This window comes from Thioclava sp. L04-15 (assembly GCF_002020275.1).
GTDB classification, from domain to species: Bacteria; Pseudomonadota; Alphaproteobacteria; order Rhodobacterales; family Rhodobacteraceae; genus Thioclava; species Thioclava marina.
The window spans coordinates 1-56,929 of sequence record NZ_MPZW01000004.1 but is presented as its reverse complement, the minus strand read 5'-3'; the positions used below and the strand labels follow the sequence as shown (position 1 = coordinate 56,929).

General features: G+C 64.8%; 52 protein-coding genes (1 of these 52 cut by a window edge). 20 read left to right on the top strand and 32 right to left on the bottom strand.

Annotated elements, in window-relative coordinates:
- The 6 genes from tolB to BMI90_RS10400 all read right to left on the bottom strand — a co-directional run.
- Window positions 1-515: the beginning of a Tol-Pal system beta propeller repeat protein TolB gene (gene tolB / locus BMI90_RS10425; RefSeq protein WP_245795049.1), read on the bottom strand. Its footprint begins 787 nt before the window's first position; only the first 515 of its 1,302 coding nucleotides appear in the window; its start codon is at window positions 513-515; its stop codon lies off the left edge, out of view.
- Window positions 516-636: 121 nt separating this feature from the next.
- Entirely contained in the window at window positions 637-1,851 is a 1,215-nt protein-coding gene (locus BMI90_RS10420) for a hypothetical protein (RefSeq protein WP_078529135.1), read from the bottom strand.
- A gap of 20 nt (window positions 1,852-1,871) precedes the next feature.
- Window positions 1,872-2,351: a protein TolR gene (tolR, locus tag BMI90_RS10415; protein ID WP_078529133.1), complete on the bottom strand. Its 480-nt coding sequence runs from the start codon at window positions 2,349-2,351 to the stop codon at window positions 1,872-1,874.
- 1 nt (window position 2,352) lies between these two features.
- The gene (gene tolQ / locus BMI90_RS10410; RefSeq protein WP_078529131.1) at window positions 2,353-3,048 is read right to left on the bottom strand and encodes a protein TolQ; all 696 of its coding nucleotides are present in this window, start codon (window positions 3,046-3,048) and stop codon (window positions 2,353-2,355) included.
- Between the two features lie 117 nt (window positions 3,049-3,165).
- Entirely contained in the window at window positions 3,166-3,567 is a 402-nt protein-coding gene (ybgC, locus tag BMI90_RS10405; RefSeq protein WP_078529129.1) for a tol-pal system-associated acyl-CoA thioesterase, read from the bottom strand.
- Window positions 3,557-4,273 (bottom strand): hypothetical protein, encoded by a 717-nt coding sequence (locus BMI90_RS10400; RefSeq protein ID WP_245795040.1) that lies wholly within the window; start codon window positions 4,271-4,273, stop codon window positions 3,557-3,559. Before BMI90_RS10400 ends, ybgC begins: the two co-directional genes overlap by 11 nt.
- 358 nt (window positions 4,274-4,631) lie before the next feature.
- Between BMI90_RS10400 and ileS the strand changes: the two genes are divergently transcribed.
- Window positions 4,632-7,544: an isoleucine--tRNA ligase gene (gene ileS / locus BMI90_RS10395; RefSeq protein ID WP_078529127.1), complete on the top strand. Its 2,913-nt coding sequence runs from the start codon at window positions 4,632-4,634 to the stop codon at window positions 7,542-7,544.
- Between the two features lie 73 nt (window positions 7,545-7,617).
- Here the strand turns inward: ileS and BMI90_RS10390 are convergent, their stop codons facing one another.
- Both BMI90_RS10390 and dapA read right to left on the bottom strand, forming a co-directional pair.
- On the bottom strand, window positions 7,618-7,998 hold the full coding sequence (locus BMI90_RS10390; RefSeq protein ID WP_078529125.1) for a DUF805 domain-containing protein: 381 nt from the start codon (window positions 7,996-7,998) through the stop codon (window positions 7,618-7,620).
- 172 nt (window positions 7,999-8,170) lie between these two features.
- Entirely contained in the window at window positions 8,171-9,043 is an 873-nt protein-coding gene (gene dapA / locus BMI90_RS10385; RefSeq protein WP_078529123.1) for a 4-hydroxy-tetrahydrodipicolinate synthase, read from the bottom strand.
- Window positions 9,044-9,201: 158 nt separating this feature from the next.
- Here dapA and BMI90_RS10380 point away from each other — a divergent pair, with 158 nt between their 5' ends.
- Window positions 9,202-11,142, top strand: coding sequence for a lytic transglycosylase domain-containing protein (locus BMI90_RS10380; protein ID WP_168172755.1), 1,941 nt, complete (start codon window positions 9,202-9,204; stop codon window positions 11,140-11,142).
- 1 nt (window position 11,143) lies between these two features.
- Here the strand turns inward: BMI90_RS10380 and BMI90_RS10375 are convergent, their stop codons facing one another.
- Window positions 11,144-12,262 (bottom strand): CaiB/BaiF CoA-transferase family protein, encoded by a 1,119-nt coding sequence (locus BMI90_RS10375; RefSeq protein ID WP_078529119.1) that lies wholly within the window; start codon window positions 12,260-12,262, stop codon window positions 11,144-11,146.
- Window positions 12,262-13,482, bottom strand: coding sequence for an acyl-CoA dehydrogenase (locus tag BMI90_RS10370; protein WP_078529118.1), 1,221 nt, complete (start codon window positions 13,480-13,482; stop codon window positions 12,262-12,264). The genes BMI90_RS10375 and BMI90_RS10370 overlap by 1 nt, the downstream gene beginning before the upstream one ends.
- 132 nt (window positions 13,483-13,614) lie before the next feature.
- Here BMI90_RS10370 and BMI90_RS10365 point away from each other — a divergent pair, with 132 nt between their 5' ends.
- A complete protein-coding gene (locus BMI90_RS10365; protein ID WP_078529116.1) occupies window positions 13,615-14,505 on the top strand; it encodes a LysR substrate-binding domain-containing protein in 891 nt (296 codons plus the stop codon).
- Here BMI90_RS10365 and BMI90_RS10360 read toward each other — a convergent pair.
- The 8 genes from BMI90_RS10360 to BMI90_RS10325 form a co-directional block, all read right to left on the bottom strand.
- Entirely contained in the window at window positions 14,502-15,629 is a 1,128-nt protein-coding gene (locus tag BMI90_RS10360; protein ID WP_078529114.1) for a zinc-dependent alcohol dehydrogenase family protein, read from the bottom strand. The genes BMI90_RS10365 and BMI90_RS10360 overlap by 4 nt on opposite strands.
- A 77-nt stretch (window positions 15,630-15,706) precedes the next feature.
- Window positions 15,707-16,195, bottom strand: a complete 489-nt coding sequence (locus BMI90_RS10355) for an ureidoglycolate lyase (protein ID WP_078529112.1) — start codon at window positions 16,193-16,195, stop codon at window positions 15,707-15,709.
- A 96-nt stretch (window positions 16,196-16,291) separates the two neighbouring features.
- The gene (locus BMI90_RS10350; protein ID WP_245795050.1) at window positions 16,292-17,128 is read right to left on the bottom strand and encodes a bifunctional allantoicase/(S)-ureidoglycine aminohydrolase; all 837 of its coding nucleotides are present in this window, start codon (window positions 17,126-17,128) and stop codon (window positions 16,292-16,294) included.
- Window positions 17,125-18,540 carry an allantoinase PuuE gene (puuE, locus tag BMI90_RS10345; protein ID WP_078529108.1) on the bottom strand — a complete coding sequence of 472 codons (1,416 nt, stop codon included), beginning with the start codon at window positions 18,538-18,540 and terminating at the stop codon, window positions 17,125-17,127. Before puuE ends, BMI90_RS10350 begins: the two co-directional genes overlap by 4 nt.
- Before the next feature lie 84 nt (window positions 18,541-18,624).
- A complete protein-coding gene (glpK, locus tag BMI90_RS10340; protein ID WP_078529106.1) occupies window positions 18,625-20,112 on the bottom strand; it encodes a glycerol kinase GlpK in 1,488 nt (495 codons plus the stop codon).
- A gap of 21 nt (window positions 20,113-20,133) precedes the next feature.
- Window positions 20,134-21,702, bottom strand: coding sequence for a glycerol-3-phosphate dehydrogenase (gene glpD / locus BMI90_RS10335; protein WP_078529104.1), 1,569 nt, complete (start codon window positions 21,700-21,702; stop codon window positions 20,134-20,136).
- A 192-nt stretch (window positions 21,703-21,894) separates the two neighbouring features.
- Complete coding sequence (locus BMI90_RS10330) at window positions 21,895-22,332, bottom strand: DNA starvation/stationary phase protection protein (protein ID WP_078529102.1); 438 nt, start codon at window positions 22,330-22,332, stop codon at window positions 21,895-21,897.
- Between the two features lie 57 nt (window positions 22,333-22,389).
- The gene (locus BMI90_RS10325) at window positions 22,390-23,034 is read right to left on the bottom strand and encodes a peroxiredoxin (protein WP_078529100.1); all 645 of its coding nucleotides are present in this window, start codon (window positions 23,032-23,034) and stop codon (window positions 22,390-22,392) included.
- 118 nt (window positions 23,035-23,152) lie between these two features.
- Between BMI90_RS10325 and BMI90_RS10320 the strand changes: the two genes are divergently transcribed.
- From BMI90_RS10320 to BMI90_RS10310, 3 genes are all read left to right on the top strand, one after another.
- Window positions 23,153-24,049: a hydrogen peroxide-inducible genes activator gene (locus BMI90_RS10320; protein WP_078529098.1), complete on the top strand. Its 897-nt coding sequence runs from the start codon at window positions 23,153-23,155 to the stop codon at window positions 24,047-24,049.
- Between the two features lie 434 nt (window positions 24,050-24,483).
- Window positions 24,484-25,434 (top strand): aldose epimerase family protein, encoded by a 951-nt coding sequence (locus BMI90_RS10315; protein WP_168172754.1) that lies wholly within the window; start codon window positions 24,484-24,486, stop codon window positions 25,432-25,434.
- Between the two features lie 133 nt (window positions 25,435-25,567).
- Window positions 25,568-26,674 (top strand): aldo/keto reductase, encoded by a 1,107-nt coding sequence (locus tag BMI90_RS10310; protein WP_210401939.1) that lies wholly within the window; start codon window positions 25,568-25,570, stop codon window positions 26,672-26,674.
- A 6-nt stretch (window positions 26,675-26,680) separates the two neighbouring features.
- Here the strand turns inward: BMI90_RS10310 and BMI90_RS10305 are convergent, their stop codons facing one another.
- Window positions 26,681-27,643, bottom strand: a complete 963-nt coding sequence (locus BMI90_RS10305) for an L-threonylcarbamoyladenylate synthase (RefSeq protein WP_078529094.1) — start codon at window positions 27,641-27,643, stop codon at window positions 26,681-26,683.
- Window positions 27,644-27,757: 114 nt separating this feature from the next.
- On the opposite strand from BMI90_RS10305, the gene BMI90_RS10300 reads away from it, so the two are divergent.
- From BMI90_RS10300 to BMI90_RS10280, 5 genes are all read left to right on the top strand, one after another.
- Window positions 27,758-29,449 carry an acyl-CoA dehydrogenase gene (locus BMI90_RS10300; RefSeq protein WP_078529092.1) on the top strand — a complete coding sequence of 564 codons (1,692 nt, stop codon included), beginning with the start codon at window positions 27,758-27,760 and terminating at the stop codon, window positions 29,447-29,449.
- Window positions 29,446-30,483 (top strand): MBL fold metallo-hydrolase, encoded by a 1,038-nt coding sequence (locus tag BMI90_RS10295; protein ID WP_078529090.1) that lies wholly within the window; start codon window positions 29,446-29,448, stop codon window positions 30,481-30,483. The genes BMI90_RS10300 and BMI90_RS10295 overlap by 4 nt, the downstream gene beginning before the upstream one ends.
- Window positions 30,480-30,962: a DUF6173 family protein gene (locus BMI90_RS10290; protein WP_078529088.1), complete on the top strand. Its 483-nt coding sequence runs from the start codon at window positions 30,480-30,482 to the stop codon at window positions 30,960-30,962. The genes BMI90_RS10295 and BMI90_RS10290 overlap by 4 nt, the downstream gene beginning before the upstream one ends.
- Window positions 30,963-31,024: 62 nt before the next feature.
- Window positions 31,025-31,159: an aa3-type cytochrome c oxidase subunit IV gene (locus BMI90_RS10285; RefSeq protein ID WP_078529086.1), complete on the top strand. Its 135-nt coding sequence runs from the start codon at window positions 31,025-31,027 to the stop codon at window positions 31,157-31,159.
- 51 nt (window positions 31,160-31,210) lie between these two features.
- Window positions 31,211-31,846, top strand: coding sequence for a hypothetical protein (locus tag BMI90_RS10280; protein ID WP_245795041.1), 636 nt, complete (start codon window positions 31,211-31,213; stop codon window positions 31,844-31,846).
- A gap of 8 nt (window positions 31,847-31,854) precedes the next feature.
- Here BMI90_RS10280 and BMI90_RS10275 read toward each other — a convergent pair whose 3' ends face one another.
- The gene (locus BMI90_RS10275; protein ID WP_078529084.1) at window positions 31,855-32,943 is read right to left on the bottom strand and encodes an AbrB family transcriptional regulator; all 1,089 of its coding nucleotides are present in this window, start codon (window positions 32,941-32,943) and stop codon (window positions 31,855-31,857) included.
- 298 nt (window positions 32,944-33,241) lie between these two features.
- Between BMI90_RS10275 and BMI90_RS10270 the strand changes: the two genes are divergently transcribed.
- The 3 genes from BMI90_RS10270 to BMI90_RS10260 all read left to right on the top strand — a co-directional run bounded on the left by BMI90_RS10270 (window position 33,242) and on the right by BMI90_RS10260 (window position 36,721).
- Complete coding sequence (locus BMI90_RS10270; RefSeq protein ID WP_078529082.1) at window positions 33,242-34,192, top strand: TAXI family TRAP transporter solute-binding subunit; 951 nt, start codon at window positions 33,242-33,244, stop codon at window positions 34,190-34,192.
- A gap of 109 nt (window positions 34,193-34,301) precedes the next feature.
- Window positions 34,302-36,347: a TRAP transporter permease gene (locus tag BMI90_RS10265; RefSeq protein WP_246831543.1), complete on the top strand. Its 2,046-nt coding sequence runs from the start codon at window positions 34,302-34,304 to the stop codon at window positions 36,345-36,347.
- Entirely contained in the window at window positions 36,344-36,721 is a 378-nt protein-coding gene (locus BMI90_RS10260) for a DUF1850 domain-containing protein (RefSeq protein ID WP_246831532.1), read from the top strand. Before BMI90_RS10265 ends, BMI90_RS10260 begins: the two co-directional genes overlap by 4 nt.
- Window positions 36,722-36,727: 6 nt before the next feature.
- Here BMI90_RS10260 and BMI90_RS10255 read toward each other — a convergent pair whose 3' ends face one another.
- Entirely contained in the window at window positions 36,728-37,315 is a 588-nt protein-coding gene (locus BMI90_RS10255) for a cupin domain-containing protein (protein ID WP_078529076.1), read from the bottom strand.
- A gap of 161 nt (window positions 37,316-37,476) precedes the next feature.
- Between BMI90_RS10255 and BMI90_RS10250 the strand changes: the two genes are divergently transcribed.
- Window positions 37,477-38,751: a 4-aminobutyrate--2-oxoglutarate transaminase gene (locus BMI90_RS10250; protein ID WP_078529074.1), complete on the top strand. Its 1,275-nt coding sequence runs from the start codon at window positions 37,477-37,479 to the stop codon at window positions 38,749-38,751.
- Between the two features lie 2 nt (window positions 38,752-38,753).
- Window positions 38,754-40,208 carry an NAD-dependent succinate-semialdehyde dehydrogenase gene (locus BMI90_RS10245; protein ID WP_078529072.1) on the top strand — a complete coding sequence of 485 codons (1,455 nt, stop codon included), beginning with the start codon at window positions 38,754-38,756 and terminating at the stop codon, window positions 40,206-40,208.
- A gap of 83 nt (window positions 40,209-40,291) precedes the next feature.
- Here the strand turns inward: BMI90_RS10245 and BMI90_RS10240 are convergent, their stop codons facing one another.
- Complete coding sequence (locus tag BMI90_RS10240) at window positions 40,292-41,743, bottom strand: HAMP domain-containing sensor histidine kinase (RefSeq protein WP_078529070.1); 1,452 nt, start codon at window positions 41,741-41,743, stop codon at window positions 40,292-40,294.
- Window positions 41,740-42,465 (bottom strand): response regulator transcription factor, encoded by a 726-nt coding sequence (locus BMI90_RS10235; protein ID WP_078529068.1) that lies wholly within the window; start codon window positions 42,463-42,465, stop codon window positions 41,740-41,742. The genes BMI90_RS10240 and BMI90_RS10235 overlap by 4 nt, the downstream gene beginning before the upstream one ends.
- Before the next feature lie 211 nt (window positions 42,466-42,676).
- Between BMI90_RS10235 and BMI90_RS10230 the strand changes: the two genes are divergently transcribed.
- From BMI90_RS10230 to ugpC, 4 genes are all read left to right on the top strand, one after another.
- Window positions 42,677-43,915, top strand: coding sequence for an ABC transporter substrate-binding protein (locus tag BMI90_RS10230; RefSeq protein ID WP_093470144.1), 1,239 nt, complete (start codon window positions 42,677-42,679; stop codon window positions 43,913-43,915).
- A 72-nt stretch (window positions 43,916-43,987) separates the two neighbouring features.
- The gene (locus tag BMI90_RS10225; protein WP_078529064.1) at window positions 43,988-44,860 is read left to right on the top strand and encodes a sugar ABC transporter permease; all 873 of its coding nucleotides are present in this window, start codon (window positions 43,988-43,990) and stop codon (window positions 44,858-44,860) included.
- A complete protein-coding gene (locus BMI90_RS10220) occupies window positions 44,853-45,761 on the top strand; it encodes a carbohydrate ABC transporter permease (RefSeq protein WP_038076548.1) in 909 nt (302 codons plus the stop codon). The genes BMI90_RS10225 and BMI90_RS10220 overlap by 8 nt, the downstream gene beginning before the upstream one ends.
- A 4-nt stretch (window positions 45,762-45,765) precedes the next feature.
- On the top strand, window positions 45,766-46,857 hold the full coding sequence (ugpC, locus tag BMI90_RS10215) for a sn-glycerol-3-phosphate ABC transporter ATP-binding protein UgpC (protein WP_078529062.1): 1,092 nt from the start codon (window positions 45,766-45,768) through the stop codon (window positions 46,855-46,857).
- 82 nt (window positions 46,858-46,939) lie between these two features.
- On the opposite strand, the gene BMI90_RS10210 is transcribed toward ugpC, so the two are convergent.
- The 9 genes from BMI90_RS10210 to BMI90_RS10170 all read right to left on the bottom strand — a co-directional run bounded on the left by BMI90_RS10210 (window position 46,940) and on the right by BMI90_RS10170 (window position 56,566).
- Window positions 46,940-47,383 (bottom strand): YtoQ family protein, encoded by a 444-nt coding sequence (locus tag BMI90_RS10210; RefSeq protein WP_078529060.1) that lies wholly within the window; start codon window positions 47,381-47,383, stop codon window positions 46,940-46,942.
- A gap of 132 nt (window positions 47,384-47,515) precedes the next feature.
- Window positions 47,516-50,593, bottom strand: a complete 3,078-nt coding sequence (locus BMI90_RS10205; protein WP_078529058.1) for a molybdopterin dinucleotide binding domain-containing protein — start codon at window positions 50,591-50,593, stop codon at window positions 47,516-47,518.
- Window positions 50,594-50,605: 12 nt separating this feature from the next.
- Window positions 50,606-51,721 (bottom strand): NrfD/PsrC family molybdoenzyme membrane anchor subunit, encoded by a 1,116-nt coding sequence (gene nrfD, locus BMI90_RS10200; protein WP_078529056.1) that lies wholly within the window; start codon window positions 51,719-51,721, stop codon window positions 50,606-50,608.
- Window position 51,722: 1 nt separating this feature from the next.
- A complete protein-coding gene (dsrO, locus tag BMI90_RS10195; protein WP_078529054.1) occupies window positions 51,723-52,457 on the bottom strand; it encodes a sulfate reduction electron transfer complex DsrMKJOP subunit DsrO in 735 nt (244 codons plus the stop codon).
- A 96-nt stretch (window positions 52,458-52,553) separates the two neighbouring features.
- Entirely contained in the window at window positions 52,554-53,171 is a 618-nt protein-coding gene (locus BMI90_RS10190) for a response regulator (RefSeq protein WP_078529052.1), read from the bottom strand.
- On the bottom strand, window positions 53,168-54,973 hold the full coding sequence (locus tag BMI90_RS10185) for a PhnD/SsuA/transferrin family substrate-binding protein (RefSeq protein ID WP_078529050.1): 1,806 nt from the start codon (window positions 54,971-54,973) through the stop codon (window positions 53,168-53,170). Before BMI90_RS10185 ends, BMI90_RS10190 begins: the two co-directional genes overlap by 4 nt.
- Complete coding sequence (locus tag BMI90_RS10180; protein WP_078529048.1) at window positions 54,966-55,202, bottom strand: thioredoxin family protein; 237 nt, start codon at window positions 55,200-55,202, stop codon at window positions 54,966-54,968. Before BMI90_RS10180 ends, BMI90_RS10185 begins: the two co-directional genes overlap by 8 nt.
- A 12-nt stretch (window positions 55,203-55,214) precedes the next feature.
- A complete protein-coding gene (locus BMI90_RS10175) occupies window positions 55,215-56,279 on the bottom strand; it encodes a permease (protein ID WP_078529046.1) in 1,065 nt (354 codons plus the stop codon).
- Window positions 56,276-56,566 (bottom strand): metalloregulator ArsR/SmtB family transcription factor, encoded by a 291-nt coding sequence (locus tag BMI90_RS10170; protein WP_078529044.1) that lies wholly within the window; start codon window positions 56,564-56,566, stop codon window positions 56,276-56,278. The genes BMI90_RS10175 and BMI90_RS10170 overlap by 4 nt, the downstream gene beginning before the upstream one ends.
- Window positions 56,567-56,929 lie beyond the last annotated feature (363 nt).

Here is a 56,929-nt window from a genome sequence, read left to right as displayed (position 1 = left end):
CCGCTCTCCGAGACGAACACGACGCGGCTGTCGAAATAGGGGCCCTCACCGGTGATGCGCGAATAGATCACGTCAGCGACCTTGTGCGCCAGACGCCGCCAGCTGGCGGGAGACGCAGCAAGCTGCTGCCCGTCGCCCATCTGCTGGCCGGAGAAGACGTCGAAGAGGCGGAACTTCACCACCACTTTGCCGCCCTGCATCGCGACCGAGCCCACGACCAGCGCCTGCGCATTGATCGCCTGCCAGTCGGAGTATTTCACCGGAGTCTCGAAACTGGTGATGTTCTGGATATAGGCCGAGCTCGGGATTTCGCGGAACAGGCCCGTGCCCGTCAGATCTCCCGAGATCACCTGGCTGATCTGCGTCGCCAGCTCACCGGCGTCACCCGTTTCGGGGATGAAACCCGCGATCGCGAAGGGCAGCGGCTCGATCACCCCGTCGGTGATCGTGATATGCAGCGGCTCCTGATCCTGCGCGAGTGCCGCGACCGGCCCCAGCAAGAGCGCCACAAGCATGCTCAGAACGAAACGCATCATTTCAAACTCCCTTTCCGGGCCTTGCCCGGTTTGTAACGCGTAAAGGCCCGATCGCACATAACAACCCCATGACAGCGCGCGGAATTTTGCCGATGAGTGATCATTTCATCCTCATCTTCTCGGGGTTGAAATCGATTTCGATCGTCTTCCAGCGGCCGTATTTCTCGGGCGGCAGCGGGAAGCCATCCGAGCCGCAACGCACGATCGCGCGCTTGCCGGCCTCGAAGGCCTGATCCACCGCAGCGCCCGATCCGCCCGACGAGCCCACGAGCCTGATCGAGGAAATGATCGGGTGGCCATCGGGCTGCATATCGACCGAGAGCGTCACCGTCGTGCGCAGCGCATCCGAACTCAGCGCGCCCACGTTCCAGCAGCGCTTAACGTCGACGATGAGCGCGTCCTTCTCACCCGCGGTGATCGGCGGACCGACCGGCGCGTCGCCCGTGCCGCCGGTCCCGGCCCCACCGAGCGCTGCGGCCAAGGCGTCGTTCACCGAAGCGGTATCGACCGGCTTCGCGGGCGTGTCGGGTTTGGGCGCCGCAGGCTTGGAAGCTTCGGGCTTGGAGGCTGCGGCCGTCTCGGTGGGTTTGGGCGCAGGCGGCTTGGGCTTGCCGGAGGGGCGCGGCGAACTCATCGGGGCCGAACTCTCCTGCTTGTCCACGGTCTCGGTCGCCTCGGTCACGATCTCGGTCGTGGCTTCGGGCGGCGCGGCCGCATCCTTGGGCTGCTCCACGACCTTGTCGGCAGGCGCGGTCTCGTCAGGCGTCTCCTGCGGCTGCGCCTGATCGGAGATCTTCGCTTCCGGCGGCGGCTCGGGCGCAGGCGTCGGCGCCACGCGCGGCGCGGGTTTCGGTTTGGGCTTGGCCGAGATCTCGGGCGTCACCGTCTCGGAAGGTTGCTCGACCGGCGGCAGCATTTCGGGCGGCACTTCGGTCACCTCGGTCGGCGCGGGCGGCGCCTGAAGCGCCGCGACATCGGGCTGCGCATCGGGCTCGGGCGCAGGATCGGGCAGCTCCTGGGGCTTCGGCTCGGGCGTCGCTTGTGTCTCGGGCGCGGGCGCTTCCGGCGCAGGCGTCTCGGGCGGCGTTGCCGGGGCCGTGGGCGCGACAGGCTCGGGCGACGGTTGCGGGGCATCCTTAGGCGCCGAGGCCATCAGCGCATTGAAATCCTGCTCCGACATCACCGCGACCTGGCTGATCACCACAGGCTCGCTTTTCTTGGGAAAGAACCATTGACCGCCCGTGACGATCCAGAGGATCGCCCCCACGTGGAGCGCCCCCGATACGCCGTAACCGATCTTGTCCGCGCGGTTCATGCGAGTGTCGCCCCCTGGGCTCAGTTCCCCGCCGGAGCCGTCAGCTGCGGCCCCCCGGTATCGGTGACCAGCGTGATGTTTGCAAAGCCCGCCCCGTTGAGCGCGCCCATCACCTGCACCACCTGCGCATAGGAAATCTTGCCGTCAGCGCGCAGGAAGACCTTGTCGCTTTCCCGCTCTGACGCGATCGCCTTGAGGCGCGCGACCAGCTCGCCTTCGGGCACTTCCGAATTCATCAGCGAGATCTTCCCGTCCGCCTGGATCGAGATCGTGAGCGGCACTTCCTGCTCGGCCGGCACGGCCTTGGCGGCGGTCTTGGGCAGCTCGAGCGGCACACCCACCGTCATCATCGGCGCAGCCACCATGAAGATCACCAGCAGAACCAGCATCACATCGACCATCGGCGTGACGTTGATCTCGGCCATCGCGGCATGGCCGCCGCGCCCGCCGCGACGCCGCCGCGTCCCGCCCGAAGTGCGTTTAACCACCCCCGCGCCCATGTCAGCCGTCCAACTGGCGCGAGAGAATGGTCGAGAACTCGTCGGCAAAGGCCTCGTAATTGCCCGCGATGCGATCGGCATCCGACGAGAGCTTGTTGTAGAAGATCACCGCAGGGATCGCCGCGAGCAGGCCAAGCGCAGTCGCGACCAGCGCCTCGGAGATGCCCGGCGCCACGACCGCGAGCGAGGTGTTTTGCGAAATCGCGATCTCCTCGAAGGCCACCTTGATCCCCCAGACCGTGCCGAACAGGCCCACGAAGGGCGAGATCGAGCCCACGGTCGCGAGGAAGGTCAGCCCGTAATTGAGGTTTTCGGTGACTTTCTGGATCGCGACATCCATCGATCGCTCGATGCGCGCCTGCGCCCCCGCGATCAGCTCCCCATCCTGGCGGTGCGAGCGTCGCCACTCCAACATCCCGGCCGCGAAGATCTGCTGGCTGGCGCCCTCCGGCGTCGGCCCGATCTGGTCGAACAACTCGTCGAGCGGCTCACCCGACCAGAAGGCGCGGTCGAACTGCTCGGCCTCGGCACGCGCGGCACGATAAGCGATGAACTTGCGGATGATGATCGCCCAAGACCAGAAGCTGGCCACGACGAGAATGATCATCACGAGTTTGACGGTGAGCGAGGCGCGCAGAAAGAGCGCAAGCAGGGAGAAGTCGATCTCCTGCGCCATCGCAAGCGAAGTTTGGTCCATGAATACTGCTCGCCGGTTGAGGCCACGTTATCGAGGCTCTGATTGGCAGCGATTCTACCTCAGCGGCAAGAGGAACGCCATAACAACAATGTCACCGCCAGCCGCAAAACCGGCGATTCAATGCAGTTTTCGCGCGAGTTTGCGACGAATATCGGCAGGAAGCCGCTGAGGCGCACCCGCCTCGTTCATGCAGACGATCACGACATTGGCGGAAAAGAGCACCTCTCCGTCACGCTCGACCGTCTGATCCATCATGATCCGCGCCCCGGTCTCGGCGGTGATCTCGGTCGTCACGATCAGTTCGTCATCGTATTTGGCCGAGCGCAGATAGTCCGCCTCGACCCGGCGCACCGCGAAGACAAGCCCGTGATCGGCCTTCAGCGCGGCCTGATCGATGCCGAGCGCGCGGATCAGCTCCGACCGCCCGCGCTCGATGAATTTCAGATAATTGGCGTAAAAGACGATACCCGCGAGATCGGTGTCCTCGTAATAGACCCGGATCGGGAATTCATGCGCCATCCTTGTCCTCCAGATCGGCCTCGCCGACTTCGCGGCTCAGATCGCGCACCACCTGCGCGGCCTCTTCGTGCCGCAGACCGGCCCGCGCGGCAAGGCGCAGAGCATGCGACGGATCGTCCGCGACCGCGGGCATGACCGGATCATAGGCCGCAGCGATCACCGCGGCGATCTCGGGCCGCAGCACCGTGACCCCGCGCGCGACCGCAAGCGGCGAATGCTCGTTAAAGGCGGTGTCCGACCACAGAAGGATCATCTGTACCGCCTGGCTGAGCGCGATCACCTCGGCGGGCACCTCATCCAGCGCCGCATCCATCCGTACGAAGGCGAAACAAGCGCGGATCGCGCCGTCCTTGTCGAAGCGGAAGACCCGGTACTGGTTCGCGCCCTGATCGTCGAGCCGCGCCACGAGGTCCTGCAGCCCGTCGATCAGGTGATCGAGATTGGGTACCTCCAGCAGCTCCTGCCAGTCGCGGAAGAAAAAGATCATCAGGTTGGCGCCCAGCTCGGGATCGGTCTCGGCCATCTTGTGACCGGCCAGCGCCACCACCGCCTCGACGGCCCCCTTCACCGTCGCCAGCGTCTGCGCCTCGACCCCGAAGACGACCGGCACCACGGGCCGCCCCCAGCGCGCGAAAAGATACTCGCCCGAGGCGCGGCGGAAGAGCCCCTCCACCATCTCGCCCGTGATCTGTGCCTGTTCCGACATGTCGCCTCCTCGCTTGCCTGCCCAACCTAGGAGATCGCGGCAAGAGGCGAAAGGGGTCAGCCCCTCGACGCTCACGCACCTCACCTGCGGGATATTTCGATCGAGAAGAAGGAATGATTGCTCTTCCTCTTGGCGAAAACATCCCGGGGGTGAGCCCGCCAGGGCGAGGGGGCGGCGCCCCCTGATCTGCGCTTGCCGCGCTTGCACCTCGCGCCTATAAGGGCGGCATGTTCTTGCTGGCTGCATATCCGCGAATTACTTGCCCGGCGCTCTGACGCGTCAGGGTAGCCGGGATATTGCGCCAAGCCCCGAGGCGTGCCGCGCGCACGCCCTTTCCCTTCCCAAGGACGACTTATCCATGAGTTCCGACCAGACCACCGAGACGACCGCCCCCGATTACCGCGGCACCGTCTTCCTGCCGAAAACCGATTTCCCGATGCGCGCGGGCCTGCCCATGCGCGAGCCCGACTGGCTGGCGCGCTGGGAGAAGATCGGCGTCTATGATCGCCTGCGCGAGAAGGCCGCGAAGGAGAACCGCCCGAGCTTCGTGCTCCATGACGGCCCTCCCTACGCCAACGGCCACCTGCATATCGGCCACGCGCTCAACAAGATCCTGAAGGATTTCATCACGCGCTCGCAGCAGATGATGGGCCGCGATGCGCGCTATGTGCCGGGCTGGGACTGTCACGGGCTGCCGATCGAGTGGAAGATCGAGGAACAGTATCGCGCCAAGGGTCTCGACAAGGACGACGTGGACGTGGTGGCCTTCCGCCGCGAATGCCGCGCCTTTGCCGAAAGCTGGGTCGATATCCAGCGCGAGGAGTTCAAGCGCCTGGGCGTCTATGGCAACTGGGCCGATCCGTACCTCACGATGAACTACCATGCCGAGGCGGTGATCGCCGACGAGTTCATGAAGTTCCTTATGAACGGCACGCTCTATCAGGGTTCCAAGCCCGTGATGTGGTCGCCGGTCGAGAAGACCGCGCTGGCCGAGGCCGAGGTCGAATATCACGACCACACCAGCCACACGATCTGGGTGCGGTTCAAGCCGAAATCGGGCCTTGAGGGCGCCTCGGTCGTGATCTGGACCACGACCCCCTGGACGATCCCGCAGAACCGCGCGGTGGCGTTCAATCCGGGCATCGCTTACGGGCTCTATCGCGTCGATACGCTGGGCGAGAAATCGACCGCCGAGGAAGGCGAACTTCTCGTGTTGGCCGATGCGCTGGCACAATCGGTGATGGATCAGGCGAAGGTCGAGAGCTTCACGCGCGTTCGCGATGTAGAGGCCTCCGAGTTCGAGGGCGTGATCCTGTCGCACCCCTATGCCGGGGTCGAGGGTGCCAATGGCGAGTGGGATTTCGACGTGCCGCTCCTGCCGGGCGATCACGTCACCGACGAGGCGGGGACGGGCTTTGTGCATACCGCGCCCTCGCACGGGGATGACGACTATCAGCTTGGCCTGAAATTCGGCCTGCCGATGACCTATAATGTCGAGCCCGATGGCAGTTACCGCAAGGATCTGCCGCTGTTCGGCGGCGAGGCGATCATCGAGGCCGACGGCAAGGACGGCCCGGCCAATGTCTCCAACATCAAGCAACTGGCCTGGGCCGGAGCGCTTCTGGCCAAGGGCAAGATCAAGCACTCCTACCCGCATAGCTGGCGCTCGAAAGCACCGCTGATCTATCGCAACACGCCGCAATGGTTCGCCGCGATCGACCATACGCTCGACGATGGCATGGGCACCTATGGCGACACGATCCGCAAACGCGCGCTGACCTCGATCGAGGAACTGGTGACCTTTACCCCCGAGAAGGGCAAGAACCGGCTGCACTCGATGATCGAGAACCGCCCGGACTGGGTGCTCAGCCGCCAGCGCGCCTGGGGCGTGCCGCTGACCTGCTTCGTCAAGAAAGGCGCCAAGCCGACCGACGAAGACTTTCTGCTGCGCAATGCCGAGGCGAATGCCCGCATCAAGGCCGCCTTCGAGACCGAGGGCGCGGATGCCTGGTACGAGGACGGGTTCAAGGCGAAGGTTCTCGGCAACCTCGTGAATCCCGACGATTACGAGCAAGTCTTCGACGTGCTCGACGTGTGGTTCGATAGTGGCTCGACCCATGCTTTCGTGCTGCGTGACCGCGCGGACGGGACCGAGGACGGCATCGCCGATGTCTACCTCGAGGGCACCGACCAGCACCGCGGCTGGTTCCATTCCTCGCTGCTGCAGGCCTGCGCCACCAAAGGCCGCGCGCCCTATCGCAACGTGGTGACGCACGGGTTCACGCTCGACGAGAAGGGCATGAAGATGTCCAAGTCGCTCGGCAACACGATCGTGCCCGAGGAAGTCATCAAGCAATACGGCGCGGATATCCTACGCCTCTGGGTGGCGCAGACCGACTTCACCGAGGATCAGCGCATCGGCCCCGAGATCCTGAAAGGGGTCGCGGACAGCTACCGCCGTCTGCGCAACACGCTGCGCTTCATGCTGGGCAACCTTGATGGTTTCACCGAAGCCGAGCGCGTCGATCCGGCGGAGATGCCGGAGCTGGAGCGTTGGGTGCTGCATCGTCTCGCGCAACTCGATGTGGAGGTTCGCAAGGGCTATGACGCGTTCGACTTCCAGGGCGTGTTCCAGCAGCTCTTCAACTTCTGCACGGTGGACCTGTCGGCCTTCTATTTCGACATCCGCAAGGACGCGCTCTATTGCGATGCCGAGGATAGCGACCGCCGCCGCGCGGCCCGTACCGTGCTCGACCTGCTGTTCCACCGCCTGACGACCTGGCTTGCGCCGATCCTCGTCTTCACGATGGAAGACGTGTGGCTGTCGCGCTTCCCCGGTGACGACGTGTCGGTGCACCTGCAGGATATCCCCGAGACGCCCGCCACTTGGGCCGACGAGAGCCTCGCCGCGAAATGGGATGGCATCCGCCGGGCCCGCCGTGTGGTGACGGCGGCGCTGGAAGTGCAGCGCACGGCGAAGGTGATCGGCGCTTCGCTCGAGGCCGCACCGGTGGTGCATGTCGAGGAAGCGGACGTTCTGGGCGCGCTGAAATCGGTGCCCTTCGAGGATCTCTGCATCACCTCGGATATCGCGCTGACCGCCGATCCGGCCCCGCAAGAGGCCTTCCGCCTGCCGGAAGTCGCGGGCATCGCGGTCGTCTTCGAGAAAGCCGAGGGCGAGAAATGCGAGCGCTGCTGGAAGATCCTGCCCGATGTCGGCAGCCACGCCCATCCGGGCACCTGCAAGCGCTGCGACGCCGCGCTGGACTGACGCCAGAGGCCGTTCGAGACCAGAAGGAGGGCATCCCCAAGCGGGATGCCCTTTTCATGTCAGCCAAGGGCGATCAGGACGCGGGCGGCGGCGGCGGGCCAAAGCGGTTCGCGCCCTCGGAACCACGCTGCACCGCGAAATAGATCAGCACCAGCGTACCGATCAGCGGGATCAGCCCGATCAGCACCCACCAGCCCGATTTGTCGTAATCGTGCAGCCTCCGCACCATGACGGCCAGCGAGGGCAGGAAGACCGCCAGCGAGAACAGTGCGCCAAGAAAGGAAATCTCCCGCCCATTCGCGATCGGCGCGAAGAAGATCCGATCGAGCACGCCGAAAGCGAAATTCCCGAGGAAAGTGAAGAGAACGAACCACCAGAATTCCGGGCGCGCCGCGCGGCCCGAGAAGGTGACGTAATTCGAGAAACATTTGCGGATCGCGTCCGTGAAGCTCATCGGGTTGCCTCGTTTGTCAGATCTGCGGTGCGACCAGTCTAAGCCGGGAGAGGCAATCACGTCACTGCGAATATCCGCATGGCCGCATGGCGCGAAATGAGAAAGGGCGCGTATCGCCTGTCGCGACACGCGCCCCGGATCGGTTGGTCTCGGACCGTCTGGCCCGGCTGGCTCAGATCAGACCGGCATGCGCCATCGCGGCGTCGATCGCGGCCTTCGTTTCGGGCAGCAGTTCGGTCAGCGGCAGGCGCACCTCGGCCGAGCAAAGGCCCAGCTTCGACATTGCGTATTTCGCCCCGGCCACGCCCGGTTCGAGGAAGATCGCCATATGCAGCGGCATCAGCTTGTCCTGATAGGTGAGCGCCTTGGCGTAATCGCCCGCCAGCGTCGCCTCCTGGAACTCGGCGCAGAGCTTCGGCGCCACGTTCGCGGTGACCGAGATGCAGCCCACGCCGCCATGCGCGTTGAAACCGAGCGCGGTCGCGTCCTCGCCCGAGAGCTGGATGAAATCGGCACCGCAGGTCATGCGCTGCATCGAAACGCGCTCGAGCTTTCCGGTCGCGTCCTTCACACCGATGATGCGCGGCAGTTTCGCCAGCTCGCCCATCGTCTCGGGGATCATGTCGATCACCGAACGGCCCGGAATGTTGTAGATCACGATCGGCAGTTCGCAGGCATCGTGCAGCGCGGTGTAATGCGCGATCATGCCGCGTTGGGTCGGCTTGTTGTAATAAGGCGTGACCACGAGCGCGGCATCGGCGCCGGTCTTGGCCGCGTGCTGGATCAGCTCCACACCCTCGGCGGTCGAATTCGACCCCGCACCGGCGATGACCGGGATACGGCCCTTCGCGGCCTTCACGACCTCGGTGATCACGGTCATGTGTTCGTCATGGCTGACCGTCGGGCTCTCGCCCGTGGTGCCGACCGGCACGAGGCCGTGGCTGCCCTGATCGATATGCCACTCGACGAGTTTCTTGAGCGTGTCCAGATCCAGCGCGCCGTCCTTGAACGGCGTGATGAGTGCGGGAAGAGACCCTTTGAACATGACACGCTCCTTGGTTTGTTGGGGCCGGGCATTGAGTCGTCCCGGCGGAAATCGGCCGGGTTATAGGCGGTTGCGCGACGCTTGCCAACTTGTGAATCATCCCCATCTGTGAGAGGCCGGTCGCAAAGGGGAAAACCCCGCAAAGACGAGCAGAGATGATGAAACGACGCCACTTCCTCACGGCGCTCGCCGCCACCGGGTTCGCCCTCACGCCCGCCGCCCTGCGCGCGGCCACCGGCGCGCTGGCCGAGGCGCTCGCGGCGGCGAAATCGGGCAACTGGGATACGGCGGAAAATCTTGCACGCCGCGCGGGGCCGCTCGGCTTCGATGTCCTCGAATGGCAGCGTCTCCGGGCGGGCGAAGGCAGCTTCACCGATTACCGCGATTTCGCGACGCGGCGCAGCGATTGGCCCGGCATGCCCTACCTGCGCGAGAAGGGAGAAGCGACGCTCGCCGGCATCCCACCCGAACAGGTGATCACCTATTTCAAGCTCGGCCCACCGCAAACCGGCACCGGCGCGCTGGCCCTGATCGCGGCGCATCTAGCGCTTGGTCAGAAAACGGAGGCCGCAAAGACCGCCGGGCAGGTCTGGCGCGAGTTGCCTCTGAGCGCGGATGAGCAGGCACAGTTCCTCGCCGATTACCCGGAACTGGTCGCCCCCCATCACGGCGGTCGGATGCAAGTGATGCTCGATCGCGGCCGTCTGGCCGATGCGCGCCGCATGCTGTCTCTGGTCACGCCCGGCACCGAGTCCGTCGCGCGCGCCCGGATCGCCCTGCAGGCCCGCCAAGGCGGGGTCGACGACCTTATCGCGAAAGTGCCCGAATACATGGTCGCGCGCTCGGCGGGGCTTGCCCGCGATCGCGCGTGGTGGCGCTGGCGCGAGGGGCTGGAAGATGGCGCGGCCGAGCTGATCCTGGAGCGTTCCGCGAGCGCAGCCGATCTCGAGGATCCCGCGCTCTGGGCCGATCTGCGTGCGGCCCAGGCGCGCTGGGATCTGCGCAACGGCAATGTCGAACGCGCCTACAAGCTCGCGGTCGCGCACCATCTCGAGCCCGGCGGCGCGGATTATGCCGATCTCGAATGGGTGGCGGGGTTCGCGGCTCTCAAGCTTGGTGATGCAGCGACCGCGCAGACCCACTTCCACAATCTCGAAAAGGCGGTGGATGGACCGATCTCCTCGGCCCGCGCCTATTATTGGCAGGGTCGTGCGCTCGAGCGGATGGGCAAGACCGATGAAGCTAAGGCCGCATGGGCAAACGGGGCGATCCTGCAAGATGCCTATTACGGGCTGCTCTCGGCCGAACGTCTCGGCAAACCCCTGCCCCCAGATTTCGCGAAAGGGCCAGAGCTGCCCGACTGGAACGAATACAAGTTCCGGCATAGTTCGGTCTTTCAGGCCGCCCAGCTGCTCTACGATGCCGACGAAAAGGATCTCGCCGCGCGGTTCGTATTGCATCTCGAGGAAAGCCTCGGCCCGGGTAATTTCGGGGCGCTCGCGAAATATGCGCTCGAACAGAATGACGACTATCTCGCCCTGATCATCGGCAAGCGCGCGGCGCTGAAAGGTGAGATCATCGCTGAGGCGCTGTGGCCCATTCCGGGGCTGACGAGCCATGAACTGGGCGTTCCCGAGGAGTTGGTTCTGGCCGTGGCCCGGCGCGAAAGCCAGTTCGCGATCGGGGTCGGCAGCCATGTCGGCGCGCAAGGCCTGATGCAGCTGATGCCCGGCACGGCAAAGATGATGGCGACGAAGACCGGCCTGCCCTACAACTATGCTCGGCTGACGACGGACGCGACCTATAACCTCAGGCTCGGCGGGGCCTATCTGGCCCAACTGCGCGACGAGTTCGGTCCCTCGGCGGTGCTGGTCGCGACGGGCTACAATGCCGGACCGGGCCGCCCGCGCCGCTGGATCGAGGAGTTGGGCGATCCGCGCATCGGTACTGTCGACGTGGTCGACTGGGTCGAGATGATCCCCTTCACCGAGACCCGCAATTACGCAATGCGGGTGGCCGAGGCGATCCCGCCCTACCGCGCACGACTGGGCAAACCGGAGGTGAAATTCACCGATATCCTGCGCGGGTTGGCGGGCTGAGCTAGCCCGCCTCTCCCAGTTTCGGCGCGGGTCTCGGATCGGCAAGCGGCGTCTCCGAAAAGCGGATCGGCGTGCGGATGCCGGGGATGCCCTCGGCCTCGATCCGCATCCCGCGCGCCTGAACCTGCGGATCGGCGAAGACCTGATCGACGGAGTTGATCGGGCCAGCGGGGACGGTCGCTTGCTCCAGCGCGGCGAGCAGATCGGCACGCGGCCATTGCGCGAGCGCGGGCAGGAGGTCGGCGCGCAGGGCCTCGCGATTGGCCACGCGAGCTTCATTCGTCGCGAAATCGGGGTTGGTGGCAAGGTCGAGGCCCAGCACCTCGCAAAGCCGCTGGAACTGACCGTCATTGCCGACCGCAAGGATCAGATCGCCATCCTTGGCGCTGACCACCTCGTAGGGCGCGATATTGGGATGGGCATTGCCGAGGCGTCGCGGCGCGTTCCCGGTTGCAAGGAAGTTCATCCCCTGATTGGCGAGCACGCCCACCGCACAGTCGAGCAGCGCCATATCGACGAGCTGGCCGCGCTCGGTGCGCGCCCGCGCCGCCAGCGCCGCCTGAATCCCGATCACCGCATAGAGGCCGGTGAAGAGATCGGCGAAGGCCACGCCCACCTTCTGCGGCTGGCCGTCGGGATCGCCGGTCAGGTCCATCCAGCCCGCCATCCCCTGGATCAGGAAGTCATAGCCCGCGCGGGGCGCATAGGGCCCGTCCTGACCGAAGCCGGTGATCGAGCAATAGACGAGGCGGGGATTGATCGCAGAGAGGCTCTCGTAATCGAGGCCGTATTTCTTGAGCCCTCCGAGCTTGAAATTCTCGATCACCACATCGGCGTCTTTCACCAGATCACGCACGATCTGCTGGCCTTCCTCGGTGCGAAAGTCGGCAATGACCGAGCGCTTGCCGCGATTGGTGGCGTGGAAATAGGCGGCCGACCGGCCCTCCGGCCCGTCGCCCTCGCGGGCGATGAAGGGTGGGCCCCAGCGGCGGGTATCGTCGCCTTCGGGGGCCTCGACCTTGATCACCTCTGCGCCGAGATCGGCGAGCACCTGACCGGCCCAGGGACCAGCCAGAATCCGCGCCAGCTCGACGACCTTCACACCTTCGAGCGGGGCCATCAGAAGAAGGCCTGCAGGCCCGTTTGCGCGCGGCCCAGGATCAGCGCGTGGACGTCATGGGTACCCTCGTAGGTGTTGACCGTCTCGAGGTTGACCATGTGGCGGATCACCTGAAACTCGCCCGAGATGCCGTTGCCGCCATGCATGTCGCGGGACATCCGCGCGATATCCAGCGCCTTGCCACAATTGTTGCGCTTGATGAGCGAGATCATCTCGGGGGCGGCATCGGCTGCGTCCATCAGGCGGCCGACTTGCAGTGCCGCCTGCAGGCCCAGCGTGATCTCGGTCTGCATATCGGCGAGCTTCTTCTGGAACAGCTGCGTCTGCGCGAGCGGCTTGTCGAACTGCTTGCGGTCGAGCCCGTATTGGCGCGCTGCGTGCCAGCAGAACTCGGCCGAACCCAGCACTCCCCAGGCGATGCCGTAGCGGGCGCGGTTGAGGCAGCCGAACGGGCCCTTGAGCCCTTCGACATGCGGAAGCAGCGCGTCTTCCCCGACCTCAACGCCCTCCATCACGATCTCGCCGGTGATCGAGGCGCGCAAGGACAGCTTGTTGCCGATCTTCGGCGCGCTCAGCCCCTTCATGCCCTTCTCCAGCACGAAGCCACGGATCTTGCCGCCATGGGCTTCGGATTTCGCCCAGACCACGAAGACATCCGCGATCGGCGAGTTGGTGATCCACATCTTCGAGCCGATGAGGCGATAGCCGGTCGCGGTCTTCTCGGCGCGGGTCTTCATGCCCGCCGGGTCCGAGCCCGCATCGGGTTCGGTCAGGCCGAAACAGCCGATCCATTCACCGGTCGACAGCTTGGGCAGGTATTTCCGGCGCTGCTCTTTCGAGCCATAGGCGTAGATCGGATACATCACGAGGCTGGATTGCACCGACATCATCGAGCGGTAGCCGCTATCGACCCGCTCGATCTCGCGCGCGATCAGGCCGTAGGAGACATAGCCCGCGCCGAGCCCGCCATATTCCTCGGGGATCGTCGCGCCCAAGAGGCCCATCTCGCCCATCTCGCGGAAGATCGCGGGGTCGGTGCTTTCCTCGGCATAGGCGTCGATCACGCGCGGCTGGAGCTTGTCCTGCGCATAGGCGCGGGCCGCATCGCGCAGCATCCGCTCGTCTTCGGTGAGCTGGCTTTCCAGACGCAGCGCGTCATCCCAGGTGAATTTGCCCAGATCGGGGGCGTCCTTGGCTTTGATGGTCGGGCGGTCAGTCATGGCGATCCTCGGGCGTTGAAACTCTTTGGCGGGACTTTAGGGATCGGGGCGCACCGCGCAAACGATTAAATTTGCGATATTGATGAGTTTTGCGCATGTTATTGACTGAGACCAGACGGATAATCCCAGACCATGCGCAAGAACTACACCCCCACGATCAACGAGTTGCAGGCCTTCGCCGCCTGCGCGCGGCTCGGCACGACGACACGGGCTGCGGCAGAGCTGAACCTGACGCAATCGGCGGTGTCGCGCTCGCTCGGGACGCTCGAGGAACGGCTGGGCGTGGCGCTGTTCGACCGGGTCCGCAAGCGACTGGTGCTTTCGCCTGCGGGTCAGGTTTTCCTGGCGCAAGCCGAGGATATTCTGGGCCGGATCGACACGGCGGCGATGGGGGCGATGGCCTTCGGTGGCGCGCAGGCGGTGCTGCGGATGGCGGTGCTGCCGAGCTTTGCGCGCAGCTGGCTGATCCCGCGGCTCGCGGGCTTCGAGGCGGCGCAGCCGCAGGTAAGCCTCGATCTGAGCGCGCGCCTGCTGCCCGTCGATTTCGAGCGTGACCCGTTCGACCTCGCGATCATGCGTTCAAAGCATGAACAGGTTGGCGCGGAGATCGAAAGTCTCGTCGCCGAGGAACTGATCGTGGTGGCCGCGCCGCAGTTGATGGCGGGGCGCGCGGCGCTGGATGACGACGCCGTTCTGGACCTACCGCTGTTGCAGCAATCGACGCGGCCGACGCTCTGGCTCGACTGGTTTCGTGAAAGCGGCCGGGACGCGCGGCGCATCCTGCGCGGGGCGCGCTTCGATCATTTCGACATGATCCTCGATGCGGCGAGCGCGGGGATGGGGCTCGGGCTGGTGCCCGCGATTATCGCGCAAGGGGCGCTGGCCTCGGGGCGGCTGGTGCAGGCCACGCCACGCCGGTTCGCGACCGGCGAAAGCTACGCGCTGATCCTGCCCGAGCGCGCGCGGGAGGCGCCGCATGTGAGCGCCTTCCGCGATTGGCTGCGCGCCGAGATCGGCGCCTAGTCGAAGATGACGACCTGCCGGATCGCCTCGCCCGCTGCGAGCCGCTCGAAGCCCTCGTTGATTTCTTCGAGCTTCAGACGATGGGTCATCAGTTCCGGGATCGGAAGCTGCCCCTGCACCATCATCTGCGCGAAACGCGGAATGTCGCGGACCGGCACACAAGACCCCATGTAAGAGCCCTTCAGCGCGTGCTCGTTCGCAGTGAGCGACACGGCCGGGATCTTGAATTCGGCCTGCGGGTTCGGCAGGCCCGCCGTGACGGTCGTGCCGCCCCGCCGTGTGATCGCATAGGCGAATTGCAGCGCCGGGACCGCACCAGCCAGTTCCACCGCAAGATCGACGCCACCGCCGGTGAGGTCGCGCAGTTTTTGCACCGCACCCTCTTCGGTCGGGTTGATGGCATGGGTCGCGCCAAGTTTCAGAGCGAGGTCGCGCTTGTCCTTGGCCAGATCGACGGCAACCACCGTGCGCGCTCCCGCTGCGATCGCGCCCAAGAGCCCCGCCAGGCCCACACCGCCCAGCCCCACGACCGCGCAGCTTTGCCCGGTCTTGAGCCCACCCGAGTTCAGCACAGCACCAACCCCCGTCAGCACCGCGCAACCCAGAAGGGCGGCCTGATCAAGCGGGATGGATTTGTCGATCTTCACGCAGGAGGCCTCGGACACCACGGCGTAATCGGAAAAGGCCGAGACGCCGATATGGTGGTTCACAGGATTGCCCCCGACCGAGATGCGTTTCGATCCTGTGATGAGCGCGCCTTTACCGGCGGCGACGGCGGCAGGCTCGCACAGCGCGGGGCGGCCTTCAGCGCAGGGTACGCAATGGCCGCAGGAGGGTGCGAAAACCAGAACGACGTGATCGCCGGGCGCGAAACGGGTGACATAGGGGCCGACCGCCTCGACCACGCCTGCCGCCTCATGGCCCAACGCCACGGGCATGTCGCGCGGGCGATCACCGTTGATCACCGAGAGGTCGGAATGGCACAGGCCCGCCGCGGCCATCTTGATCAGCAGCTCGCCCGGACCGGGATCGTCCAATTCGGCCTCCACGATTTCCAGCGGCTTGCTGTCGGTATAGGGGCGCGCCTTGCCCATCTCGCGCAAGAGTGCGATCCGCGTCTTCATCTCCGGCTCCTCCCAAAGCGGTTTCGCGCAGCTTGGGAAAGTTCGCCGGAAGTGTCCATGCCTCCTGTCGGAGAGAGTCAGCCGATCACGGTAAAGGGATCGGTGAGCGGGTATTCCTCGAGGTTCGCGGTGTCCCCGATCCGGTCGATGACGGCGAAGAGGCCGGGTGCGACCAGCGGGGTCAGTACACCGTGCCATGTGCCGCGATGCAGGTTGATCGCCTGCGCTCCATTGGTGAGAAAGGCCCGAGGCTGCCCCGGTTTGCCGTCCTCATCGGGGGCGACAATGACGAGAAACGGATCGGCGCTCATCGGGATGAAGGCCTGAGAGCCCTCGGGATGGCGCTCGAGCAGATCGCAGAGATAGGGCAGCGCGCGAGGCTCGGCCTTGAAGATCGAGATCCCGGCGCGGCCCCCGGTCTCAGGGCCGAAATCGAGGCACGCCCGGTCGTGGTAACGCCCACAGAGCCCGGCATTGATGATCTTGTCGGGCGCACCGGTTGCGTCGAGCACATCGCCGAAGGGGGCGAAGGCCTGAGGCGTGAGGGGGTCTACTTTGATCTGCATCGCGTGCCTTCGGTTTCGGGCGGGGCAAGGGGGGCGCTGCCCCCTCGGGCTTGCGCCCTCACCCCCGGGATATTTGGGCCAACTCGAAGGGGAGGCTCAGCCCGGGAAGGGCGAGCCGAGCTTCGGATGGCGGTTCACATCCTTGTAAAGCAGGTAGCGGAACGGCCGGCGGCCTGCGGCGTAGCAGGCTTGCGGGCAAAACGCGCGCAGCCACATGAAATCGCCCTCTTCGACCTCGATCCAGTCCTGGTTGAGCAGGTAGACGCCGCGGCCTTGCAGCACGTAGATGCCGTGTTCCATCACGTGGGTTTCCGCGAAGGGGATCGTGCCGCCCGGCATGAAGGTGACGATATTCACATGCATGTCGTGGCGCAGATCATCGGGATCGACGAAGCGCGAGGTCGACCAGTAGCCCGAGGTATTGGGCATTTCCTGCGGCGGCTTCTCATGATCGGCGGTGACGAAGCTGTCGGGCGCGTCGATACCCGCCACGCGCTCGTAGCGCTTGCGGACCCAGATGAAGGTCGCGGGGGTGTCATGGTCATTTGCGACCGACCATTTCGCACCGGGCGCGAGATAGGCGTATCCGCCCGGCTCCAACTCGTTGCCGATGCCATTGATCACGAGGCGCATGTGGCCTGCAAGCAGCAAGATCACGCCCTCGCCGTCCGGATCGGGTTCGGGATCCTCCGAACCGCCGCCCGGAGCGACCTCAACGATCAGCTCGGCGAAGGTCTCGGCAAATCCCGACAGCGGGCGGGCAAGCACCCAGGCGCGGGTCTTCTCCCAGCCGGGCAACAGCGAGATGGTGATATCGGAGAGAACCCCGCGCGGAATCACCGCATAGGAGGTGTTGAACTGGGCGCGCTCACGGGCACGCTGGTTCTGGTCGGGCAGGCCTCCGGTGGGAGCGTAATATGTGTATTCCATCAAAGATCCATGGCGTTCAGGCGATGCCACGCGATCCGCTCGACCTGGCGACAGGCCTCGGCGAATTCCGTGTCGCGGTCCTGATCCAGACGGCGGCGGAAGGCGTGGAGGATTGATGCCTTCGTATTGTCTTTTACCGCGATGATGAAGGGGAAACCGAATTTTTCGGTGTAGGCCGTGTTGAGACCCTCGAAGGTGGCCCGTTCTTCATCGGTCAGCGCATCGAGCCCCGCGCTCGCCTGCTCGGCGGTGCTCTCGGCGGTGAGGCGTTTTGCCTGCGCGAGCTTGCCCGCGAGATCAGGGTGGGCGGAAAGCACGCCGAGGCGTTCGGCCTCGCTGGCCGAGCGGAAGACGCGCGCGAGCGCGGAGGCCATGCCCTCGACCGCGTCATGGGCCAGGCCGAGCTCGAGATCGAAGGCGCGCTGAGCGATCCACGGAGAGTGCTCGTAGATTGACCCGAAGACCTCGACGAAACGGTCGCGGCTCATCTGGCTCGGACGTTCGCGCCGCCTGTGGGGATGGGTCGCGGCCCAATGCGCGGCGATCTCGCCACGGGTCGCGAACCAGACGCCTTCATGCGAAAGAGCGTAATCGAGGAAGCGTTTCAGTCCTGCAACCTTGCCGGGCCGTCCGATCAGGCGATTATGCAGGCCGACCGAGAACATCTTCGGCGCGCCTTCCAACCCCTCGGCATAGAGTGTGTCGAAGCTGTCCTTGAGATAAGTGAAGAACTGCTCGCCCTCGATATAGCCCGGTGCCGTGGCGAAACGCATGTCGTTGGCTTCGAGCGTGTAGGGGATCACCAGCTGGTCGCGATCGCCGACTTCGAGCCAGTAGGGAAGATCGTCATCATAGGTGTCCGAGATCCAGTCGAACCCGCCCTCTTCGGCGGTCAGGCGCACGGTGTTGGCAGAACAACGACCGGTGTACCAGCCGCGTGGTCGCTCACCGACGACCTCGGTGTGCAGGCGGATCGCCTCGACGATCTGGCGGCGCTCGTCCTCTTCGGCCATGTCCTTATGCTCGACCCATTTGAGGCCGTGAGACGCGATCTCCCAGCCCGCCTCCTTCATGGCCGCGACCTGTTCGGGGGCGCGGGCGAGCGCGGTGGCGACGCCATAGATGGTCAGCGGTACGTTCAGCCCGGTGAAGAGCCGGTGCAGCCGCCAGAACCCGGCGCGCGCGCCGTATTCGTAAATCGATTCCATGTTCCAGTGGCGCTGGCCGGGCCATTGCGCCGCGCCCGCAATATCCGACAGGAACGCCTCCGAGGCGGCATCCCCGTGCAGGACGCAATTCTCGCCGCCCTCTTCGAAATTGAGCACCATCGAGATCGCGACACGTGCACCGCCGGGCCATCGCGGATCGGGAGTGGTGCGGCCATAGCCGCGCAGATCGCGGGGGTAGCGGGTCATCGGGAGGCTCCAATTCTGTCGAACATCGACAGGAAAGAGCAAAATTCAGGAAAGGGAAAGGGGGACTGACCTATCCGGCCTCTCTCAAACCGCGGCAATAGTCGCCTGTACCGCCTTCTGCCACGCACCGTAACGCGCTTCACGCGCGGCCTCCTCCATCTGCGGGGTGAAGTTACGGTCGAGCGCCCAGGAGGTCGCGAACTCGTCGGGTTCGGGGCAGAGACCCGCCTTGTAGCCCGCGAGCCAGGCCGCGCCGAGCGCCGTTGTCTCGAGAACCTTCGGGCGATCCACGGGCGCACCGAGAATATCCGACAGGAACTGCATCGCCCAGTCCGACGCCGTCATGCCGCCATCGACACGCAAGGTTGGCCGCGCATCGTCGGACCAGTCGGCCTGCATCGCCTCCAGCAAATCGCGGGTCTGGAAACCGACCGATTCAAGCGCTGCACGGGCAAACTCGGCGGGGCCGGAATTGCGGGTCAGGCCGAAGACCGCTCCACGGCAATCGGGGTTCCAATAAGGCGCGCCGAGGCCGGTAAAGGCGGGCACGATGATCACCTCCTGCTCGGGGTCGGCGGCTTCCGCGAGGCTTTGCGTGTCGCCCGCCGACTCGATGATCTTCAGCCCGTCGCGCAACCATTGCACCACCGCGCCCGCAATGAAGATCGAGCCTTCGAGCGCGTAGGTGACCTTGCCGTCGAGCTGATAGGCGATGGTCGTCAGAAGCCGGTTTTCCGAGCGCACCATCTGATCGCCCGTGTTGAGCAGTGCGAAACAGCCCGTGCCATAGGTCGATTTCAGCATCCCCGGCTTGAAACAGGCCTGCCCCACGGTCGCGGCCTGCTGATCGCCCGCGACGCCGAGGATCGGGATTTCGACGCCGAAGTGGCCGGGGTCGGTCACACCGAACTCGGCGGCGCAGTCCTTGACCTCGGGCAGCATCCCAATCGGCACGCCGAGCTTTTCCGCGATGGTCGTCGACCAGCGCCCCTTGGCGATGTCGTAAAGCATCGTGCGTGCGGCGTTGGTGGCGTCGGTCGCATGTGCCTTGCCGCCGGTTAGCTTCCAGATCAGCCAGCTGTCGATCGTGCCGAAGGCGAGCTTGCCCGCCTCGGCGGCCTCACGCGCGCCCTCGACGTTTTCCAGAAGCCAGCGCAGCTTGGTGGCCGAGAAATAGGGATCGACCAGAAGGCCGGTGCGAGATGTGACCACCTCTTCGAATCCGTCTTCGCGCAGGTCGCGACAATAGTTGGCGGTGCGTCGATCCTGCCAGACGATGGCGTTATGGATCGGCTGGCCCGTCTCGCGGTCCCAGACGACGGTCGTCTCGCGCTGATTGGTGATGCCGATCCCGGCGATATCGGACGCCGCGATCCCGGCCGTCTCGATTGCCTCGCGCGAGGTCGCCAGCACGCTCTCCCAGATCTCGGTCGCGTCGTGTTCGACCCAACCGGAATGCGGGAAATGCTGTGTGAATTCCTGTTGCGCGGAGGCGAGAGGCGTCAGAGCGGCATCAAACACGATCGCGCGCGAGGACGTGGTGCCCTGATCGATTGCCAGAATATACCCCATGCGCTCCTCCCCCTTGCCGTGTCAGCCCGCGTGCTCCTCCAGCCACGCGGAGACAGAGTTGACCTGATCGGCGTCAAGCCGCAAGCCCAGCTTCGTGCGCCGCCAGATCACGTCCTCGACCTTACGCGCCCATTCCTCGTCCACCAGCCAGCGCAGCTCGGTCTCGGTCAGCGTCGCGCCGAAATCTCGGCCCAGATCGTCACGGGTCTTGGCCGCACCAAGGATAGCCCAAGCATCGGTGCCGTAATGGCGGATCATTCGCTCCGCCCATTTGCGATCCACGAAGGGGTAGTCCTGCGAAAGCTTGGCGATCTTCGCGCCGACCTCCTCGGGCGCGAAATCGCCGCCCGGCAGATGCGCGTCTTTCGTCCACGGTCCGCCCATTCCCGGCAGGTGCGGACGGAGCTTGGCCAGCGCATCCTCGGCCAGACGCCGATAGGTCGTGATCTTGCCGCCGAAGACATGCAGCGCCGCGGGCTGACCTGCGGGCGCGTCGAGCGAAAGCACATATTCGCGCGTCGCCGCCGTGGCCGAACTCGCCCCGTCTTCATAGAGCGGGCGCACGCCGGAATAGGTCCAGACGACATCGTCGGCCGTGACCTCTTCCTTGAAATATTGCGAGGCGAAATCGCACAGGTAATCGCGTTCTTCTTCGGTGCATTCGGCAGTCAGCGGCGAGCCCTCATGCGCGGCCTCGGTCGTGCCGATCAGGGTGAAGTCCTGCTCGTAGGGAATGGCAAAGATGATCCGCCCGTCCGAGCCCTGGAAGAAATAGCATTTGTCGTGATCGTAGAGCTTGCGGGTCACGATGTGGCTGCCGCGCACGAGGCGGACATGCTCACGGCTGGCGCTGCCCATCGTACCTTTCAAAATCTGCTCGACCCAGGGGCCGCCCGCATTGACCACCGCGCGGGCGAGATGCTCCTCGCGCCCGTTCGGGCCTTCGGTTGTGACGATCCAGTGGCCGCCGTCGCGGCGAGCCTCGATCACCTTGGTGCGCACCCGAATATCGGCACCGCGCGCCTCGGCATCGCGCGCGTTTAGCACCACAAGCCGCGCATCCTGCACCCAGCCATCCGAATATTCGAACGCATGCACGAACTCGTCCTTGAGCGGCGCGCCCTCGGGGCTGCCCCGCAGATCAAGCCGTTTCGTTCCCGGCAGCAGGTGCTGCCCGCCCAAGTGATCGTAGAGAAACAGGCCCGAGCGGATCATCCAGGACGGGCGCTTGCCCTTCATCCAGGGCATCACGGTCGAAAGCATCTTGGATACGGGTGTATCGCTCTCGAAGCGCATATTGGCGCTGTAGGGCAAAACGAAACGCATCGGCCAGGAGATATGCGGCATTGCGCGGATCAGCACCTCGCGCTCGCTGAGCGCCTCGCGTACAAGGTTGATCTCGAGATATTCGAGATAACGCAGCCCACCGTGGAAAAGCTTGGTCGAGGCCGAGGACGTCGCCTGCGCCAGATCGCCCATCTCGGCCAGCCTCACCCGCAAGCCGCGGCCCGCCGCGTCGCGCGCGATCCCGCAACCGTTCACGCCCCCGCCGATCACGAAGAGGTCCACCGCGTCCGTTCTTGCCGTCATCTTTCCGTCTCCTGCATGCCCTAGCAAAGGGATGCGACTCGTTCGTCAATGTTCGCTTTCTCTAATATAGAAAATTTTCGCGCATTTTCGAGCGAATTTCGCGCAACGTTTCGATGACAGTCACGCGACGAAAACGACCGCCATACCCTTGGCGGCCGTTCGTCTCGACGCTGGAGCCGGAGAGGTCGCGCGTCAAGCGCGCGAGGCCTTCATCATCCAGATTTCCTTCTCGTGCCATTCCAGCCGATCGGTGAGTACGCCCGCCGAGACCTCGTCGCCCGCCTCCTGCGCGGTGGTGATCGCGTCGCGCAACTTCGCGGCCAGCGCGCCATGCGCCGAGATCAGCGCATCGACCATCGCCTCGGCCGATTGGGCACGCGCGGGGGCATCCCCGGCCAGCGTCGTCAGCTCCGAGAGCGTGCCCGGCGCATAGGCCCCGAGGCAGCGGATCCGCTCGGCAATCTCGTCGAGCGCTTCCCAGAGATTTTGATATTGCTCTTCAAAGAGCGTGTGGAACTGGCGGAATTGCGGCCCCTCGACATTCCAGTGATAGCCGTGGGTCTGGACATAAAGGCCGAAGGTCTGGCCCAGAATATTGGTCATGCTGTCGATATTGGCTTGCTGGCTCATGGCGTGCTTCTCCTTGGGCGGACTAGACCCCGGCGGCGTACCGCCGGGGTGTTCGGATCAGATCTGACGGGTCGAAAAGTACCAGTCGACCGTGTTGTAGCCCTCACCGGCGCGGGCTTGCGCGGCTTCCGGCGTGGCCGGCGTCGGGACGATCACTTCGTCACCCGGCTTCCAGTTCTCCGGCATCGCGCATTTGTGCTCTTCGGCAGTCTGGAGCGCGACCAGGAGACGGTAGATCTCGTCGATCGAACGGCCCGCGACCATCGGGTAGTAGACCATGGCGCGCAGCACGCCGTTGGGGTCGATGATGAAGGTTGCGCGCACCGCCGAGGTGTCCGACGCGCCCGGCTGGATCATGCCGTAAGCCTGCGCCACGGTCATCGAGAGGTCGGCGATGATCGGGAATTTGATCTCGGTCCCGAACTTCTCCTTGATGTTGAGCATCCAGGCGATGTGCGAGTAGTGGCTGTCGATCGAGAGCCCCAGCAGCTCGGTATTGCGCGCTTCGAATTCGTCCTGCTTCTTCGCGAAGGCGATGAATTCGGTGGTGCAGACCGGCGTGAAGTCGGCCGGGTGCGAGAACAGGATCAGCCACTTGCCCTTGTAGTCCTCGAGGGTCTTCTGGCCATGGGTCGTGGGCGCGTCGAAAGCCGGTGCGGGGGCATTCAGCTGCGGCATTTTGGGTTGGGTCACTTCGGTCATGTTCGTCTCCATCTGTCTTGCGCGTTTCGTGTTCGCTGTTTCGATGAGAGAGATTTAGAGCATGGCCAGTGATAGCTGAAATTGATTATAATGATCTCTGTTATAGAGGTTTTCGATAATGCTTCCGCTCCTCACTCTGCGCCAGCTGCGCTTTCTCACGGCCATCGCCGACGAGCTGAATTTCTCCCGTGCCGCCGAAAGCTGCTTCGTGACCCAGCCCACTTTGTCGGCCGGGCTCAAGGAGCTTGAAGACCGGTTGGGCGTGCAGCTGGCCGAGCGCACCAAGCGGTCGGTCCTCCTGACGCCGATCGGGGCCGAGATTGCCGAACGGGCGCGCGCTGTGCTGCTCGCCGCGCGCGAGATCGAGGATCTGGCAGCAACACAACGCGCGCCCGAAGGCGGCGATCTGCGGCTCGGAGCGATCCCGACGATCGGGCCTTACCTCATCCCGCGGGCGCTCCCCGAGATCCGCCAGCGCTTCCCCGATCTGCGGCTCCTTCTACGCGAAGAGATGACCGAGACCCTGCTTGACGGGCTGCAAACCGGACGACTCGATCTGATCCTCTTCGCAAAACCCTTCGACATCCCCGGCATCGAGGTGATGGAGCTGTTCGACGACGGCTATCACCTCGCCGCGCCACCCGGCAGCTTCGGCCCCTCACCCGTCAGCGGCGATCAGCTTGACGGTGCGCGGCTGATGCTGCTCGAGAAGGGGCACTGTCTGCAACGCCACGCGCTCTCGGCCTTTCCCGATCGCGACATCGAGCAGGATGACAGTTTCTCCGCGACCTCGCTTGCCACGCTGATCTCGATGGTGAGCGAGGGGCTGGGCATCACGCTGCTGCCCAATCTCGCGCTCGATGCGGGAGTCATCGGCGGGCAGGAGATCGCCATTGCGCCCCTGACCGATGCCTGCCCGCGCCGGGTCGTGCTCGGATGGCGCGGCACCTCGGCCAGGGCGCCTCTCTTTCGCGAGCTGGGCGATCTGCTGCGCCGTACCCGCGCGGGGATGTGATCAGGGAATGACACGGGGTTGAAACCGGCCCGGAAACCTCCAGCGAAGGGGTGGATTTCCGCCCACCGGTCGCGATCGAGAAACGCCGCAAACCGGCATCGTTCAGAAGAAGGGGGGGCCGAATCGATCCAGCCCGCGGCAGAGGAAATCCGTCCGATTCTCCCCTCGCTCGCCCCGGTTCTCTCTCGACTCGGCAAGCGCCCTGCAATCAGGTCGAACCAGAAAAGCTCGTTTCGAGCCGGATGCCATGTCGGGATTTTCAAATATAAAACCAAAGACTTGTCGAAAAGCCTCGCGGCCATCGTCTGTCGACAGCCTCAAAAAATCCTTCAGCGAAATGTGCCGCGCGAGCCGAAAAAGCTGCGCGTAGCTTCGCGCTCATGTCATGCTGGCCCCGCACCAATCACGTCCTTGTGACTTTCGGGGGAACGGGAATGATCATCGATGACGCGACGATGCTGTGCATCGGCCTGCCCACCGGTGTTCGCGCGGAGATCCTTCCTTATGGCGCGACACTGCACAGCCTCAAAGTGCCCGATAGAGCGGGCACGCTGAAAAATGTGCTCGTCGGCCTGCCCAATCCCGCCGCATATCAGCGACAGCGCAGCTTTCGTGGTGCAACGATCGGACGTTTCGCCAATCGCATAACCGGAGCGCGTTTCACGCTCGACGGTGAGCACTACGAGTTGAGTGCAAACGAGTCCTCCAACTGTCTGCATGGCGGCGCAGACGGATTCGACCGCCGCAAGTGGGAAGTTGTCGCGCATTGGATGAGCGCGCTCACGCTTCGGCTTGAAAGCCCCGACGGCGATCAGGGCTTTCCGGGTGAATTGAGCATCGAGGCCGATTTCGCGCTAACCCCGCCGGCGACACTGAGCATCACCTATCGTGCGACGGTGACGCGCGCCTGCCCGGTCTCGATCACTTCGCATGGGTTCTACAACCTCGCGGACGGAGGGCAGATCGGCGATCACCTGCTGCAAATTTCTGCGCAGCATTATTTGCCGGTCGACGACGCACGACTTCCCGAAAGCACACCGCAAACAGTCTCGGGAACAGAGTTCGATTTTCGCGAAGAGCGCCCTTTGCTGCACGGCGAGAGGACCGGTTACGATCATTGCTTCTGCCTTGAGCCGAGCGAGAGCCTGCGCGAAGTCGCGGTGCTATACGCTCCGGAAACCGGGCGCGAGATGAGGGTGTCGAGCGATCAACCCGGCTTGCAGCTCTACACCGATGCGCAATCCGGCATGCCGTCCGGTGTTTGCCTCGAACCGCAATCCTGGCCTGACGCGCCGAACCATCCGGATTTCCCGAATGCGATCCTTCGCCCCGGGGAGGCCTATTTGAACCGGATGAGGTTCGCGTTTTCGACGCGCGAAAAGTAATCGCCTATTTTCTGAATTTTCCTGAAAAAGGAAAAACAACCTGCGTGGGGCGGGTGATCAGAGGCTCGTCCAGCTTTCTCCCGGGCTGGGACGTCGGCTCTGGCCACGGAGCGCGAATGACACGGCCATCTGGATGCGCTTGCTGGCCCTGCTGGCACTTGCGCTCTACATGGCGCGCAAGGCCAACCACATGGCCGACAGATCAATCCCGGAGGAGCCCATGCCGCAGATCACTCTCAACCGTCGTTCTCTGGGCATTGGCCCCGAGGTCTCCGAGTTGTGCCTCGGGACGATGATGTTCGGCGCGCAAACCGAGCCCGCGATGGCCGAAGACATGATCGCGCGCTTCGCCGAGGCCGGCGGCCGTTTCATCGACACCGCCGATGTGTATGCCGACGGGCGCAGTGAAGAAATCGTCGGGCGTGCCATCGCTGCCCGACGCGACGATTGGTTCCTTGCGACCAAGGTGGGCAACAAGCTGGCCGGGCAGCCCGATAGCGGCGGGCTGTCGGGGCGCTGGATCGCCGAGGGGCTCAAGCGCAGCCTCGACCGGCTCGGCACAGAGACGATCGACCTCTACTATCTGCATCGCGACGACGAGACGACACCGCTCGAAGAGGTGATCGAGGCGCTGGGGCTGGCGCTCGAAGACGGCAAGATCCGTCACTGGGGCTTTTCCAATTTCCGCGCGTGGAAAATCGCCGAGATGATCCGCATCGCCGACCGGCTGGGCGTGGCGCGTCCGCTCGCGGCGCAGCCCTATTATCATGCGCTCTATCGTCTGGCCGAGATCGACTACCTGCCCGCCTGTGCGCATTTCGGCATCGGCGTCGTACCCTATTCGCCGCTCGCGCGAGGGGTGCTGACCGGCAAATATGTCGGCGGCGTTCCCGAAGGCTCGCGCGCGGCCCGCGGGGATCGGCGCATCACCGAGACAGAGTTCCGCCCCGACCTTCTCGCCGCCGCCGAGCGCGTCGATGCCCATGCCCGCGCGAGCGGCCGCCGCACCGCCGATCTCGCGGTCCGCTGGGTTCTGGAAAACCGGATCGTGTCGAGCGTGCTGATCGGGCCGAAGTCGCCCGAGCAGCTTGAAGGCTATCTGAGCGGGCCCGGCACCGACTACACCGCCGAGGACGAAACTTTCATCGAGGGCATCGTGCCTGTGGGGGCGGTGGTGGGGAATTATGCCGACCCGGCCTATCCGTTCCGCGGAAGAGTCACGCCGTTGCGCGACGCTTGAACCCGCTCAGTCGCGCGGGGCCGCGGCACGCCGCAGACGATCGTTGATGGCGCGGCCCAATCCGGTTTCGGGGATCGGCGCGAAGGCCAGCGTGGCCGCCCCGCGCCTGCGCGCCAGCGCATCGCCCTCGCGCAGCATCGCGAAGAGGTTGGACGCCGCCTCGGTCAGGTCGCCGGCGGGCGAGAGATTCAGGTCGGCCCCCGCGCAATCCGCGCCAAAGCCGATCCAGATCTCGTCCGGGCGTGGCTGCACTGCCTCCAATCGCACCGCCGCCCCGGGCGCGTAATGGGATTTCAGCTGCCCCGGCGCGTTGGGCTTCGACGCATCGCCGCCGATCGGCAAGGGCGCGCCCAGCACCGCTTCCAGCTCCTCCGCCGCAATTCCGCCGGGCCGCAGCAGCGCGGGCGGATCGAGCGAGAGGATCGTCGATTCGACGCCTACCTCGCAGGGCCCGCCATCGAGCACCGCCGCGATCTTGCCCGACAACCCGTCGAGCACATGCTGCGCCGTGGTCGGGCTGATCTTGCCGGACGGGTTCGCCGAGGGCGCCGCAATCGGCCCGCCGAACGCCTTCAGGAGCGCGCGCGCGACCGGATGCGCGGGCAGACGGATCGCCACCGTGTCATGACCGGCCGTCACCAGCTCCGAGAGGCCCGAATCCGCGCGCAACGGCAGCACCAGGGTCAACGGCCCCGGCCAGAACCGCTCCGCGATCGCGCGCGCGGCGTCCGAGACGACCGCGATCTCCTCGACCGCCTCAAGCGAGGGGAGATGCACGATCAACGGATTGAAGCGCGGCCGACCCTTCGCGGCAAAGATCTCGGCAACGGCGCGATCGTTGCGCGCATCGCCTGCAAGCCCGTAAACCGTCTCTGTCGGCATTGCGACAAGCGCGCCTGCGCGCAGCAGCTCCGCGGCCCTGGCGAAGCCCGTCGTATCGGGGGCAAGGAGAAGGGTTTCGGTGCTCATGCAGTCGTGACGCAGCGTTGGAGTTGAAGGGGGCTGCCCTTGCGGTAGGGTAAAATCAACCTGACAGGACATAGACGCGTCGGCTGCAATTGCCAAGCCGCCCGGAGGAGACCCATGAGCTACCGTTCCCCCGTTAACGACATCCGTTTCATTCTCGATCATGTCGTCCCGCTCGCCCCCGTGGCCGAGACCGAAATGTTCGCCGAGGCGACCCCCGACATGGTCGAGGCGATCCTGACCGAGGGCGGCAAGCTCTGCGACGAGGTGATCGCGCCCACGAACCGTGGCGGCGACCTGACGCCGACGAAGCTCGAGAATGGTGTCGTGCGCTCGGCGCCAGGCTTCAAGGAAGCCCTTCAGGCGCTGGCCGAGGGTGGCTGGGTCGGCATCGCGGCCGATCCCGAATATGGCGGGATGGGCCTGCCGCAGGCGATCAACGTGGGCTTCAACGACATGCTTTCGGGCGCGAACCTGTCGCTCCAGCTCAACCCGCTGCTGACGCAGGGCCAGATCGAGGCGCTCGAGCATCACGCCTCCGACGAGATCAAGGCGCTCTACCTGCCCAAGCTGATCTCGGGCGAATGGTCGGGCACGATGAACCTGACCGAGCCGCAGGCGGGCTCGGATGTGGGCGCGCTGCGCACCAAAGCCGAACCCAATGGCGACGGCACCTATGCGATCACCGGGCAGAAAATTTTCATCACCTGGGGCGATTCCGATGTGGTGAGCAATGTCTGCCATCTGGTGCTCGCGCGCCTGCCCGATGCGGCACCGGGCACGAAGGGGATCAGCCTCTTCATGGTGCCGAAGTTCCTTCCCGACGAGAACGGCAATCCGGGCGTCGCGAACTCGCTCAAGGTGGTCTCGCTCGAGCACAAGCTGGGCATCCACGGCTCGCCCACCTGCGTGATGAGCTATGAGGGCGCGACCGGCTGGATGGTCGGCGGCGAGCACAAGGGCATGGCAGCGATGTTCACGATGATGAACAATGCGCGGCTGAACGTGGGCGCACAGGGGATCGGCGTGGCCGAGGCCGCTTATCAGAAGGCGCTCGAATACGCCAAGGACCGCGTGCAGTTCACCCCGATCGTCGAACATGCCGACGTGCGCCGGATGTTGACCGAGATGAAGGCCGAGATCTTCGCGGCGCGCTCGATCGCGCTGGCCTGCGGCGTGGCGATCGACATGGGTCGGGCAACCGGCAAGGAGAGCTGGCAGGCGCGCGCCGCCCTTCTGACCCCGATCGCGAAGGCCTATGGCACCGATATGGGCATCCGGGTGACCAACACCGGCGTCCAGATCCACGGCGGCATGGGCTATATCGAGGAAACGGGCGCGGCCCAGTTCGCCCGCGATGTGCGCATCACCGCGATCTACGAAGGCACGAACGGCATCCAGGCGATGGATCTCGTGGGCCGCAAGATGATGGATGACGGCGCGGCGGCCTTCCGCCTCCTGCAAGAGATCGAGGACGAGGCGCGCGGCGCGCGCGAGGCCTTCCCCGTTCTGGCCGAGGATGTCTGGCAGGCGGCCGAGGCGCTGCGCGAGCATACCGAATGGTTGATCGGCCAAGGCATGCAGGACCGCTTCGCGGGCGCCGTGCCCTATCTCGACGCCTTCGCGCGCGTGCTGGGGGGCTATTACCACCTCCGCGCGGCGATGGCCGAGGGCCGCAATTCCGCGCGCGGCCATCTCGCGGCCGTTTACATCCGCCGCCTGATGCCGATCTACGCGGCCTCGCTTGCCGAGGCGAAGGAAGGGGCCGAGGGGCTCTACGCGCTGTCGGTCGAAGACCTCGAGGCATGAGGGGCGAGAGCGCCGGCATTCGCTACCCCTGGGCGGACCCGCCCGGGACCGGCGAGGCGATCGAGGTGGCACCGGGCGTACTCTGGCTGCGCCTGCCGCTGCCGATGGCGCTCGATCACGTCAATTGCTTCGCGCTTGAGGAGGGCGATGGCTGGACGCTGGTCGATCCCGGCATCGACACGCGCAAATGCCGCGCGGCGCTGCAAAGCGCGATGGACGGGCCGCTTGCGGGCAAGCCCGTCACCCGCGTTCTGGTGACGCATTACCATCCCGACCATATCGGGCTTGCGGGCTGGCTTCAGTCCCAGGGTGCGGAGTTGATCACGACCCGCACCTCTTGGCTGTTCGCGCGGATGCTGCAACTCGACCCGCAGGATCAGCCCGTGGCGGAAACGCTCGCCTATTATCGCGCGGCGGGGATGGACCCTGCACTGCTGGAGAAGCGCGCCAATGAGCGCCCTTTCAACTTCGCCGATTGCGTGCACCCGCTGCCGCTCGGCTTCACCCGGATCAGCGAGGGCGACGAGATCACGCTGGGCGGGCGGCGCTGGGTCGTGCGCATGGGCGACGGGCACGCGCCGGAACACGCGACGCTGTGGAGTCTCGATGACGATCTCGTTCTGGGTGGCGATCAGCTCCTGCCCTCGATCTCGGCCAATCTGGGTGTCTATGCGACCGAACCCGAGGCCGATCCGCTGAGCGACTGGCTGACTTCCTGCGCGCGCTTCGCCGAGCTCGCGGAGGATCGCCACCTCGTCCTGCCGGGCCACAAATTGCCCTTCACAGGGCTGCCCTTGCGACTGCGCCAGATGATCGAGAACCACGAGGGCGCGCTCAAACGCCTGCGCAAGCATCTCGCGGCACCGCGCACCGCTTGCGACTGCTTCCCGCCGCTTTTCAAGCGCCAGATCGACGAGGGGACGTATGGCCTCGCGATGGTCGAGGCGATGGCGCATCTCAATCATCTTTGGCACAAAGGAGAGATCAGCCGCACTCTGCGTGAGGACGGCGCCTGGATCTGGAGCCTGAGATGACCGAGATACGCACCACCGCCGAAGCGCAGGAAGAAGCCGCCCTGCCGCGTGCGAAAGTGGTGCATACGGCGGCCGATGCGCCCGAGACGGCCGAGGTCAAACCCCTTCCGCCCGAACTCACCCGCGAGCCGCCCGAAGACAAGAGCCCTGCGCAATGGGCCTATGAGCGCGTGTTGCTCTATATTCAGAACTTCGAGGAGCAGCTCAAGGAAGACGAGGAAGTCGTGCTCGGCCTGACCGGCGGCGAGGCCGGGGTGCTCCAGATCGAGGGGATCGGCTTTTTCGATCCCGACATCCTGACCTTCTACGGCACCGACGAATATGGCGCGCGCACGCAGCTCATCCAGCATGTGAACCAGCTCAACGTGATGCTGATTGCCCAACCGAAACTGCCCGAGGACGAGGCTCCGCGCCGGATCGGCTTCCGTCTCGCACGTGCTTTGGAAGAAGAAGGGCCTTCAGGCAAACAGGACAGGTGACAGGCGCGCAAGGCTCGGCTAGGTTTTCGTCAGGGAGAATGGCGCAACAGGGAGTACGCGCGATGGCCGACTACAAGCCGGGCAATATGGATATCCGTGTCCAGGAAAGAACATTCGCAGGATTTGTGCGCTTCGTCACAGTCGCGGTTATTGTGATCCTCTGCTTTCTGGTGTTTCTCGCTCTTGTGAACGGCTGACGCAACCGGCGCAGCTGGAAAGAGACACGCTCAGAACGGGAGATCGGGCAGATGATGCGCCTGCTTCTCGTCTGCCTGATGCTGCCGCTTCTGCTGGCCGGCTGTGGTGCAGACGACATTTATGCCTCGGATGCCGAGGTAGCCAAGTTTCGCTACGTTTCCGAAGAGCCGCCCTCGCTGACGCTTTACACGGTGATCAGCACCAATACGGGTGCGGGTGGCCATTCGGCGCTCATGATCAACGGGCGCGAACGGATCATCTTCGATCCGGCCGGCACGTGGAATCACCCCTGGGCGCCCGAGCGCAACGACGTGCATTTCGGCATCACCGAGAAGATGCGGAAATTCTATATCGACTACCACGCCCGCGAGAGCTGGTATGTGCGCGCCCAGACGATCCCTCTGACCATGGCCGAGGCCGATCAGCTGATGGCGCGGGTCGAGCGCAACGGCTCGGTCAACAAGATGATGTGCGCGGATTCGGTCTCGAGTGCGCTGCGCGACATGCCGTGGCTGCACGACAAGATCCCCTTCACCTTCTCGCCGATCAAGCTGTCGAAAGCCTTCGGAGAACTGCCCGGCGCGGTGACGAAGGATCACTACGACAATGACCCGGACGACAATTCGGGCGTGCTTTTGATCCAGCAAGAGCCCTATCGCCACGGCGAGACGGCGTTCAACCAGTGATCTGAGCCTCAGCGGGCCCGCAATTGCCTGCGCGACAGCGCACGCGCAAGGGCGGGCCCGGCAATCAACACCAGCAGGAACCGCGCGATCTGCATCGCCATGACGAAGGGTACATCGACCTGCGTGCCCGCCGCGATGATCGCCACCGAATCCGCGCCTCCGGGACTGGTGGCGAGATAGGCGGTGACGGGTTCGATCCCGGCGAAATGAACCAGCGCCATCGCGAAGCCCGCGCAGAGCGCGATCAGCGCAAGGATCGACCCGACGATAAGCGGCAACAGCCGCGCCGTATGCCGCAGCACCTCGCGGGAAAAGCGCATCCCGATCCCCCAGCCGACAATCGCATAGCTGAGCGCGAGCACCGTCTGCGGAAGCGTGATCTCGACGAAGCCCAGCGCGCCGAAGATCAGCCCGCCCGCCATCGGGAGCAGGAGCCCGCCGCCGGGGATCTTCAGTTTCAGCCCGAGAAAGGCCATGCCGATTCCCAGCGCGAGGCTCTTGGCGACCTCGATCATCGCGCCCGCCTCGGGTTGGGCGCTAATTGCGGCAACGCTTCCGGGCTGTGCCACGCCGAAGAGCCGCACCACGGCGGTTGCGGCAATCGCGCAGCAGGCGACGCGGGTATATTGCATCACCGCCACCAGCCGCATATCGGCGCCGAAATCGTCCGACATCAGCGTCATCACGGTCGCGGCTCCCGGCGACGAACCCCAGATCGCGGTCGTCCCCGGCAGACTGCCCGAGCGCGCCATGGCCCAGCCCAGCGCCGAAGCGCCGAGCACGGTCGAGAGTGTTCCGACCAGGAAGATCGGCCAGTCACGGACAATCTCGGGCAGGATGGAGGCGGGCAGCTTCGAGGCGATCATCACGCCGACCACCCCTTGCGCCGCCACGAATGCGGCCCGCGGAAGCTTCACGGAACCGCCGCTCGAGGCGAGCGCGATCGCCACCGCCATCGGACCAAGCAGAAAGGCGGCGGAAAGATGGACCGCACCCAGAAGCGCGGCGAGAAACACGGATCCTGCAAGCAACACCGCCCAGCGCAGCGTTTGCGGCCAGCGCGCGGGATCAAGGGCGAAGGGTCTGGGATCGGGCATGCTGGCTCGCGCAGGCGGAATTTCTGCATCGTCACGAGCAGATCGCGCCCGCGCCGTCAAGCATCCGCACCGCGCAGATGGGTGTGCAAGCGCCCGCCCGTCCACAAGCCTTTGCAACCGCACAACCGCCCCTATTCGCAATTGACGCCTCTTCCTGCGCCATCCGCGCCCGAGAACCCCGACGAGAATGCAGGTTTTCTTGTCTCGGGGCCGTGAATTGAATTGAACTATCCGGTAAAATGGCCACCTTGAGCACAGTCCCGCCGCCACGAGCGGGCAAGTTACATGGGAGGAACGGATGTTTCACAACATCAAGCTCGGCGCGCTGGTCGCCGGGGCCATCGCTTTCAGCGCACCTGTCGCTCACGCAGAGAACTTCATCAACATCCTGACCGGGGGCACCTCGGGCGTCTACTATCCGCTCGGCGTCGCGATTTCGGAAGTCTACGGTCAGAACATGGAAGGCGCGCGCGTTCAGGTGCAGTCGACCAAGGCGTCGGTCGAGAACCTCAACCTGCTCCAGCAGGGCCGGGGCGAGCTGGCCTTCGCGCTGGGGGATTCGGTGAAGGACGCATGGGAAGGCAACCCCGAAGCGGGCTTCAAGGCACCGCTGGGCAAGCTGCGCGCGATCGCGGCGATCTATCCGAACTTCATCCAGATCGCGGCGCTGAAGGATGCCGAAGCCACCACGATCACCGATCTGAAGGGCAAGAGCCTGTCGGTCGGCGCGGCGAAGTCGGGCACCGAACTCAACGCCCGCAAGATCTTTGCCGCCGCGGGCATGAGCTATGACGATATGGGCAAGGTCGAATACCTGCCCTTCTCGGAATCGGTCGAACTGATGAAGAACCGCCAACTCGACGCGACCTTCCAGTCCTCGGGTCTGGGCAATGCGGCGCTGAAGGATCTTTCGACCACGCAGGCCGTGACCTTCGTCGCGATCCCCGCCGATATCGCCGAGAAACTGGGCGCGCCCTACAAGGCTGGCGTGATCCCCGCGGGCACCTATCCGAACCAGGATGCCGATGTGCCCACGGTGGCGATCACCAATATCCTCGTCACCCGCGAGGGCGTCTCGGACGAAGAAGCCTACCAGATGACGAAGTTGATCTTCGAACATCTCGACACCCTCAAGGCGGCCCATTCGGCGGCCGGTGGCATCTCGCTTGAGGATGCGGTGAAGGGTCTGCCGATCCCGCTGCATCCGGGCGCGGAGCGCTACTACAAGGAAATGGGCGTTCTGCAATAAGCCCGCGTAAAGACGGGACCGGGGCGACGCGCAACGACGGGTCGCCCCTTGATATTTGAGGGAGAAGAAAATGACCGACATGAGCAAGGAGGCAGAGGTCGATGCCGTCATGCACGACCCGCTGGCCGATGGTTTCCCCCATAGCCGCGAGGGGCGCGTTCTGTTCTGGCTCGCCGTGGCGTTCTCGGTCTGGCAGATCGCCTTCGCCGCCCATGTGATCAGCCCCTCGAGCCAGATCGCCCGCGCGGTCCATGTGGGCTTCCTGCTGGCCCTCGGTTTTCCGCTTCTCTCCATAGCGAAGGGCTTCGGCCCGCTCGGGCGCACGTTCGCCTACCTTCTCGCTGCGGGCGGCGTCGCCGTCGCGGCCTATCAATGGATCGAATACACGCCGCTTCTGCTGCGCGCGGGCGATCCGAACACGCTCGATCTGGTCATGGGCGTGCTGCTGCTGATCACCGTCTTCACCGCCGCATGGATGCTGATGGGCCCGGCTCTGCCGATCATCGCGGGGACGTTCTTCCTCTACGCAATGTTCGGCCAATACCTGCCCTCTCCGCTCAACCATCGCGGCTATGCCTTCGAGCAGGTAATCGAGCAGATGAGCTATGGCACGGAAGGGATCTACGGCATCCCGACCTATGTGTCGGCAACCTATATCTTTCTCTTCATCCTGTTCGGCGCCTTCCTCGAGAAGGCCGGGATGATCAAGCTGTTCACCGATGTCTCGCTTGGCATGGTCGGCCACAAGATGGGCGGGGCGGCGAAGGTCTCGGTCCTCTCTTCGGGGCTGATGGGGACGATCTCGGGCTCGGGCGTGGCGAATGTCGTCACCACCGGACAATTCACCATCCCGCTGATGAAGAGCTTCGGCTACCGTCCGGCCTTCGCGGGCGGGGTCGAGGCTACCGCCTCGATGGGCGGACAGATCATGCCGCCGGTCATGGGGGCCGTTGCCTTCATCATGGCCGAGACGCTGGGCGTCGATTACGTCGAGGTGGTGAAAGCCGCGCTGATCCCGGCGATCCTATATTTCGCGGGCGCCTTCTGGATGGTCCATCTCGAGGCGGGCAAGCGCAACCTGCGCGGCCTTGCCAAATCCGAGCTGCCCAGCCCGCGCAAGGCGCTCAAGGAGGGCTGGTATCTGCTGCTGCCGCTCGCGGTACTCGTGTTCCTTCTGTTCTCGGGCTACACGCCTCTTTTCGCGGGAACGGTCGGCCTGTCGCTGACGGGCCTGTTGATCCTCGGTGGTTCGGTCGCGCTGGGGCTGCCCAACACCGTGATCCGTTCGATCTTCTGGATCATTCTCGCTCTGGTCGCCGCGGCGTTCTTCGAGGTCGGGATATGGGCCGTGCTCGCCGCGCTGGCCGTGCTGGTCGCGATCAATGCCTTCTCCAAGGGCGGCCGCGAAACGCTGGCGATCTGCCGTGACAGCCTTGCCGATGGCGCGCGCACCGCACTGCCCGTGGGGATCGCCTGCGCGCTGGTCGGCGTGATCATCGGCGTGATGACCCTGACGGGTGCCGCCACGACCTTCGGCCAGTTCATCGTGGGCGTCGGCAAATCGAGCCTTTTCCTGTCGCTGATCCTGACGATGATCACCTGTATCGTGCTGGGGATGGGGATCCCGACGATCCCGAACTACATCATCACCTCCTCGATCGCGGGGCCTGCGCTTCTCGATCTCGGCGTGCCGCTGATCGTGAGCCACATGTTCGTCTTCTACTTCGGCATCCTTGCGGATCTGACACCACCCGTCGCGCTTGCCTGTTTCGCCGCCGCCCCGATTGCCAAGGAGAGCGGCCTGAAAATCAGCTTCGAGGCAATCAAGGTCGCCGCGGCCGGGTTCGTGGTGCCGTTCATGGCCGTCTATACGCCTGCGCTGATGTTGCAGGATGGCGGGCCGCTCGCGGGTTCGATCGGCTACTGGCCAGCGGTGGCCTATGTCGTGATCAAGGCGCTGCTCGCGCTCTCGCTCTGGGGCGTGGCGGTGATCGGCTGGCTCGGGCGCCCGCTGGCGCTTTGGGAACGTGCGCTCGGCATGATCGCAGGCTTCACCCTGATCGCGGCGCTGCCGCTTACCGATGAAATCGGCTTCGCGCTGGTCGCGCTCTTCGCCGTGACGCTCTGGCTGCGGCGCGAGAAGGCGGCGGCGTGAGCGCGAGCTGCCTCATGGTCGGCGCGGTGATGATCGCGCTGGCCCCAAGCGGCCAGTTCTCCCTTGAATGGACCCATTCGGTCGAGAAGGAGGGCTGGCGCGAGCATTGGCAGGTCACCGATCACGGCACGCTGCGGCTCGTCGGGGCAGCGGTGAAGGGATCGGGCGCGGGGATGGAGCCCGGCCCGGGCGGTCATTTCGAGAACGGCTGGTGGGTCTGGAAAGCCGACGGCCCCGAAGTGCCCGAGTTGGAACTCGCAGCTTCCGGCGCGACCGTCTCGGGCTGGACACTTTGTGCGAAGGATTGTCAGACGCTCGGCGTGACGCCAGAGGCGCCGATCCGCATCGCGCCCTGCCCCACGAGTGGCAACTGACGTCTCTCAGAAGGTGGGTGGGGTCGCGGCGCTGACGATCACGCAGCGCGTTTGCGCCACGTTGCGAAACCTATGCGGTAAGCGGCTGTCGAAGAGATAGGCGTCGCCTGCCCGCAACAGCTCTGTCGTCTCGCCCACGGTCAGCAGCATCTCGCCCTCTATGACGAACCCGCCCTCCTCACCCTCGTGGCTATAGGCTTCCTCGCCCGTATCGGCCCCGGGCTCATAGGTCTCGTAAAGCAACAGCAGGTTCGTCTGCCCCTGCTTCCCCCATCGTTTGAGCGAGAGCGCCTTGAGCGCCTCCGCCCCCGCAGAGCGGTAGATGCGGCCAGGGTTGATTTCGGTCAGCTCACCGTGGCGGAATACGAATTTCCCCGGCTCCGGGGGCGCACCGCTGTCGAAGAACTCTGCCAGCGTCATGCCGAGAATCTCGAGGATCTTGCGCAGCGAGGTGATCGAGGGCGAAGTCTTGTTGCGCTCGATCAGCGACACCAGACCGTTCGTCACGCCTGCCCGCTGCGCCAGTTCGCGCTGCGAAAGGCCGCTCTCCTCGCGGATCGTCTTCAATCGGGAGCCGACATCGAAATCACTCAAATCACAATCCTCTCGCGCCCTTGTTCTACGGGCGTGCGCATGTGCTGACAATGACCCTAGCCTGTTTAACGCCGTTTAACAAACTAAACGTTGCGAGGTCAGATATTAAACGCTAGCGTGCGGCGCATATCCTGATTCTCCGCCAACATGCGAGGCTCCCCATGACCACGAATACCGAGCTCGAAACCCGCCGCGCCGCGGCCCTGGCCCGTGGGGTCGGCGTGCAAACCCAGAATTTTGCGGTCTCGGCCGAGAACGCGACGGTCACGGATGCCGATGGCAACGAACTGATCGACTTCGCCGCCGGGATCGCGGTGGTGAACACCGGCCACCGCCATCCGAAAGTTATCGAGGCGGTCAAGGCACAGCTCGACGCCTTCACCCACACCTGCCATCAGGTTCTCCCCTATGAGCCCTATGTGCGCCTCGCCGAGCGTCTCAATGAGAAGACGCCGGGCGATTTCGCGAAGAAGTCGATCTTCGTGACCACCGGCGCCGAGTCGGTCGAGAACGCGATCAAGATCGCGCGCGCCTATACCGGCCGCAACGCGGTCATCGCCTTTGGCGGCGCCTTCCACGGCCGGACCTTCATGACGATGACGCTCACCGGCAAGGTCGCGCCCTACAAGGCTGGTTTCGGCCAGATGATGCCCGACATCTACCACGTCCCCTTCCCGAACGCGCTGCATGGCGTGTCGACCGATGACAGCTTCGCCGCGATGGAGAGCCTGTTCAAAACCGATCTCGACCCTTCGCGCCTCGCCGCGGTGATCTTCGAGCCGGTGCAGGGCGAAGGCGGCTTCAACCCCGCCCCGCATGATTTCGTCAAGCGCCTGCGCGCCTTCTGCGACGAGCATGGCATCGTGATGATCGCCGACGAGGTGCAGACCGGTTTCGCGCGCACCGGCACCCTCTTCGCAATGCACGCCTATGGCGTAGCGGCGGACATCACCACGATGGCGAAAGGTCTGGGCGGCGGTCTGCCGATCGCGGCCGTGACCGGCAAGGCCGAGGTCATGGACGCGGCCAACCCGGGCGGTCTGGGCGGCACCTATGGCGGCAACCCGCTGGGCGTCGCGGCCGGGAACGCGGTGCTCGACGTGATCGAGGAAGAGGACCTGTGTTCGCGCGCCAACGAGCTCGGCTCGCGCCTCAAGCAACGCCTGGAAGCGATCCGCGCCACCATGCCCGAGATCGCCGAGATCCGCGGCCCTGGCTTCATGGTCGCGATCGAGCTGATGTCGGACGGCAAGCCTGATGCGGCCCTCACCCAGCGCATCCGCGTCGAGGCGCTCAACCGCGGCCTGCTGCTCCTGACCTGCGGCGTCTATGGCAACGTGATCCGCTTCCTCGCACCGATCACCATCCCCGACGAGCAGATGGCCAAGGCGCTCGACATTCTCGAAGAGGCGATGGCGGCGGCGAAGGAGGCCTGAGAATGTTGAAGCTGAAAGACCCGAGCCTTCTGGAGACGCGCGCCTATGTGAATGGCGCGTGGATCGAGACCGGCAAGACTTTCGACGTGAACGATCCGGCCACCGGGGAACTGGTGGCCAAGGTCACCGATCTGGGCGTGGATGAGACCCGCGCCGCGATCGAGGCGGCCTATGCGGCGAAACCCGCCTGGGCCGCGCTGACCGGCAAGGAGCGCGCGGGCTACCTGCGCAAATGGTTCGACTTGATGATGGCGAACCAGGACGACCTCGCCGCGATCCTGACCGCCGAGATGGGCAAGCCGCTGGCCGAGGCCAAGGGCGAGATCGCCTATGGCGCCTCCTTCATCGAGTGGTTCGCCGAAGAGGCCAAGCGCGTTTACGGCGACGTGATCCCCGGCCACCAGCGCGACAAGCGCATCATCGTGCTCAAGCAGCCGGTGGGCGTCGTGGGCTCGATCACGCCGTGGAACTTCCCCAACGCGATGATCGCGCGCAAGGTCGCCCCGGCGCTGGCCGTGGGCTGCACTTTCGTCGGGCGCCCGTCGGAATTCACGCCGCTCTCGGCGCTCGCGATGGCGGTTCTGGCCGAACGCGCGGGCATCCCGGCAGGCGTGGTGAACATCATCCCGGGCCTCGATGCGGCGGGCATGGGCGAGGAGCTTTGCGCCAACCCCAAGGTCGCGAAGATCACCTTCACCGGCTCCACCCGCGTCGGCAAACTGCTGATGAAGCAGGGCTCCGAGACGGTGAAGAAGATCAGCCTCGAGCTTGGCGGCAACGCGCCCTTCATCGTCTTTGACGATGCCGATCTCGATGCCGCCGTCGAAGGTGCGCTGATCGCGAAGTTCCGCAATAACGGGCAGACCTGCGTTTGCGCGAACCGGATCTACGTGCAGGCGGGCGTCTATGACGCTTTCGCAGAAAAGCTGGCGGCGAAGCTCGGCACGCTGAAACTCGGCAACGGGTTCGACGAGGGCGTCACCACCGGCCCGCTGATCAACGCCGCGGCGCTGGCAAAGGTCGAGGATCATATCGCGGACGCCACCGAAAAAGGCGCCGAGATCGCGACGGGCGGGCACCGTTCGAACCTCGGGCGCACCTTCTTCGAGCCGACGATCCTCACCGGCGTCACGCAGGCGATGAAGGTCGCGCGCGAGGAAACCTTCGGGCCGCTCGCGCCGCTGGTGAAGTTCGAGCACGAGGCCGATGCGGTCGCGATGGCGAATGACACCGAGTTCGGTCTGGCAGGCTATTTCTACTCGCGTGATCTCGCCCGCGTCTGGCGCGTGGCCGAGGCGATGGAAACCGGCATCGTCGGCGTGAACACCGGCATCATCTCGACCGAGGTCGCCCCGTTTGGCGGCATCAAGCAATCGGGGCTCGGCCGCGAAGGCTCGAAATACGGCGCCGACGATTTCCTCGAGATCAAATACATGTGCCTCGGCGGGATCGAGTGATCGATCCGCTGGATTGAAGGCTTGGGAGGGGCTGGCGATTGCCGGCCCTTTTCATTTCGGGAACAGCGGCGGCCCTTCGCGCCTTACCCGCGCGCAATCGTCAGGGTCACGCGCAGCCCCCGCGCGCCTTGCGCAAAACTCAGGCTGCCCCCATGCGCCTCGGCCACGGTCGCGGCAATGGTCAGGCCCAACCCATGGCCAGAGACCTGCGCCTCCTGCGGACCACGCTCGAACGGTGCGGTCAGCGCGGCCATCACCTCGGGGCGCGTTTCGCCGCCCTCGTCTTCCACCACGATCTGCGCGCGCTGCGCATCCGCCTCTAGGCTGACATGCGCGCGCCGTCCGTATTTCAGCGCATTGTCGATCAGGTTCGAGATCGCGCGCTGCAAGGCCATCGGGCGCGCGGTTACGAGGATCTGCCGCTCGGACAGCTCCCCATGGCCCACCCGCGAGGAAAACAGCGAACGCGCGCCTTCCGTGCGCACCGGTTCGATCGGGCGCAGCTCGACCGGCTGCCCCGCGTCGCGGTAGTCATCGACGAGGGCCTCGACCAGCGCAGTGAGGCTCAGTTTGCGGGGCGTCTCGACGTTCAGCTCGGAGCGGGTATAGGCCAGCACCCCGTCGATCATCTCGGTCATGCGCTCGATATCGGCGGCAAAACGGTTGCGCAGCACCTCGTCTTCGATCAGCGCCGCCCGCAAGCGCAGGCGCGTCGCTGGCGATCCCAGATCGTGGCTCACCCCGGAGAGCACCATCAGCCGCTTTGACAGCCGCTGGCGCTCGCGGTCGAGATACAGGTTCACCGCCTCGACGATGGCGGCAAGCTCGGCCGGACCCTCGCGTTCGTAAGCATCGGGCCCGCCGCGCAACTGGCGATCGTGCAATTGGCTCGCGAAATCGCTGAAGCGATGCGCGATGCGGCTGGCGCTCGCCAGCAGCGCGAGCAACGCAAACCCGCCCAGCGCCATCGCCGCGATGCGCCTGTCGCGCGGCACCGCCTGACAGCTCCAGAGCGCCGAGCCGTCAAGCCGATACCATGTCCCCCCAGAGCTGCGCAGCACCACCAGCGGATCGCCGCAATAGGTCGAGAGAAGCCGGACGATCTGGCCCAACATCTCCTGCGCGGCCATCTCGGGTCCGGTCGTCAAACGCCCCACCGGATAGCTCAGATCGGAGGAAACCGCCTCGATCACCAGCTGCGGCATGTTGGTGCCGCTCGGATGCAGCCCCGTGACCGGAATATGGGTCAGCAGGGCGGGCCGCGGCGCGTCGGACAAAGAGATGAACTGCGCTTTTTCGGCCAGCTCGGCATCGGGCTTCGTCAGAGGGTAGGCTTGCAAGTCCTTCGGCATCGTCGAGCCGGTCTCGATTGCGGCATACAAGAGCTGCCCGTCGCGATCGGCGTGCAAGAGATGTTCGCGCCAGGCGCCCTGGCTGTCGAACCAGAGCCATGCCGCCGCCACACCGGCGAGAAAGGCTGCCGCGATCCAGAAGGCCGCCATCGCGCGCAGGCTGGGATGGGGCAGCGCCCTCATGTCTCCTCGCGCGTCACGTCGCAGGCAAAGACATATCCTGTGCCGCGTTCGGTGCGTAGCATCTGCGGCGCTTTCGGATTGCGTTCGATCTTCGAGCGCAGCCGCCCCACAAGTACGTCGATCGCCCGTCCGCTAGCGTCGGTCTCGGGGTGATCGCTCAGAGCTGCGGCAATCTCTTCGCGGGTGAGCGGGATATGGGGATTGGCCAGCAACACTTTCAGGAGCGCCGTCTCCCGGCTCGAGAGCATCACCTGATAGCCGTCCGGCGCGATCACCTCGTCGCGCTTGCCGTCATAGCGCCACCCGCCGAAATGCCAGACGCTCGTGGCGCGGCGATAGCTCAGCGAAGGCGACCGGCGCACCCGGCGCAGCACCGCCTTGACCCGCGCGATCAGAAGTTCGGGGTTGAAGGGTTTAGCGATGTAATCATCGGCGCCGACCTCGTAGCCCGCCATGCGCTGATGATCGGCCGAGAGCGCCGAGACAAGGATGATCGGCACATCTTCCTCCGAGCGCAGCCGCGCGCAGATCTCGATCCCGTTCTCATCGGCAAGCATCACGTCGAGCAGGATCAGATCGACGCGGTTCTCCGCCAGATGGGCGTTGATCTCTGCCTCGCTCGTGGCCGGATGCGCGATGAAACCGTGGCGTTGAAAATAGGTCACCATCATCATGCGCATCTCGGAATCGTCATCGACGATCAGGAGCCGGGGAATCGTCATTCCTGTCCCTTCCTTGCGCGCAGCCCGGAATGGCGCCGCCGAAAAACCCGGAATTGGTAACAGCTTGTAACAAACCCGACAAGAATCTCATGCCGCAGCGCAGAGACCTGGCGGTAACGGGATTGCGACCGGAAAATCGTTTTGCAGAATGTCCGCGTTACCGCGCCTCTGGAGGGAGGCGCAGACATCGGGAGGAAAATCGATGACCAAGATGACTGCATTCGCAGCCCTGTCCGCATTTGCGCTGACCGCGGGCAGCGCGTTCGCCGAACCGAAGGCGGAGGTTCTGCACTGGTGGACTTCGGGCGGCGAAGCGAAAGCCGTGGCCGTGCTCCAGCAGGAATTCGCCCAGCGCGGCGGCACCTGGACCGACATGCCGGTCGCCGGGGGCGGTGGCGATGCCGCGATGAGCGCCCTGCGCGCCCGCGTTCTGTCGGGCAACGCCCCGACCGCGGTTCAGCTCAAGGGCCCAGCGATTCAGGAGTGGTATGAAGAAGGCGTCCTCGCCGATATCTCGGATGTCGCCGAAGAACAGCACTGGGCCGACGTTCTGCCCGCGCGTATCGCCGATCACATGAAATGCGACGGCCATTGGTGCGCGGCACCCGTCAACGTGCACCGCGTGAACTGGGTCTGGGCAAACAAGGCGATCCTCGACGCCAACGGCATCGAGATGCCCAAGACCTGGGAAGAGTTCAACGCCGCCGCCGAGAAGCTGAAAGCTGCTGGCATCACACCGCTCGCGCATGGCGGTCAGGCCTGGCAGGACGCGACCGTGTTCGAGACCGTCGTGCTCGGGCTCGGCGGGCCGGAATTCTACCACAAGGCACTGGTCGAGCTCGATCAGGACGCGCTGAAATCGGACACGATGAAAGCGGTCTTCGACGAGATGCGCACGCTGCGCGGCTATGTCGATGACAACTTCTCGGGCCGTGACTGGAACCTCGCGACCGCGATGGTGATGAATGGCGAGGCCGCGTTCCAGATCATGGGCGACTGGGCGAAAGGCGAATTCCTCGCCGCGGGCAAGACCCCGGGCGCCGATTTCGTCTGCGCGCCGACCCCGGGCGATGCCGGCTTCCTTTACAACGTGGACAGCTTCGCGATGTTCAAGGTCGATGGCGCCGGCAAACAGGAAGGCCAGAAGATCCTGGCCGAGCTGATCGTCGGTCCCTCCTTCCAGGAGACCTTCAACCTGAACAAGGGCTCGATCCCGGTGCGTACCGACGTGTCGCTCGACAAGTTCGACGACTGCGCGAAGATGTCGGCTGCCGACATGAAGGCTGATGGCGAGAACGGCTCGCTGTTGCCGTCCTACGCCCATGGCATGGCGCTGCGTGGCGCTCAGGCCGGTGCGATTACCGATGTCGTCACCGCGCATTTCAACTCGGACATGTCGTCGGAAGAGGCCGTGCAGCAGCTGGCCACCGCCGTCGCCAACTCGATGTAATCGCCTGATTACGCCCTTCCGCCCGGTCTCTGCACCCGCAGGGCCGGGCGGTCCCCATCTAGGACAAATCCCATGACCGACTGGCTTTCCCGCCATGTCCCAAAGATCGTATTGGCGCCGACCTTCGTGGCCGTGCTCCTCTTCGTCTACGGTTTCATCGCCTGGACGGCCTGGGTTTCGTTGACGCGCTCCAAGCTTTTGCCGCGCTACGAAATCGACGGGCTGATCCAATACGAGCGGCTGTTCGCCAGCCCGCGCTGGGACACCGCACTTTCCAATCTCTTCGTCTTCGGCGCGCTCTTCATCGGGATCTCGATGATCCTCGGGCTGATGCTGGCGATCTTCCTCGATCAGAAGATCCGCATCGAGGGCGCGCTGCGTACGATCTACCTCTACCCGATGGCGCTCTCGATGATCGTCACCGGCACCGCCTGGAAATGGATCCTGAACCCCGGGCTCGGCATTCAAGCGATGGTGCGGGGCTGGGGCTTCGAGAGCTTCACCTTCGACTGGCTGATCAATCCCGACATGGCGCTCTATGCGATCGTGATGGCCGCGGTCTGGCAGGCCTCGGGCTTCGTGATGGCGCTGTTTCTTGCGGGGCTGCGCTCGGTCGATGGAGAAATCATCAAGGCCGCGCAGGTGGACGGCATCCCAACCTGGCGCGTCTATACCGCGATCATCATTCCCTCGATGGCGCCGATTTTCCTGTCGGCCTTCATCGTGCTCGCCCATCTCGCGATCAAGAGCTTCGACCTCGTCATCGCGCTGACCGGCGGCGGTCCGGGCTACGCGACCGACCTGCCCGCGACCTACATGTATGCGATGGCGTTCTCGCGCGGGGATCTGGGCCAGGCGGCCTCCTCGGCGATGATCATGATGCTCGTCGTCTTCACGATCGTGGTTCCCTATCTCTACTCCGAATTGAGGGCGAAGAATGACTGACGCGACCCTGACCCAAACCGGGCGCGAGCCACGGTCGGCCGGCGCGCTGATCGGCCGCCGCCTGCTGCGCTGGGGGCTCTATGCGCTCCTGTGCCTCTTCGCGCTCTATTACCTGCTGCCGCTTTTCGTGATGCTGACCACCTCGCTCAAATCGCTCGAGGAGATCCGCACCGGAAGCCTCGTGGCCTTACCGCGCGAGGTCACCTTCGACGCCTGGGGCAAGGCTTGGAGCGGCGCCTGCACCGGCATCCAGTGCGAGGGGCTGCGCCCGTTCTTCTGGAACTCAGTGATGATGGCGGTGCCGGGCGTGCTGCTCTCGACGCTGATCGGCGCATTGAACGGCTATATCTTCGCGCAATGGCGGTTCCGCGGCGCGAACCTGTTCTTCGCGTTCCTGCTCTTTGGCTGCTTCATCCCCTTCCAGGTGGTGCTGCTGCCGATGGCGCGGATGCTGGGGATCTTCGGACTTGCGGGGACCATCCCGGGGTTGATCTTCGTGCACACGATCTACGGGCTCGGCTTCACCACGCTGTTCTTCCGCAACTACTACGTGACGATCCCGCATGAGCTGGTGCGCGCGGCCAAGATCGACGGGGCGGGCTTTTTCCGCATCTTCTGGTCGATCTTTCTGCCGCTCTCGCTGCCGATCGCGGTTGTCACGATCATCTGGCAATTCACCCAGATCTGGAACGACTTCCTCTTCGGCGTCTCGTTCAGCTCGGCCGGATCGCAACCGATCACCGTCGCGCTCAACAACATCGTCAACTCGACCACCGGCGTGAAGGAATACAACGTCGACATGGCCGCAGCGATCATCGCGGGCCTGCCGACGCTCTTCGTCTACATCGTCGCCGGGAAATACTTCATCCGCGGGCTGACCGCCGGTTCCGTGAAAGGCTGATCTCATGGCACCCATTCTCGACATCAAGCATCTCTACAAGAACTACGGTTCGACCGAGATCCTGAAGGATATCAACGTCACCATCGAAAAGGGCGATTTCCTCGTTCTGGTCGGCCCTTCGGGCTGCGGGAAATCGACCCTGCTCAACTGCATTGCGGGGCTTGAGGAAATCACCTCGGGCAGCATCGAGATCGACGGGCGCGACATGACCCATGTCAGCCCGAAGGATCGCGACATCGCGATGGTGTTCCAGTCCTACGCACTCTATCCGACGATGTCGGTGGCTAGGAACATCACCTTCGGGATGAAGGTGCGTGGCATCCCGCAAGAGGAACAGGATCGCAAACTCTCCGAGGTTGCCAAGCAATTGCAGATCGAGCAGCTCCTCAAGCGCCGCCCCGGCCAGCTCTCGGGCGGGCAGCGCCAGCGCGTCGCGATGGGGCGTGCTCTGGTCCGCGATCCGGCGCTGTTCCTGTTCGACGAACCGCTCTCGAACCTCGACGCAAAGCTGCGCGTCGAGATGCGCTCGGAAATCAAGAAACTCCATCACCGGCTTGGCGCCTCGATGGTCTATGTGACCCATGACCAGATCGAGGCGATGACGCTGGCGACGAAAATCGTGGTGATGAAGGGCGGCGTGATCCAGCAGATCGGCACGCCCTCGGAGATCTACAATCACCCAGCGAATACCTTCGTCGCGGATTTCATGGGCAGCCCGCCGATGAACCTGATCCCGGCGCGCGCGCATAGCGAGGGCAATGGCACCAAGCTCGAGATCGACCGCGAAGGTCTCGAGCCGATCTTCCTCAACGTGCCGCGCAAGGATCTTCCGGGTGAGGTCGTAGTGGGCGTGCGCCCCGAGGATCTGGCCGAGGCCGGGTATCGTTCGGGCGACACCGTGCAGCGCGCAGCGATCCGGGTGGACATGGTCGAGCCCGCCGGCGCCGATACGTTCGTGACGACCCATATGGGTGGCAAGATGATCACCGCGCGGCTTCACGCCGAGACCGTCGCCCATCCCGGAGAGATGCTCGATCTCGAGTTCGATCTCGAGAAGGTCACCTTCTTCGAACCCGCCTCCGGTCAGCGCATCTGAGCGTATAAACGACATGAAACGGCCGGACCCGCGAGGGCCCGGCCGTTTTTCTTTGCGCGGATCGACGTCGCGGCTGTCCCGCTCAGAGCTTTGCCGTGGTCACATAACGAAGGGCACGGGCGACTTGCTCGGGCGTGCGAGCCACCGCGCTGGCGGCCGCGTCGACCTCCTTGAGCGCGTGGTCGTGTTCAGGCGGTTGCAGCACGATGATCGGCTTGCCCAGCGCGGCCGCATAGCCCGCATCGAAGGCGGCGTTCCATTGCTTGTATTTCTCGCCGAAGCAAACCACGAGAACGTCGCAGCGCTCAATGCCGGTACGGATGCGGATCGCGTTGAGCGACGCCCCCTTGCGGTCGTGCCAGAACTTGTTTTCCTCGGCGCCGAAAATCTCGACCCCGCAATCATCCGAGGCCGCGTGATCGGTGACCGGGCCGGACCAGTCGATCTCAAGCCCCTCACAGGCCGCAATCACGGCCTCGCGCCAATCGGTGTGAATCTCGCCTGCGAGGTAAACACTCAGTCTCATCTCAACTCCCTTGTTTCGGCCAGCTCGGGATCGGGCAGCGCACAAGTGACGCCACGGCCAGCCATGTCGAGGCCGGAGTCTCGACCATGGAGCTGGCCTTTGCAAGTTGCACCGCGCGCCCCGCGTCCCGGTTCAGCCGATCCGGGTGATCCGCGCGGGCAGCCCCTGACGCACCGCCGTACCCGAGACCGGATCGACCCAGACGCCCGCTTTCTCGCGGGTGGGATCGACGAGGCCCAGATCGTTGAGCAACACACCCGCCGCAAGGCGCGGATCACCGGGCACGGTCGTCGCGTCGATTGTGATGTCGCGCGCACCGAAGCCGCGATGGCCAAAGCCATGCTCGATCGCCACGGTGTCGGGCGCGAGCCCGTCGCGCACCACGGCCACGCTTTCGAGCGTGCCGCCCGGCGTCGTCAGCCGCACCATGTCGCCGGTCGAGATCCCATGCGCCTCGGCCAAGGCTCGCCCCACCGCGACGGGGTTCGAGGCCACGATGCGCAGCAGTGCCGTCGCGCCCACCGAATAGGAATTCTGAAGCGGCGACTTGTAGCTGATCACCTTCACCGGCCAATCGGCATCGGGGTAATGATCGGCCACTTTCGAGCCATCCGCGAACTGCGCCTCGCGCCAGGCGGGCGTGCCGGGCATGTGCTTGCCGGTGGTCGACTGGCGGAAGCTGCCGAGCCCTTCGTTCCAGATCAGCATCGGCTCGGAGAAGGCATAGGTCGCGCGATCGCCATCATAGCTGCGCTCGATCGGCTCGTAGCGCCCGCCCTTGGCGAAGATGGTCGCAGCCTTGCGCCATTCATCAGGTTTCAGAACGGCTTGCAGATCTTCGACGATCCGGGCGACGTTCGACAGCGCGATATCCTCGTCGCTCGCATCCGCGACCGGCGTCTTGCCGATCATTGCGACATTGGCCGCCCCGCGCAGATACCAGTCCTCGGCACGGTTGAGCGGGTGCAGATTGCCCTCGGAATCCGGGATCGCGTGATCGCCGAAACCGGGCAGGCCCATTGCCTTGGCGGTCGCGATCAGGAAGGTCTCCAGCCCGACGCGCTCCCCTTCGGCATTCTTCTCCATCTTCGGCTCGATCACCGGCCAGCGCGCGCAGGTCGCCTTGGTGGCCACGCCGCCCCAGGGTTTGGTGAAGCCCCAGGTCTCGTACATCACCGAATCCGGCACGATGTAATCCGCGATCGCCGAGCTTTCATTGATGAACGGGTCGATCGAGATGATCAGCGGCACGACCTGCGGATCTTTCAGCTTCTCGACCAGGGGGGCGATGCCGGGGATCCCGTAGATCGGGTTGGTATTGCGCAAGATCAGCGCCTCGGCGCCGTAGGGGTAATGATTGACGATCGAGCTGATCCACTCGGTCGCGAGCCCCGGCGCGTTGGGATACCAGGGCGCATCCGCCGGGAAGGGCTTGCCTGCCGCTTTCTTGGCCTTGAACTCGCTGGTTTTCACATAAGGAACGTTGCGCCCGATCGGCAGGCCCTTGGCCTGCACCGCCCCCGGGAAAGACGCTAGATCATAGGCGGGCCCCTTGTTGTCGGGGAACCAACCGCCCGCGATCATCGTGCCACCCTTCCAGTTCAGGTTGCCGATCAGCGTGTTGAGCATGGTGAGCGCATAGGCGTTGTAGAAGCCCGAGCCGGTCATCATCCCGCCATGGCTGTTCACCGCCGCCTTGCGGCCATGGCTGGTGAACTCGCGCGCAAGACCCACGATGGTCTCGACCGGGATGCCGCAGGCTTCTGAATAGGCCTCGATGCTTTGCGAATAGGCTTCGTCGCGCAACGCACTCAGCGCAGTCTTGACCGCGACCGGCCCGCCGGAGGTCTCGACCACGCCGTCGAAATAGAGCGGCGCGGCCGAGGCGCCGGCCGGGATAGGACCGGCCTCGGACGCGACGAGGAAAGGATCGGCCTCCGAATAGGGTCCGTCCTCGACAGCCAACCCGATATCAGAGCCGCGCAGCGTGCGGCCGAAACGGGGATGGACCTCGTCCACGATCACCAGGTGGGTGGCGTTGGTCCAGTTTGCCTCGCCCGCGGCGTCGGCGGCGGCCTGACTGGGCTGGGCGAGATAGGCGGCGTTGATCCGGTCGTTCTCGAACATCCAGCGCATCATCGCCATCGCCAGCGCGCCATCGGTGCCCGGCTTGATCGGCACCCAGCGCGACCGCTCGCCCGAAGGGCCGTTCTGCGCGTTGTTGAGCACCGGATCGACGACGACATAGCTCAGATCGCCATCCGAGCGGGCCTTGGCAACCAGCGTCCCGATCCGCTTGAACGGGTTGCCCGCATTGCCCGGCGCGGTGCCTGCGAAGATGATGAACTCGGCATTCGAGAAGTCGGGCTTGGCATGGGGCATTTTCTTGAAATCGCCAAAGAGCGCCCCCGAGCCCGACCGATACGCCCCGCCGCAATAAGAGCCGTGCCGGGTGAAGTTGTTCGACCCGAAGCTCTGCTTGAGCCAGCGCAGCACCAGATTGTCGCGCCCGTCATCGACGCAGTTCATCAGCGCCAGCCCGTTGGCGCGGGGACCAAGCTCGGGCGCGCATTCCTTGATCGGCGTCTCGAGATCGCGGATCTCGCGCAGACCCGCCACGCGCCCTTCGCCGAAGAGATCTCCTCCCTCGACGACCTCGGCCACGAGTTGCTCGAAGCTGATCGTCTGCCATTGGCCAGAGCCACGCGGCCCGAGCCTCTTGAGCGGCTTGAGCACCCGGCGCGGATTGTCGACCTGCTGCAGCACCGCGTTGCCCCGCCCGCAGGCGGTGGAGCGACTGGTGAGCCCCTGTCCCTTGCCTGCCTGCGCCATCGCCGCGAAGCTCTCGGCGACCGAGGCCGAATAGGGAATGAAGGGATCGGTCGACATCGGCGAATAGGGGTTGCCCGCGACGCGCAGAACCTTGTTGGCCTTCTTGTCCACCCGCACCCGCACCCCGCACATCGTCGTGCAGCCGATGCACATCGTGTAGCTGATCGCCTGATCGGGATTGAGCTCGACATCGCCGGTCTCGGGATCGACGCGGTATTCGGCGGGGATCGAATTTCCGGTCAGATGCTCGTTGCGCGGCACCTCGCCGGCCCATTTCCCCTTTGTGATCTTCTTCACCGTTTCGGCATAGCCCGCGCCGAAGGTGGCGAGCCCCGCGGTCGCGGCGGCTCCTTTGAGGATATTGCGACGGTTGGTCATGATTGAAACTCCTCAGACAGAACGGGCCGGACGGGGGGCGCCATGGCTGCGCTCGGGCAGCCCGGCCTCGGTCCAGGGAAGGAAGGTCGTGTAGACGACGAGCAGGAAGACCCAGAGCCCGAAGGTGCCGATCACCCCCATCAGCCCCGCGACCCCGGTGGGCAGCAGCGCGTCGTAGAGACCCGAACCGACTTTCGGCACCGCCTGTCCGCCCATGAAGACGGTCCAGCGGAACATCCAGGCCGCATGGATCGCGATCAGCCCCGTCGCCCAGCCGGTATGGCGCGGAGCGATCAGGCCGAGCAGGAGCGGCACCGCGATCGCCGCTGCGCCCCAGAACGCGATCTCTTGCCAGATCGTGAAGCCCGCTACCGAGGCGAGAGCCTGCGAATGGGCGGGCGAAAGCCCCGATTTCGCGACCGTGAGCCAGATCGCGCCAAGGCTCGCCACCACGCAGAGGGCGACGACAAGCCGGCGGTTGAGTGCGGCCTCGAGCGCGCCGTCGCGGCTCAACATCCGCTCGAGCACCAGCATCACACCCAGCGCGCCGACGAACCCGGTTGCCGCGAACTGCAGCGGTAGAAGCGGCGTATTCCACAAGGGGCGGGCGCGCACGACCATCACCTCGACCCCGGTATAGGTCAGGATCCCGAGCGCGGCGACGCCGGCAAGCCCGCCCAGCAAAGGCGCGAAACCGTTCGACGGGCCGCCAAGGCTCAGCCAACGGAAGAGCCAAGCGAAGCGCCAGTTTTCCTGGCCCATCGCGAAGAAGGCGGGACGATGCAGCGCCCAGGCGAAGCCCAGCGTGAAGACGACATAGGAGGGAACGATCCAGGCGCCCCAGGCCATCCACGAACTGGTGTGGGTGTAGACGAAGAACTCCCAGAAGCGTGCGGGCTGGTGCAGGTCGGCCAGAAGCGCGATCGGCGCGGTGATCCCGGTCGTGACCGCTGTCATCAGCGCCAGCCGCGCGCGCGGCAGGGCCTCTGCGCGCCCGAAGGCAAAGCCCGGCAGCGCCATCAGGAGCGCAGTCGCCGAGATCGCGATCAGGAAGAAATATTGCACGGCCCAAGGCAGCCAAGCCGCCTCATGCACCGCTCCGACGAGTTCATGAACTTGCACGTCCATCTCAGTGAGCCTCCCCGTGGTCGGCCATTTCGGGATGATAGGCAGCCTCGCCCGCAACCCGACCTTCGAGAACCTCGTCGAGGCCGATGTAATAGACATTGGGATTGGTATGCATCTCGGGGCGCAGCACCGAGACCTCGTTTTCCGCGAGCATCTTCGAGACTTCGCTTTCCGGGTCGTTCAGATCCCCGAAATTGCGTGCCCCGCCGACGCAGGTTTCCACACAGGCCGGCAACAGCCCCGCCTGGGTTCGGTGGAAGCAGAAGGTGCATTTATCCGCGACCTGCGTTTCGTGGTTGATGAAGCGCGCGTCGTAGGGGCAGGCCTGCACGCAATAGGCACAGCCGACACATTTCGACGCATCGACCAGAACCTCGCCGTTCTCGGCCTTGAAGGTCGCCTCGACCGGACAGACCGGCAGACAGGGTGGGTCGTCGCAATGGTTGCAAAGACGCGGCAACATCACCATCGCCGGATCCTGCCCGTCCTTGACGAGTTCGTAGACCGAAACATGGGTGCGGAAAGCGTCCTCGGGGACGGCGTTTTCCATGATGCAGGCGACGGTGCAGGCCTGGCAGCCGATGCATTTGCGCAGGTCGACCACCATGCCCCAATGCGCTACATGGCCTTCTGCAGTTGCGGCCTCGGCGGCGCCTGCGGCACCGGCCACGGAGGCCGCGGCACCGATGGTCACCTTGCCGATGGCGCTCAGAAAGCCGCGGCGGGTCGTATCCATTGGGCTGATCCTTTCTGATTGGCTCAACCCGGATCTTACGCCCGCCGCCCTCGCGCGCGGTATCGGAGGAAACCCCGCCCCCCTGGGGGTTAACCCCTAGGTTTCAGCCCATCCCGCCGCGACAAGCAGTCGCACCAGATCGGCCGCGCTGCCCGCACCCATCTTGTCCATGACGTTGTGGCGATGGTTCTCGACGGTCTTCAGGCTGATCCCCAGATCCGCCGCGATCTGCTTGTTCTGCCGCCCCGCGAGCACGGCGCGTGCCACCTCGGCCTCGCGTGCGGTCAGACTGGCGACCCGACTGACGAGCTGCGCGCGTTCGCGCCCGGTTGCGGCGCGCTCACGGCTGAGCGCAAGCGCTTCGTTGATCCGTTCGACCAGAGCCATGCCGTTCACGGGTTTCTGGAAGAAATCCATCGCGCCCGCGCGCATCGCCCGTACTGCCATCGGGACATCGCCATGACCGGTGATCATGATGACCGGAAGCGGGCAGTCACGCCGACCCAGCTCATCGAGCAGTTCGAGCCCGGTCATGCCCGGCATTCTGACATCGGCCAGGATGCAGCCCACCACCTGCCCGTCCAGATGCCCGAGCAGATCGGCTGCGCTGGCATGACCCCGGGTCTCGAGACCGAGCGAAGAGAGCAGAAAGCCCAGGCCCTCGCGGGCCGCCCGGTCGTCATCGACGATATGGATGATCGCATCCCCGCTCATTCCAGTTCCTCTACCGGCAGCCAGATCGCCACGCGCAGCCCGATGCCATCCTCGGGCGTCTGGGCACGCATCGTGCCGCCATGCGCCTCGACGATCGAGTGACTCAAGGCGAGCCCCAGCCCGATCCCTTCGCTCTTTGTGGTATAGAAGGCCTCGGCGAAGTGGTCCATCGCGGCCCCGGACATCCCGTGACCGTGATCGCGCACCGACACGCAGACACCCTCGCCTTCGGACGGATCGCGCGCAGGTTCGGCACGGATCGTGATGCGGCGCGCCTCGGGAGCGGTTTCGGACATCGCGTCGATGGCGTTCTGGATGAGATTCAGCACCACCTGGGTCAACTGCACCTTGTCGCCCGAGATCACCGTCAGATCCGGCGGGCAGTGCAGATCGACGACGACGCCTGCGCGATGCACTGCCGCATCGAAGAGTGCTGCGCACTCGTCCAGCAAGTCGCAGATCTCGACCGGAGCACGCTGGCTTTCGCGCTTGCGTACGAAGGCGCGGATCCGCTGGATCACGGTCGCTGCACGATTGGCTTGCGCGGCGATTTCGCTCGAGGCGGTCTCCATGTCGCTGGTCGTGAAATTCCCCGTCTTGAGCCGCAACAGGCAACCTTGCGCGTAGTTGGAAATCGCGCTGAGGGGCTGGTTGAGCTCGTGGGCGATCGAGGAGGCCATCTCGCCGAGGATCGACAGCCGCGCGACGTGGTCGAGCTCACGCCGGTGTTGCCGGTCAGCTTCCTCGGCGCGCTGGCGTTCGGCCATCTCGAGCTTGAGCTGGGCATTGGCCTGATCGAGCGCCCGAGTGCGCCGCCGCACCAGCGTCTCGATCCGCACGGAATAGAGAGCCCAGAACGCCAGAGCCGCCGCGAGTGCAATCAGCCAGTCGCGATAATCGGCGATGAATTCGCGAATGGAAACCGGGCCGGTGCGAACATAGGGGCCGATCTGGAGCTTGCGCATCAACTCGTGAACCGGCTGGTAATCGAGCGGAACGGTCCACAGGTTTCCCTGCCGGATCTGCAAAAGCGCCACGGCGACCTGCTTGGCCAGCTCTGGCGAAGTCGCGCGCGTCTTCGCGAAGGGCCAGCCCGGATAGACGGGGCTCGAGACCGCGCAATCGGTGCCCTCCACACTGCGCTGCGCGAATGCATGAAGTGCACCGTAGCGGGCGCGATCCTCGGCCTGCAATTCCTCGAGCATGCAGGCGCGCAGCACCGCCGCGTCCGCGGTCCCATCCAGCACAGCCTGCGCCGCGCGCTGCATCGGATACCCCGTCACCACAAGTTCCACCTTGCCCGGCAAACCGCGATCCGTGTCGGCCATCTCCGACCAGATCAGCTGGAAGCCGCCAAAGGCTTCGGGAGCCACGATCGCGAGCCGCTTCCCCGCAAGATCGCCGATCCCCGTCATGTCCTCGCGCGCCACCAGCGTCGAGGCCACAGGCTGGTCCCCTTCGGCAGTCGCGACCCGGCTGATGTGATGGCGATATTCCAGCTCGGCATAGTTGCCCGGATTGGTGATCACGAAATCGAGATCCCCCGCGGCGAGCGCCGCATCGAGCTGGTGAATGTCGAGCGCGACGAGGCGCACCTCGTGATCGGGCAACGCCGCAGCAAGCGCCTTTTCGGTTGGCGCCCAATGCGCAAGCGAATGCTCCGAACCGAGGTAGTCGAGCACGCCGACTCGCAACGGCGTCTCGGCCAAAGCCTCGTCGGCCACCAAGAGAAGGCCGAGAACCAACGCCATCCAGCGAAAGATGAGCGGCCCGCGAAAGCGGACGCGCGCGGTATTATGCACTCAGCCACCCCGCGAGCCGGTCGGGATCAGGCAAGCCACCCGCATGCACTAGCTTGCCATCGACGGAAATCCCCGGCGTCGACATCACGCCCGCAAGCGCGATCGCCTTCGGATCGGAAACCTTTTCGACCTCGACGTCGATACCCAGCGTCGCAGCCGCCTGCTTCACCATCTCGGCGGTCGTCTCGCAACGCTTGCAGCCCGGGCCATAGACTTTGACGGTTTTCATTTCGCGTTCCTTTCAGAACATAAGGTTGAACAGGTAGCCGACAGCGAGAATGCCGCTTGCGACCACGCCGATGAACACCGCAATGAGGCGCAAGGTCAGCACCTGCTTGAGGATGATCATCTCGGGGAGGCTAAGTGCGATCACACTCATCATGAAGGCAAGCACCGTGCCGAGCGCCGCGCCCTTGCCGAGAAGCGCCTCGACGATCGGGATCACGCCTGCGGCATTGGTGTACATCGGGACGCCCATCAGGACCGCGGCCGGAACGGACCACCAGGCATCGGCCCCCATGATCCGCACCATCAGGTCTTGCGGCACGTAGCCGTGGATCAGCGCGCCCATCGCGATCCCGAGCACGATCCAGATCCAGACCTTCGCGAAAATTTCTCGGACAGCCTGGATCCCCAGCCGATAGCGGTCGACCATGCTCAGGCGCTCGTCTTCGAGGCCTTCAGGCACCTGGGCACCGGAGTGAATGTCACGCACCCAATCCTGCAACCAACCCTCAAGGCGCAACTTCCCGATCACGAAACCTGCAATGATCGCGATCGCGAGACCGAAGACGAGATAGGTCAGCGCAACTTGCCACCCCACCAGCCCGAAGAGGAGCACCAGCGCGACCTCGTTCACCATCGGCGCCGCGATCAGGAAGGAGAAAGTCACGCCAAGAGGCACGCCTGCGGAGATGAAACCGATGAACAGCGGGACGGCCGAGCAGGAACAAAACGGCGTCAAGACGCCGAGCCCCGCCGAGAGGATATTGCCGACACCCTCGCGCTTGCCCGAGAGCAAGGCACGGGTTTTCTCGGGGGAGAAGAAACTGCGCACGATCCCCATCGCAAAGACGATGAGCGTCAGCAGCATCATCACCTTTGGAACGTCGTACAAGAAAAACGCGATCGCCTCTCCCGCATGGCTATGGCGGGCGACCGGCATAAGCGAGGTGAGCCAGTCCGACAGCGCGAGCAACTGATGATAGAGCCACCACCAGGACGCGACGAACGCCGCGACGCCGATATGCCAAAGCCAGTTCCCGCGCAGAGGTGCCTGCGGATGATCCGTCATTCCCGTGCTCATGCCGCACTCCTGTCATTTGCGGGGCCGACCGAGAGGACGGCCGCCAAAACCACCCGAATATCTGCAGGCATCTCGTCATTAAGCCGGTAGCGCACCCATTGCCGGTCGCGGCGATCGGTGACCAATCCGGCGTCCTTGAGAACCCGCATATGTCGCGACATCCGGCTTTGCGTCGCCCCGATCCTCTCCATCAACTCGCAAACGCAATGCTCGCGTTCATCAAGAAGCAACCGCATCGCCTCGAGACGGGTCGGTTCGGCCAGAGCAGAGAGAACGGATAACAACATGCCACCACCCTTCCGGATCACGCAGCTCGAATATGCGCATAACCGCATATCCCAGGCCGGTGTGCTTTGATCCAAATCATCGGATGGATGAAAATGGTGGAAAAACCCTCGTTCTCAGGCGGAGCTTACAGATGTCGAATTCGGGATAGTGTGAGGAGGGAATCTTCGCTGAATCGGCACCTCTTCATCGCCTACCTCTTTTGATGGAGGACAGCGTGATTTCAAATCGAGGATGTTTCCGAGGATCAGGTCAGACCAAATGCAAGCGTGTCAATTCCGCGCCGCGTGCTTCCAGCGGAGGAATCCGAATGCAAAAAGCGCCCCTTGGGGCGCCATCGAACTGTATTTCAAAAGATTTGGTTG

Coding starts and splice junctions, on each gene's coding strand:
- BMI90_RS10170 (WP_078529044.1), bottom strand. CDS start 56,566: ATGTTGTTATCCGTTCTCTCTGCTCTGGCCGAACCGACCCGTCTCGAG.
- BMI90_RS10400 (WP_245795040.1), bottom strand. CDS start 4,273: ATGTCGGAACAGGCACAGATCACGGGCGAGATGGTGGAGGGGCTCTTC.
- BMI90_RS10355 (WP_078529112.1), bottom strand. CDS start 16,195: ATGCAGATCAAAGTAGACCCCCTCACGCCTCAGGCCTTCGCCCCCTTC.
- BMI90_RS10360 (WP_078529114.1), bottom strand. CDS start 15,629: ATGAAGACGCGGATCGCACTCTTGCGCGAGATGGGCAAGGCGCGCCCC.
- nrfD (WP_078529056.1), bottom strand. CDS start 51,721: ATGGACGTGCAAGTTCATGAACTCGTCGGAGCGGTGCATGAGGCGGCT.
- BMI90_RS10370 (WP_078529118.1), bottom strand. CDS start 13,482: ATGACTGACCGCCCGACCATCAAAGCCAAGGACGCCCCCGATCTGGGC.
- BMI90_RS10190 (WP_078529052.1), bottom strand. CDS start 53,171: ATGAGCGGGGATGCGATCATCCATATCGTCGATGACGACCGGGCGGCC.
- BMI90_RS10220 (WP_038076548.1), top strand. CDS start 44,853: ATGACTGACGCGACCCTGACCCAAACCGGGCGCGAGCCACGGTCGGCC.
- BMI90_RS10285 (WP_078529086.1), top strand. CDS start 31,025: ATGGCCGACTACAAGCCGGGCAATATGGATATCCGTGTCCAGGAAAGA.
- glpD (WP_078529104.1), bottom strand. CDS start 21,702: ATGACGGCAAGAACGGACGCGGTGGACCTCTTCGTGATCGGCGGGGGC.
- BMI90_RS10250 (WP_078529074.1), top strand. CDS start 37,477: ATGACCACGAATACCGAGCTCGAAACCCGCCGCGCCGCGGCCCTGGCC.
- BMI90_RS10280 (WP_245795041.1), top strand. CDS start 31,211: ATGATGCGCCTGCTTCTCGTCTGCCTGATGCTGCCGCTTCTGCTGGCC.
- ugpC (WP_078529062.1), top strand. CDS start 45,766: ATGGCACCCATTCTCGACATCAAGCATCTCTACAAGAACTACGGTTCG.
- BMI90_RS10290 (WP_078529088.1), top strand. CDS start 30,480: ATGACCGAGATACGCACCACCGCCGAAGCGCAGGAAGAAGCCGCCCTG.
- BMI90_RS10235 (WP_078529068.1), bottom strand. CDS start 42,465: ATGACGATTCCCCGGCTCCTGATCGTCGATGACGATTCCGAGATGCGC.
- BMI90_RS10315 (WP_168172754.1), top strand. CDS start 24,484: ATGATCATCGATGACGCGACGATGCTGTGCATCGGCCTGCCCACCGGT.
- BMI90_RS10295 (WP_078529090.1), top strand. CDS start 29,446: ATGAGGGGCGAGAGCGCCGGCATTCGCTACCCCTGGGCGGACCCGCCC.
- BMI90_RS10320 (WP_078529098.1), top strand. CDS start 23,153: ATGCTTCCGCTCCTCACTCTGCGCCAGCTGCGCTTTCTCACGGCCATC.
- tolQ (WP_078529131.1), bottom strand. CDS start 3,048: ATGGACCAAACTTCGCTTGCGATGGCGCAGGAGATCGACTTCTCCCTG.
- BMI90_RS10245 (WP_078529072.1), top strand. CDS start 38,754: ATGTTGAAGCTGAAAGACCCGAGCCTTCTGGAGACGCGCGCCTATGTG.
- puuE (WP_078529108.1), bottom strand. CDS start 18,540: ATGACCCGCTACCCCCGCGATCTGCGCGGCTATGGCCGCACCACTCCC.
- BMI90_RS10265 (WP_246831543.1), top strand. CDS start 34,302: ATGCACGACCCGCTGGCCGATGGTTTCCCCCATAGCCGCGAGGGGCGC.
- dapA (WP_078529123.1), bottom strand. CDS start 9,043: ATGTTCAAAGGGTCTCTTCCCGCACTCATCACGCCGTTCAAGGACGGC.
- BMI90_RS10225 (WP_078529064.1), top strand. CDS start 43,988: ATGACCGACTGGCTTTCCCGCCATGTCCCAAAGATCGTATTGGCGCCG.
- BMI90_RS10270 (WP_078529082.1), top strand. CDS start 33,242: ATGTTTCACAACATCAAGCTCGGCGCGCTGGTCGCCGGGGCCATCGCT.
- BMI90_RS10300 (WP_078529092.1), top strand. CDS start 27,758: ATGAGCTACCGTTCCCCCGTTAACGACATCCGTTTCATTCTCGATCAT.
- BMI90_RS10305 (WP_078529094.1), bottom strand. CDS start 27,643: ATGAGCACCGAAACCCTTCTCCTTGCCCCCGATACGACGGGCTTCGCC.
- dsrO (WP_078529054.1), bottom strand. CDS start 52,457: ATGGATACGACCCGCCGCGGCTTTCTGAGCGCCATCGGCAAGGTGACC.
- BMI90_RS10325 (WP_078529100.1), bottom strand. CDS start 23,034: ATGACCGAAGTGACCCAACCCAAAATGCCGCAGCTGAATGCCCCCGCA.
- BMI90_RS10175 (WP_078529046.1), bottom strand. CDS start 56,279: ATGAGCACGGGAATGACGGATCATCCGCAGGCACCTCTGCGCGGGAAC.
- ybgC (WP_078529129.1), bottom strand. CDS start 3,567: ATGGCGCATGAATTCCCGATCCGGGTCTATTACGAGGACACCGATCTC.
- BMI90_RS10180 (WP_078529048.1), bottom strand. CDS start 55,202: ATGAAAACCGTCAAAGTCTATGGCCCGGGCTGCAAGCGTTGCGAGACG.
- tolR (WP_078529133.1), bottom strand. CDS start 2,351: ATGGGCGCGGGGGTGGTTAAACGCACTTCGGGCGGGACGCGGCGGCGT.
- BMI90_RS10310 (WP_210401939.1), top strand. CDS start 25,568: ATGCGCTTGCTGGCCCTGCTGGCACTTGCGCTCTACATGGCGCGCAAG.
- BMI90_RS10380 (WP_168172755.1), top strand. CDS start 9,202: ATGAAACGACGCCACTTCCTCACGGCGCTCGCCGCCACCGGGTTCGCC.
- BMI90_RS10375 (WP_078529119.1), bottom strand. CDS start 12,262: ATGGCCCCGCTCGAAGGTGTGAAGGTCGTCGAGCTGGCGCGGATTCTG.
- ileS (WP_078529127.1), top strand. CDS start 4,632: ATGAGTTCCGACCAGACCACCGAGACGACCGCCCCCGATTACCGCGGC.
- BMI90_RS10275 (WP_078529084.1), bottom strand. CDS start 32,943: ATGCCCGATCCCAGACCCTTCGCCCTTGATCCCGCGCGCTGGCCGCAA.
- BMI90_RS10230 (WP_093470144.1), top strand. CDS start 42,677: ATGACTGCATTCGCAGCCCTGTCCGCATTTGCGCTGACCGCGGGCAGC.
- BMI90_RS10210 (WP_078529060.1), bottom strand. CDS start 47,383: ATGAGACTGAGTGTTTACCTCGCAGGCGAGATTCACACCGATTGGCGC.
- BMI90_RS10420 (WP_078529135.1), bottom strand. CDS start 1,851: ATGAACCGCGCGGACAAGATCGGTTACGGCGTATCGGGGGCGCTCCAC.
- BMI90_RS10330 (WP_078529102.1), bottom strand. CDS start 22,332: ATGAGCCAGCAAGCCAATATCGACAGCATGACCAATATTCTGGGCCAG.
- BMI90_RS10390 (WP_078529125.1), bottom strand. CDS start 7,998: ATGAGCTTCACGGACGCGATCCGCAAATGTTTCTCGAATTACGTCACC.
- BMI90_RS10205 (WP_078529058.1), bottom strand. CDS start 50,593: ATGACCAACCGTCGCAATATCCTCAAAGGAGCCGCCGCGACCGCGGGG.
- BMI90_RS10365 (WP_078529116.1), top strand. CDS start 13,615: ATGCGCAAGAACTACACCCCCACGATCAACGAGTTGCAGGCCTTCGCC.
- BMI90_RS10240 (WP_078529070.1), bottom strand. CDS start 41,743: ATGAGGGCGCTGCCCCATCCCAGCCTGCGCGCGATGGCGGCCTTCTGG.
- glpK (WP_078529106.1), bottom strand. CDS start 20,112: ATGGGGTATATTCTGGCAATCGATCAGGGCACCACGTCCTCGCGCGCG.